Source organism: Rufibacter ruber (assembly GCF_001647275.1).
GTDB classification, from domain to species: domain Bacteria; phylum Bacteroidota; class Bacteroidia; order Cytophagales; family Hymenobacteraceae; genus Nibribacter; species Nibribacter ruber_C.
In genome coordinates this window covers 56617-114287 of the sequence record NZ_LRMM01000004.1, presented here as the reverse complement: position 1 = coordinate 114287, position 57671 = coordinate 56617, and the positions used below count along the sequence as shown (strand labels likewise).

Below are 57671 nucleotides of genomic sequence, written 5' to 3'. Positions count from 1 at the left end.
AGGAGTAAAGGCAGTCATTTTGGGCTTCGTATCTGGGAATGAGCCTAAAACGGGAATTGTGGTTCTATAACAGCTGCTGCAACAGATGGTCGCGGTAGGTGGGGGAGACGGGAAGGGGCTTGCCAGCTAGGGTGACCTGGTGCCGCTCTATCTTCTCAATCTTGTCAATGGCCACTACATAAGACCGGTGCACACGCACAAAACGCTGGGCGGGAAGTTTCTCCAGGGCCTCGGCCAGGGTCATGCGGGTGAGGGTACGGCGGTGCGGTTCATGAAAGGTGAGGTAATTATCATCGGTTTCAATGTAAAGCAGCTCAGACAGGCTCACGCGCTCCCAGTCATAGCCTACCTTCACAAACAGAAACTCCGGCGTAGCCCCCGGCCCAGCGTTGCCGGCCTGCTTGTGGGGCAATAGCTCCTGCGCGCGGGTGCAGGCCTGCAGAAACCTGGGAAAAGTAACGGGCTTGAGCAGATAATCTACCACGGCCAACTCAAACCCCTGTAGGGCAAACTCCGCAAAGGCGGTGGTAAAGACAAGGCTGGCCTTGTTGCCAATGAGTTTGGCTACTTCAATACCAGTAATGTCTGGCATCTTAATATCCAGGAAAACTAAGTCAACAGGGTGCTGCTGCAGATAGGCCAGGGCGTCAGAGGCGCTCACAAATGTTTCCTGCAACTGCAGGAAAGGCACTTTCTGCGCGTGCGCCTTTAGTACTTCCAGGGCAATGGGCTCGTCATCTAGGGCAATGCAGCGCATGGGCGTTTTCTTTTGAGGGAGTTTTTTAAAGTTACCGGTCTATCTGGCGCATGTCAAGCCTGAGCCTGACTTTGTAATGCGGTTGCTCTTCCAACACCAAATGGTGTTTTTGTGGGTACAGCAGGTTCAGGCGTTTTAGGGCATGCGCAAGGCCCGTGCCCGCGCCGTGGTCTTTTTGCCGCTCTGGCAATAGTTGGTTTTCCAGCACCATCTCCAATTGCCTGTCCTTCACCTGCAGGCAAAGGTGCACAAAACAGTCTTGGTCTAGGCTGATGCCGTACTTAAAGGCGTTTTCTATGAAAGGGATCAGCAGTAGCGGGGCAATGAGGGCGGGGGTTCCGTCATAGATTATTTCCGTCTTCACCTTAATATTCTCCCGCGCGGCAACCGCATTTGCTGCAGCTGCAGGTAATCTTGCAGGAACTTGATTTCGTTGGCTACCTCGGTCAGGTCCTCCTGCGCCTCTGTGAGTACATAGCGCATAATGCCAGCCAGCTGCTCCACGCTTTGCGCAGTTTTTTCTGCCTTCTCCAAGATAGCCGTTCCATACAGGCTGTTGAGGGTATTGAAAAAGAAGTGCGGGTTCAGGTGGGCTTTGATGGTGCTGAGTTCGGCCTGGGCATGGTGGCTTCTCTGTTCTGCCTCCCTGGCCTGCCTGGTGATGAGGTTGCGGGTAAGGGCATACAACACCGCATAGATGAACACTTCAAAAAACACCACCAGGAAATCTGCGGCCCCCACAGAGCCTTGAGGCGGCAAGGCCAGCAGCACCACCACCACCGTGCCCAAAGAAAGCAACACGCAGGCAAGGGCAAAGACTTTGATGCTTTTCCACTTAAAAACGAAATGGTAGAGCAGCTCCACCCCTACCGCCACTGCCAGAAACACCAGGGTTTCCCAGCGCAACACCGTTTCCCCCAGGCGCTGCCAAACGGTTACGGGAGAACCGTTCCCATAAAACAGGAAGTACCCCTCAGTGGCTACTCTGTAACTGTAAAAAGCGGTATCCAGTACCGTAAGGCCTGCCCAAACCAAAGCGGCGTGGATGATGGCCTGTTGCCCAATAGGAAGCGGCGTAAGGTTCTTGAGGTTCATAGGCTTGTGCGTTAATTGGTTCAAAGCAACAGAACCCAACGCACCTCCCCAAATAAAAGGGGTGAGCGCCCATGAGAAAGGGGTAAACCCATTCTCCCTAAAAAATTAAAACCGTTTCTAGCCTCCTTTTCAGAAAACAGGCCGGAAACGGTTCTGGGGGAATACTTACTTGATGGGGGAAACGGGCAAAGAGAAAGGCTACAGGTCGCCGCAGCACTCCTCCAGACAGTCAATCACATCAATCAGCTTGGGAATAGATAGGGAATAATAGATTTTGGTGCCCACCTTGAAAGACGAGAGAACCCCCTTGTCTTTCAGTGTGATCAAATGCTGTGACGCAATGGCTTGCGGGAGATCCAGGTACTGGTAGATCTCCGTTACAGTCATTTTATCTTCCTTACCCAGAAGATCCACGATGGCCAGCCTTTTAGGATGCGCCAACACCTTGAGCATGGACGCCGCCTTATCTATCTTCTTAGATTCCACTCTGGATAATAAACTTTTCATAAGGACACACTAAATCTGTACTACAATGAGGCGCGCAGCCCGCGCCCTTTAAACCCGCCTCATACCCCCTTTTGCGAGTTACCAGAACATTACGTTACTTTAACGCATGGAGAATTACCATGTTATAGGCATAATGTCTGGCACTTCGTTAGACGGAGTGGATCTGGCTTATTGCAGATTTACGTATAATGAAGGCAATTGGATATATAAAATACTTAATACAGAAACAGTTCCATATTCAGATATATGGGTACAGCGTCTGGCAGGCCTCACAGAGGTCAGCGCGGTAGAAATTATTGCCACAGACCGCGCTTACGGCCACTACCTGGGCGAGCTGGTAAAAGCCTTTGTAGACCGTCACCAGCTGCAGGTAGATTTTGTCTCTTCGCACGGCCACACGGTGTTTCACCAGCCCCAGCTGCATATCACCTTCCAGGTGGGCAGCGGCGCGTACCTGGCCGCCGCCGCCGAAGCACCCACCGTCTGCGACTTCAGAACCCTGGACATTGCCCTGGGCGGACAAGGTGCCCCTCTGGTCCCCATTGGCGACCGCCTGCTCTTCGCCGAATATGATTTCTGCCTCAACCTGGGCGGCATCTCCAACATCTCACAGGAAGGCCAGGACCGAAGGCTAGCGTTTGACATCTCCTGCTGCAACATGCTCCTGAACCCGCTGGCCGGGCAGCTGGGCATGCCCTATGATAAAAACGGTGACCAGGCCCGCTCCGGCAGCTTCAACCAAGCCCTGTTTGACCGTCTCAATGAGCCATCTTACTTTTCAGCCCCTTCCCCAAAATCAATTGGCAAGGAGTGGGCAGACGAAAACAGCTTACGGGCAATCCAGGAATCGAAAGCTGCTGTGCAGGACAAACTACACACCGCCTGCCACCACATGGGCTACCAGATTGCCCAGGCGGTACGCCAGCACGCTGACCAGCAACGGGGCAAACTCCTGCTCACCGGCGGCGGGGCGTTCAACTCTTTTTTGGTAGAGCAGATCAGACACTACTTAGGCCCCACCTTTGAGGTAGTGGTCCCCGAGCCGGAGCTGGTGAACTTCAAAGAAGCCCTCATCTTCGCGTTTCTGGGCGTACTGCGCTGGCGGCAGGAACCCAACTGCCTCCAAAGTGTGACCGGTGCCCGCCATGACAACTGCGGCGGCGCTATTTACTGGAATTAGCGTTTTTAGGCTGTTTTGGCGAAAACAGCCTAAAAACGGCAGTTGGCACAGACGCCCGCAGGTCTGATGAATGGCTAATAGCTGCTTATTGATTTTGGAGATGGAACTGGCCCGCAGCATGGGTCTCATACCATAAGCTGGGGCAAGTCTCCAGACTCGCCGGGAGCGCGCGGGGATCAATCAGCCATGCGTGCCCTCCCCCTCCCGGGAGGGGAGTTATCTGCAATGCGTGTCCTCCTGTGTCAACATCACCCTTCGCCCCCTTCAAAGGGGGAGTATCAAATATGCGTGGGAGACAAGGCGGTGCCTGGTCTCTACCATTCTCCGAAACGCCTGAACCAAACCAACAGGCAAGCAGCAATGCACAATCAACACTTCTGCTCTGACTGATGTGCGTAGCACGGGCCCGGCTCAGGCTAGCGGGACAGCAACGGTTACCTGCAGAGGCAGAATGAGCAAGTAAGGCAGTTACAGCAAAGGAACCCAAACCAGTCTTGGGGGTGAGCGCCTCTGTTCATACGGTGCCACTCCAGCGGCAACGCCAAAGGCGTAGTTTTAACAGCAGTGCTCACCGCCAGGACGGGCCCCGCGGCCGTGAGCGCTTACCGGAAAAGATGAAACAGGAACAGAAATGAAGCAACGTCAACAGCGGCAAAGCCAGGGGGACAACAGACTACACATTCCTGCCGCAGCCAAGGGAGCAGCAGACTAAGCATTTCAACAGCAGCCAGCAGCGCAACGAATCCGCCAACCGCACAGGCAACCCAGCAGGGAACAACAGGCTATGCCTGTCCATGGCAGCAGCAACAGCAGACCACGCCCTGCTTCAAGCAGAAAAGATATCCTCCAACAGCAAAACAATTTCCCCTTTACCAAACGCTAGTTATCCCCTACCTTTGCCAGGTAACCAAAGCAAACCTCCCGCTATGAAAGACCTGCTCGCCAAATTTGAGAACAAGCGCCCTGAGATTGTGTTTGAGTGGAAAGATTCTGAAACCGAGGCCGAAGGCTGGGTAGTCATCAACTCCCTGCGGGGCGGGGCGGCCGGCGGCGGAACCCGCATGCGCAAAGGCCTGGATAAACGCGAGGTGGAGTCTCTGGCCAAAACCATGGAGGTGAAGTTCACCGTATCGGGCCCGGCCATTGGCGGTGCCAAGTCTGGGATCAACTTTGACCCCGCTGACCCCAGGAAGCAGGGCGTGCTGGAGCGTTGGTACCGCGTGGTGTTCCCGCTGCTCAAAAACTACTACGGCACCGGCGGCGACCTGAACGTAGACGAGATCCATGAGGTAATTCCCATCACAGAAGAATACGGCCTGTGGCACCCGCAAGAAGGCATTGTCAACGGCCACTACCACGCCACAGAGCCACAAAAGATCAACAAGCTGGGCCAGCTGCGCCAGGGCGTGAGCAAGGTGCTGGAAGATGTAAACTATTCCCCTTCCCTCGCCCGCAAATACACCGTAGCCGACATGATCACGGGGTACGGCGTGGCCAAAGCGGTGTGCCATTACTATGAGATCTGGGGCGGCAACCTGAAAGGCAAACGCGCCATCATTCAGGGGTGGGGCAACGTGGGCGCGGCAGCCGCCTATTATCTGGCCAGTGAAGGCGCCCGGGTGGTAGGCATCATTGACCGCGCCGGCGGCCTGGTCAACCCAGCAGGTTTCTCTACAGAGAAAATCAATGATCTGTTCCTGAACCGCCACGGGAACACCTTAACCGCCAACAACCTCCTTTCTTTTGAAGAAGTGAACCAACGCATCTGGGACCTGGAGGCTGAAATCTTTATTCCGGCGGCGGCCTCCCGCCTGGTTACCCGGGATCAGGTAGAGCGCATGAAGGCCAACGGACTGGAAGTGATTTCCTGCGGAGCCAACGTGCCGTTCCAGGACCCGGAGATTTTCTTTGGGGCAACCGGCGAGTTTGCTGACCAGCACGTGTCTGTCATTCCTGACTTTGTGGCTAACTGCGGCATGGCCCGGGTGTTTGCCTATTTAATGGAGCAGGATGTGGAAATCACAGATGAGGCCATTTTCTCAGATATCTCCCGCACCATCAAAACAGCCCTGGAGAAAACGCATGACCGCAATCCGCAGAAAACAGAGATAGCCAAAACTTCCTTTGAGATTGCCCTGGGTCAATTGCTGTAAGTGCTGGTTTACACTGTGCTTCTGCAGCAAAAACGGGGAGCGGAAGGTGCTTCTAGAACGTTTTTAGAGCAACTTAGCCGCACTATGGGGCGGGGCAACCGCGATGCCAGATGCTTTTAAGGCCCGTTTGCAGCGCAATAGACAAACGTAAACTTGCTCAAAAGACTCAGAGAGATCAGTCAACCCGTTTTTGGCTGTTTTTCAGAAAACAGCCCAAAAACGGGTGCTTTGTTTTACACTTCCCGTCTCCCTGAAAGCATCTTGAGAAAAGTTAGACCCGCGTTTTGCAACAGGTCTTGCCGTTCGCCCCCTGTTCCCTAAGAGATGGTTTACATTTTGGCCTTGCTGGCGAAGAACGGGAGTAAAAGGTTCTGGCAAAGCATTTTTGTTCAGCATAGCAGCGCCCAAGTGAGAGAAATGGCAAAACCTGGTTCTTTTGATGCCGTTTTGGAGCGCAAAAGACCAAGGTAAACATGCGCCAAAACCCTTTCAGGAGGACAAAGTAAAGGCCAACAGATGCTCTTCTCTCTCCATTAGAAGAACCCGCCCGTGGCTCGCACAGACACTCCACTAATTTCTGTTTTCGGCCTATTTTTAAAAAAACAGCCCAAAAACAGAAATTTAAGTTCCTCTCCACGGCCAATGCGGAAATGGAGGTACTTCACCGGGGCTTTACCTGCTTAGAACTTCTTGAACCCAAGAGCCACTACCCGGTCAACGTCTGCCTGGTTTACCTTTACTTTGAAGATCCTCCCGCTGGCGCATTGGCAGGCCAGGCAAACAGCACCGTCTCCTAAGCTGCCGCTCACGGTGACCGCCAGCACGTCAACCCCCAGCTTCTCCAGGTGCTCCCTTACGCAGACGGTCTTGTCACCGCTCTTGTTGCAGTACCCCCAGGGATCAGCGCACTGCGTCTCTGGGTAAGCCAGCCACTGGCTGGAGGCATCAGAACCTTCGCCCTCTTGGGGCGAAGCCGGGATTTGGCAGGAAATCACGCTAAACACCATGCCTAGCACGCACAGCAAAGAAGAGATTTTACGTTTCATAGATTAATTCCCAATTTTACCTGATGACCCTTGCCCCCCCGCCATTGGTTGCAAGCGGAATAAAAATACATATGCAGGACCAACTTACTGATATTCTAAGGCTTGTGTTTTTAGGGAACACGGTGCAGCAGTACCTCATTTTTGCCGGTATCATGCTCTGCGGCTTCCTGTTCAAGGAGCTGCTGTCACGGCTGCTCACCACTATTCTTTTTCAGGCACTGGCCAAACGCTTCTCCTCTGAGGTCACCAAAGAAGAATTCAAGCGCCTGTTGGTCACGCCGCTGGAGGTACTCGCCTTTCTGGTGTTTCTCTACATGGCCTTTGACAGCCTGAATTATCCGCCGGAGCTGGGCTTGCCCGCCAAGAACGAGTTAGGCCTGAAACGTATTCTGCAGCGCATTTACGGCATCTTCCTGGTCAGCTCCCTCACCTGGGTGGTCATGCGTCTGGTAGATTTCTTCGGGCTTATCTTCTCAAAGCGGGCGGCCAGAACCATGTCAAAGCTAGACGACCAGCTGGTGCCGTTCTTTGTTGATTTCAGCAAGGTGATTGTGGTGCTGTTCGGTTTTTTCGTGATTTTGGGCACTGTCTTCAAAGTGAATGTGGCGGGTCTGGTGGCCGGTCTGGGGGTGGGCGGTTTGGCCATCGCGTTTGCGGCCAAAGAAAGTCTGGAGAACCTGCTGGCGTCTTTCACTATTTTCCTGGACCACCCTTTTGTGGTGGGTGACCTGGTGCAGGTGGGTGAGATCATTGGCACTGTAGAGAAGATCGGTTTCCGGAGCACGCGCATCCGCACCATGGAGAAGAGCTACGTAACTTTGCCCAACAAGAGCATGATTGACAAACCGCTGGACAACCTCACGCTGCGCACGTTCAGGCGGGTAAAGTTTGACATCACGCTCACCTACAACACCACCTCAGAGCAGATCAAGGCCATAGTGGCAGACATTCAGCACCTCATTGATGAGTACCCGCGCACCAACCAGGACGGCCGCGTGCGGTTCTTTAACCTGGGGCCGCACTCCAAAGACATTATGGTGCTCTACTTTATCAACACCATTGACTGGGACGAATACATTGACGTGAAGGAGGAAATCAACTACAAAATTGTAGAGGTGGTAGAGCGCCATCGCGCCGAATTCGCCTTCCCAACGCAAACGGTGTACGTGAAGCAGGAAGAGGCGTAAGCTATTGCCCTCTCAGAGTGGGGAATGGGAAGGCGTTTCCGGGCTCTTTTTCTGAAAACAAGCCTAAACCGCAAGAAAGACCGCACGCCTTGTCTCAAACGGCGCAGGCTGTTAGTTTGTCACCAAACCGCGAGGGCAGGAAAACTGAGCTTAGTTTTTTTTCAGGAATGCGTGGGAGACAAGGCGGCGCCGGGTCTCTACGTCAAGAACGCTCCTGGTTTCCTGTTTTCGGGCTGTTTTCTGAAAACAGCGAAAACAGGAATTCATCTTTACCAACCGCTGCCTCTGCGGCCGCCGCCTAAGATACCGCCCAGCAGACCACCTAGTCCGCCGCCGCCCATGCTGCCGTACCGGCTTCGGCCGCCCAGGCCGCCTAAGATGGAAGCCATAGAGCCCAGCCCGCCCATGCGGCCACCGCCGTATAGGCCGCCGCGCATCATGCCCCCGCCTAGCAAACCACCCAGCAGTCCGCCTAAGCCGCCGCCCATCATTCCTCCTCCCATCATGCCGCCGCCGTAGCCACGCCCGTACCCGCCGCGGCGGTTCATCATGCCGGCAATGACCATGGGCGCCAAAATGCCCAGCATACCGGTGACCATGCCCGGTGAGATGCCGGAGTTCTTGAACATGTCACCCATGCCGCTTTTGCTCAGGAATGACTGGCTGGTGGGGTCTTCGCCCTGCTGCTGGGCCTGGTTGGCTTTGTCCACAAACTGGTCTAAGATGCTGAACTGTTTCTGGTCAATACCCAGGTACTGTCCAATTTCAGAGATGTGCCGCTGCTCCTCCTGTGAATACTCGCCGTCTGACTTCGCGAAGCTGATGATGTCTGTCACAAACGAAAACCGCAGGGGACTGCCTTTGAGCACGTCCAGACACTTCTGGAGACTTATCTGCGAGGGATTCTTGGCAATGGACTCTATTTCCTGCTGCAGGTTATCGGGCAGTTCGGCGGCTTCGCCCAAGAGGCGCAGGAACGCCAGTTCGTCTTCGGTTACCTGTCCGTCTGCCGAGGCGATGGTGGCCAAGGCTCCCAGATAGGCCCCTTTTTCCTGGTCAGAGTAGTCTTTGAGTAAAACGGTTTCTTCAGCCATGGTGGTTCTAGTTGGTGTAGAGCCTTTTGAACGCAGCCGCCAAAAAGGGGTTTGCGTTTTGGGCCTGTTTTCCGGAAAACGGCCCGAAAACGCCGACCGCCAGTTTCTCTTTCCTTCCTATCAACATCACTTCATAGGCAAACGCCTTTAAAAACTGCCTTCTGCTTTTAAGACAGAAGAATGAAGCACTTTGTCAGCGCTTGCCGGGTGATTTTGCTGTAAAACTTTTTGTTCTCTTCTACTAAATGGCATAGGCTTTTAATCAGATAGACTGGAGTTGTAGATTCAAGGAAATATTCTTTACTTGGCCTTATGAGAATGGCCCCAACATTATAAATCTCTCTCTTTTCGCTTCTTTCTGAAGTGACGGCACTTGTGCTTTCAGCATGAGTGCTTAGGCTTTTGTTGCCTATCCCCTTGAAATTTATTGTATCACCTGCCCTACCCCGCTACCTGCTATCGGGCGAAGGCTCCTTTACGTTATTCTCATGTCTGATTTTTTAAATCCAAACCAAATCCAGGAGTTCATTCATACCGGGTTCTTACGCCTTGACCACGCTTTTTCCAGGGAGACTGCGCCGCCGCAGTAGACATTTTATGGAAAGACCTTCCGGTAGACCGCGCAGACCCCAGCACTTGGTCAGAACCGGTGGTGTGGCTGGGCATGTACACCCAACCGCCTTTTGTGGAGTCAGTAAACACCCTAAAACTGCACCATGCCTTCAATCAATTGGTGGGCGAAGGCAGATGGTTGCCCTGCCGAAGCGTGGGGGCATTCCCGGTGCGTTTTCCGGCAGAGAAGCTGCCCATAGATACGGGCAAGCACGTAGACGCCAGCTTTCCGGGGGAAGACCCGGCGAATTACTTTGAATGGCGAGTCAACCTAGCCTCTAAAGGCCGCGCCTTGCTGCTGCTGGTTTTATATTCTGATGTAACCGAGGCAGACGCCCCTACCGTGCTCTACAAAGGCTCACATCTTGACGTGGCAAACCTGCTCTCAACAGAGGGCGAACAGGGACTTTCCTTTATGGAGCTCGCCAAACAGGTAGATTTCCTTCCGGAAAGAGAACAGGCGTTTGCAGTTGGCCAAGCGGGAACGGTCTATCTGTGTCACCCTTTCTTAGTGCACGCGGCGCAAGCGCACAGGGGCAAAAACCCTAAATTCATGGCGCAACCACCGTTATTCCTTCAAAAAGCGTTCTCGCTTGATGATTCAGCTGAAGGTCACGCGCCTGTAGAGGCTGCCATTCGTCTGGCGCTGGGCAAATAAACCGCCCCGGCTTACTAAAAGAAAGGCGGCTATCTTTTAGTAAGCCGCCTTTCTCTTTCTCTAGTAATCCATAATTTCAGAACTGATAGTCTAAATGATTAGTCTCCTGTTTTCAGGCTGTTTTCGGAAAACAGCCTGAAAACAGGAAATCCCTAATAATTTTAGCAATCCTTGTTTCGTCTGTAAGACGATGCCCTGATTTTTGGTAGATTTAAGAGCGAATTCTTCAACCCTCTATGGACGACAGCGAACCCCTTAACCGTTTTGACCGCATTGTGGCCATGCTGCACCATTTGCAGTCTGGCCGTACGGTAAAGGCCCAGGAACTGGCCGACCGTTTCCAGGTGAGTTTGCGCACCGTGTACCGTGATATCCGGTCACTGGAGGCATCAGGCGTGCCCGTAACCGGCGAAGCGGGCGTGGGTTACTCATTGCTGGACGGTTACCGGCTGCCGCCCGTCATGTTCACCCAGGAAGAGGCCAGCAGTTTTGTGGCCGCTGAAAAACTGATGCAGAAGTTCAGTGACAAAGGCCTGGGGGCGCATTTTGAGAGTGCCATGTACAAGGTAAAGTCGGTGCTTCGGGGTAGTACCAAGGAGCGGGTGGCGGCGCTGGAAGCCCAGATTTGGGTAGATACATCGGCGCAGCTTTTCAACCAGCACACGCCCCACGCCCTGGACGTGCTCTTAGACAGCATGGCCGAAAAAAAACAGGTGGCGTTGCAGTACCAGGCGTTCAGTTCTGAGGAAGCGACCGAGCGCCTGATTGAGCCCATAGGTCTGTTCCACGAGAACAATTTCTGGTACATCATGGGCTATTGCCATTTGCGCGCAGATTACCGCCAGTTCCGGACAGACCGCATGCTGCAGATAAAACTAACGGACCGCCCCTTCACCAGAGAGCACGGTCCGTTGTCTGATTACCGTAAGCCCAAAGCCCCAACTGAGAAGGTGAAAGTGGTCTTGCGGGTAGAAAAGTCATTTGCCCGGTACATTCAGAACAGCCGCACCTATTACGGTTTCACCGCTGAAAAACCAGACGGTTACTACGTAGAGATGACCTTTATGACCGAACCCCACTGCGAAGGGTTTGCCCGGTGGTACGTCATGTTTGGAGACTGCGCCCAGATTCTGGAGCCCGAAAGCCTGAAGGAACAAGTGAGCGGCATTCTTGCCCGCGTACAGGCATCATTGCAGCTAAAACCGGAGGCTGTCTATTCTTAGTCTTCCAGTTCAGTACACATAAAACTATGGCAGATAGTTTATCGTAAGCGCTTCTTACCTCCTTAGTCTTCCAGTTCAGTACACATAAAACCCGCCTGCCGGAGCCGGTCAATAATCACAGAAGGCGTTATAGCCTGCGCTTCTACCCGCAGAATGTGATCACAATCCTGCAGGTCGAAGTTCCAGCGGTCCGTCGCGTCCAGCAACTGGTTCAGCAGGGGCGTTACCTGTTTCACACTGCGGCGGGTACGTACTGAGGTCTTAAAAACCAAAACGGTTCTCATGTGTTGCTGCCTCCCAATTACCTTTGCCAGAAGAAAGGCGGCTCAATGCTCAAAGCCCGCAAATACACGTAGCCCTGGCCGCGGTGGTGAATCTCGTTGTCAATGTAGTACAGCACGGTTGACTGCACAGTGCCCTCATACTGCCCAAACGCCATAATCTTCTCCTGAAACCGCTCATCTGGAATTTGGGCCCAATACTGGTCAATGGTGGCGGTGGCTTCATCCCAGAGGGCTAGTATCTTTTCTTTGGTGTCGGCCTGCTCCAGGTCTTCGTTCAGTTGCTGCACGGTTCCCTCAGCTATTTCCTTTACACCGGGCGCAGCAAGGGCCAGCAGCTCATGCAGTATTTTGCCAAACGGCCGCATGCCGCCAATGGAGAACTCAAACAGCTCTTTCTCTGGGAACGCCTCTATCAGTCTTCGGGTGAGGCCGCGGTGCCCTTGCCAATGGGCTAGCAGGTCTTTAGAAGAGATTACCGAAGTGGTGGTGGGGGTGTTGGAAGTCATGGTTTCCATAGGTCAACGGGTTAATGGGTTAGTGATGGAACAAAACTACCCGCCCCCGGTGACAGCTGTTTGTCAGTAGGTTTCAGAATTTTTTTGGAACGATGAAAAATTGAGCGTTGGCAGGGAGTTGTTCGGCGTGCGCCGATGGTTTTCTAGCAGATCCCTGTTTCTGGGCTGTTTTCTGGAAAGTAGGCCGGAAACAGAAACCCGGACCTGGGTTTGGGCAATTGGAATATTTAATATCGCAGACAGAGAAAGCTTTTCTAGTTCGCCCACAAGATTCTTTCAGAATGACGAAAAGGAGTGACCCAATCCCCAGCCATAACCATTACCCAAATCTTGCTCCCGTTTTGGGCCTGTTTTCCTAAAAACAGCCCGGAAACGCAAATTCCCTAAAACTCAAAATATTCCTGGGCGGGCTTTACGGTCTTCTCTTCCTTCTTCTTCCCTTTCAGGGCATCTTTCAGTTCCTGCTTTTCACGCTCCAGGTCAGAGGTGATCTTGTCTTTCACCTTTTCCTGGTCATAGGCTACTTTGAAATTACCCTCCTTGCCTTTGATGGTGAGAAACAAGTTGGGGTTGGGCGTGGAGCCGCCCGCCACCACGCCGTAGCGCTCGTCTTTGTCCCGTTTCGGCTGGGCCGAAGCCAGCGGGATGCGCAGGTGGTAGTCCATCTGCTGGTCAAAGGTGTGGGTGCCCGAGACGGTGATATTGGAGAAGCGGCTGGTGCTGGACTTGATTTCCATCTCCGGAATGTAAATGGTGCGCCCTTGAATCCAGAAGTTGTTCTTGAGCTCTGAGAACCTGAGGTTGGCCAGTTCATGGCGCTCAATGAACGTGCTCATCTTCTGCAGCGGCTCAAAGTACAGGAGCTGTCCGTTCTTGATAGAGGTCTTGATCTCGGCCTGCATGAGATCTGTGCGGGGCGAGAGCGTATGGTCAAAGAACAGCTCTGAGTCAATGTGCGCAGTCAGTTCCCCCTGCAGGTGGCGCTGGGTAATGAAATTCTGCCCAAAGTTTTCAAACACGTACATCAGGCTGTCTACCTTGATCTCATCTATACGGGCGACCGAGTTCACCCTGATCAGCGGCTTGCGGGCATCCAGGCTTCCGCTCACCTTGAAGCGGCCGCCCACCGCCTGCAGGGCAATGTTGGGGGTGGTGATCACCTGGTTCTGCAGCCGCACCTGCCCGTGCAGCTGCGTGGCCTTGAACCGCCTGAACGTAAGCCGGGCTACGGAGGCGTTTAGATCCAGCTCCAGATGGGCGGGCAGGTTGAACGCATAGGCAGAGGCGGCTTTCCCTTTTCTGGCAGCAGATTTCCCGGTACTTTCCAGGTCTTGCCTACCTGCCGGGGCAACGGTTAGCAGTTGATCCAGGTTCAGGAAGGCAGACGCCAAGTCTGCCTCTATGCGCAGCCGTTGCCCCTTCAGGAACAGCCACGGCAGCACGTTCTTGAAATACCCGTTCACCAGAAAGTCAGAATCCCCCACCTTGCCTTTGAAATCGGTCACGGCCACGTCATTCTTCCGGAAGAGAAAAGCCCCGTTCATGCCGGAGACGGGCATGGGGTGCTGCCTGAACAGCAGGCTCACCGCTTTCAGGCTCACTTCGCCGCTGGTCTTGATGCTGGCGTGGCTGGGGTTGGCTTTGAACTGTTTTAGGTTGCCGGCAAACGAGAGCTGCACCTGCGCCTGCCCGCTGCCTTTCCTGATGTCTTCTACGGGAAACACGCCCAGCACGTGGGCCACGTCTACATCTGCCCTCAGCTGGGCCTTCAGGTCTGGATTGGCGAAGTTGTGGTACAGGAATTCCCCAGAGAAGGGCCTGCCGCGCAGGCTTCCGGTTATTCTGCGCAGTTCCAGCATAGAGGTCTGGCTGTTGCGCTTTTCCCCGTTGGTGAACCGCCCCTCCAGGTTCACCTTCTCAATCTTCTCCTTGTAGTCTGGGTGATAAAAAGAGGCCCCCTTGGCCCCAAAGCTGATGTCAACATACGGGTTCTTCTTAGCAGAGACTTCGCCCTTGACCTCGCCCTGGAAATAGACATCACCTTTGCTGCGGTACTGCGCCAGTTGTTTGGTGAAGCGGGGCGGCAACAGCGCCAGCAATGATTGTATGTCTGTATTTTTGCCCTGAATAAAGAGGTCCAGGTTGATTTTAGCGGGGAACAGCACCTCGCCGCCCACCTGGTACACCGCCTTCTCAACCCGCAGCTCAGACGGGGAAATGGTGATGGTCTTTTCTATTGTATGGATGACCAACTGGCTGCCCAGGGAGATTTCTTTTTGCCTCAGGAACTCGCTTTCCCCCACCTGCAGGGTATGCACCAGCGCCCTGCCCTCTGCTTTGATGGTCACTACCGGCTCCTCAATACTCAGCGCCGCCGACAGCGCGTGCGCCTGCAGCTCATACCGCTGGTCTCCGGGCGCATCATGATAGCTGATGCGCACTTTCCGGAGCACAATCTTCTCCAGGTCAAAACTCAGATTCCCGGCATGGGTGGTATCAGCGTCCTGGTAAAAGCGGTAGTTCACCTCCCCGTTGGGCAGCACCTTCACCCGCACCTCGCCTTCTTCCAGGTAGAGCTCCTTGATGTGGTAGGTGCCGCGCCAGAGGTCCCACAGGTTGAACGTGCTGTAGATGTTGGCAAGTTTGGCCAACGGGGCCGTGCTGCCCGCCACCGCCTCAGTGATCTCCACATTCTTGAGGTTGATGGCCACCGCCGGAAACTTCTCCCACAGCGTCACCTCTATCTTCTCCACCTGCACCTTGGTCTTAATGTGCTTGTTGGCCTCTGCCACAAACAGCTGAATAATCTTATCCTGGTACAGGTAAATAGCGCCCGCCGCCACTGCCAACAGCAAAACCACCCCGCCTACGGCGAAGAGCAGGTACCGCGCTATCTTTTTCTTAATTCCCACAGGATTTCTAACTACCAAACCTTAAAGATACAGAGGCAAGGGAAAGCCACCAAAGCTGCCCCAGCGCGGTGTACTGATTAGGGGCAAAAAAGATTAGTAGCCGTCTCATAAATGCACTGGCTTTGCTTGGCGCGTTCTACTTGACCAGTAATGGCTTCTGTTTTCGGGCTGTTTTCAAAAAAGTAGCCCGAAAACAGAAAGCCAGCTGGCCATACGCCATGCAGGAGACCGCTTTTAGCCAATATGGTGGCAGCCCGCCGCTAGGTTAGCGCCCCCGGCCCCGTCTGTTGCCCGGACGACATACAGCCAGGCGCTACCTGTGAATTTACGGTTTCTGTTTTGGGGCTGTTTTGGCCAAAACGGCCCCAAAACAGAAACCGCTTTCTCCGGTAGTTCTGTCTCCGGTTAGTTCATACTTGCCATACTGGCGGCGAACACCCCAAACACCAGCGCCAGGGCATAGAAGCCCAGGATCACAATGGTCAGCACCCCCATGAACTTGAAAAGAGACTTCAGGTTTCTGAACGACTCCAGCACTACGTCTGGGCTTTGCACCCGCAGCCCTACCTGCATCTTGTCTGAGAACCGGTACAGGTACAGCACCGGGAAGAAATAGAGCACGGCAAACAGCAGGTAAAGCACCGTCATGAAAGTGGCCAGGGCCCCGCCCATCATCTCGCCCCCAGGCATGGCGGCCCCCATGGCTCCCCCCATGGCACTGCCCATGATGGTGCCAAAGAAAACCCCGAAGAGAACGATAAGCCCTATCATCACAAACCCCACAATGGCTAAGAACTTGCCCCACTTGGCAGCAATGCGTAAGTAGCCCATCATTACCGGGTCCAGGGTGATACCTGCAGATTCTTCTTCGTACAGAAAATTGTCCATAAAATTTTTAATTTGTTAAGTTATTGACGCTAAATATATAAAAGCTTTTCAAGAGCCTTTATTAAATATTTTTTAACTTTTTTTTCAGCTGGTATTTGGAAGATTCAGTTTCACCCCCCATATTTGCATCATCAAACGGGGACAACAGGTCTTCAGAAGATAAAAAAAGGGATGTTAGCTCAGCTGGTTCAGAGCATCTGCCTTACAAGCAGAGGGTCGCTGGTTCGAATCCAGCACGTCCCACTCCTTAAAAGCCTCACCTTCCGGTGAGGCTTTTTTTGTTTTAGCCTCTTCCGCCCGCGGCTCAACCTATCTCTTAAGTCTTCGTTCTTACCTTAGACCTGTTCATGAAGCAGAATTACCTGAAAGGAGGCCGCCATGAGAAGACGCTATCAAATACTGTTAGAAGCAGGCTGGAAGCTAAGCTTTGTCCCCATGTATTTTCTGGGGTTTGACATTTCCTGGCTCGTGATGAAGGAGATGTACACCAGCCCCTATGATCAGCAGCCCTACACCTTCAGCAATGCCATGCGGCAGGAATCACAGCGGCACCCGGCCGTGGTTGCCTCTTTAGGGAATACCCTTTAGCGGCAGCGGCACACCTGGTGCCGTTCATTTGCGTATCTTTACCGGCCAAGCTGTTTTAGGATATGCCATTACTTGAAGTCACCACCCCCGCCCTGATCAGAGAATTTCTAGAGCTGCCCACCCGCCTGTACGTGAACCACCCCCACTGGATCAGGCCCCTGGACCAGGACATTGAGCAAGTGTTTGACCCCCGGCGCAACCCCAACTTCCAGAACGGGAAGATCATTAGGTGGGTCTTACAGAATGCGCACGGCCAGACCATTGGCCGCGTGGCGGCTTTTGTCAATGACAAGACCAAGGCGGCTTCTGAGTACCTTACCGGCGGCATGGGCTTCTTTGAGTGCATCAATGACCAGGCAGCCGCCTTCCAGCTGTTTGACGCCTGTCAATCCTGGCTGGAAGCCCAGGGCATGGAAGCCATGGACGGCCCCATCAACTTTGGGGAGCGTGACCGCTGGTGGGGCTTGCTGGTAGACGGTTTCACGGAGCCCAACTATGGCATGTTCTACCACGCGCCTTATTATAAGGAGCTCTTTGAGGCGTATGGTTTTCAGGTGTACTTCAAGCAGTATACCTACAAAAGGAGTACCACCGCCCCGCTGCACCCTAAAATCATTGAACGCTCTGCCGTACTGGGCCAGGACCCCAACTACCGGGTTGCCCACGCATCTAAGAAGAACCTGGAGAAACTGGCACAGGATTTTCTGGAGGTCTACAACAAAGCGTGGGGCGGGCACTCCGGGGTCAATTTTCTAACCCTGGAGAAAGTGCGCAAGCTCATGAAAACCATGAAGCCGGTAATGGATGAGAGGCTCCTGTTCTTCACCTACTACAAGGAGCAGCCCATTGCGTTCTTTATCCTGCTCCCAGAACTGAACCAGATTTTCAAGCACCTGAACGGCCGGTTTGACTGGTGGGGAAAGCTCAAGTTTCTCTATTACAAATGGCGCAACAGTTTCCGGAAGGATAAAAGGCTCTTTGGGCTGATCTTTGGCGTAGTGCCCGAGTTCCAGGGCAAAGGGGTAGATGCGTTCATGATGAACCACTCCCACCAAACCATTATGGACTATGCCCCAGAACTGGAGATGAACTGGGTGGGGGATTTCAACCCTAAAATGATGATGGTGACGCGCATGCTGGGTGCCGTGATCTACAAAACGCACATTACCTACCGGAAGATCTTTGACCCCTCCAAACCGTTTACCCGCTATCCTATCATTAAATAGCTTTTTCCTGTTTTAAGGCTGTTTTTCTGAAAGTAGCCCTAAAACAGGTTGGCCTGGCTAGGAAGCAGATGCAGGCCCTGCTGTTGCCTCAGTAGCCGGTGCTTGCTGGGCGCTTAGCCTGCTGTTCTCTTGGCTGGGCTGCTGGATGAGGTGCCTCATGGTCATGCTGCTGCAGGGGTCATGCGTAGTCTGCTGTTCCCTTGGCGTTGCCGCTTGATGCGGTGCCTCACACACTGAGTTGTTTCATCTTTACCGGTAAGCGCTCACGGCCGCGGGCCCCGTCCTGGCGGTTCGCACTGCTGTTAAAACTAGGCCCTCCGGCCTTGCCGCTGAAGCGGCACCGTATTAACAGAGGCGCTCACCCCCAGGACTGGTTTCGGTTCCTTTCCTGTCACTGTGGTGCAGTTATTTCTGCCTTAGTAGGTAACTACTGCTGTTCCGCTAGCCTGAGTCGAGCCCGTGCTGCGCACATCAGTCAGGGCAGAAGTGTTGATTAACCCAGGTGCCACTAGCAGAAGTGTTGATTATTCATTGCTGCTTGTTTACTTATTGCTGCTTGCCTGCCGCTTTGCTTTCTCTGGTTCAAGTTTCCAACTTGGACCTATAATGGCGGAAGCTTTCAGCTTCCATGGGGCGGCAGCCTCACATTACTTCTGCTTCTTCTGCCCTCTATGGCGCGGAAGTTACTTCCGTGCCTTCTAACTCCAGCTGATACTCCCCCTTTGAAGGGGCGAAGGGGGATGTTTGCACAAGTAGATCCACGCATGCCAAATCATACAAGCGCCCCTCTAAAGCGCTCCGGGAGTGGTGCAGACCGGTACACAAAAGGGAATCAATAAATGCGTGGGTAAATGCGTACTTTTGCAGGGAGAGCCACGTCTGTTTTGGCGCCGTTTTTCAAAAACAGGCCTAAAACGCATGGCCAAGAACTGGTGCCGTACCCGTGCAGATCTATTCTACGTTAGCAGGGGGGGACTGTGCCTTAGACAACAGGAAACAACATGAGTGAAATAGGCGGCAACAAAACCGGAAGTGCCTTTGACTGGGAAGTGCTCAGGAAGATTTTCCGGTTTGTGAAACCATACCAGAAGATTTTCTACCTGGTTACCTTTTTAACGGTGGCCTCGGCGGTGCTGGCTACTATCAGGCCTTTCCTGATTCAGGAGATGGTAGACCAGGAGATCCTGCAGTATGACTGGCAGGGCGTGAACCGCATGTTTATGTGGCTCATTGTGCTGCTGGTGCTGCACACCGCGGTTTCCTATTTCCACACGTATTTTGCGGGGTGGCTTGGGCAGTACGTGGTGCGTGACATTAGGGTGAAGCTGTATGAGCATATTCTCAAGCTTCGGCTCAAATTCTATGACCGTACGCCCATTGGCACACTGGTGACCCGTAACGTGAGCGACGTGGAAACCTTGTCTGATGTGTTCTCAGAAGGATTGGCCGCCATGATTGGCGACGTGCTGCAACTGGTGTTTATCCTGATCTACATGTTCTGGATAGACTGGAAACTCACCCTGGTGAGCTTGTCTATGTTCCCGCTGCTCATCATTAGCACCTATATCTTCAAGGAGAAGGTGAAGGCCTCGTTCCAGGAGGTGCGCGGGGCGGTGGCCAAGTTGAACGCGTTTGTGCAGGAGCACATCACGGGCATGATGGTAGTGCAGATCTTCAACAATGAGGATCGGGAGATGAAGAAGTTTGAGGCCATCAACAAGGAACACACCCGCGCCAACATCAAATCTGTGCTGTATTACTCCATCTACTTCCCCGTGGCTGAGGTTATTGGCGCCGCCGGTACCGGCTTGTTGGTGTGGTATGGCGCCAAGGGTGTGATTCAGGACACGGTCACGTTGGGGTCGCTCATTGCCTTCATCATGTACATTGCCATGTTCTTCAGGCCCATCAGGCAGATTGCTGACCGGTTTAATACCCTGCAGCTGGGGGTGGTGAGCTCTGAGCGCATCATGAAACTGCTGGAAAGCCAGGAGATGATCTCAGACAGCGGCACGTATGCGCCAGAGACCATTAAAGGAGGGGTGACGTTTGAAAACGTCTGGTTTGCCTATAATGAGGAGGACTGGGTGCTGCGCGGCATCTCGTTTGAGGTAAAGGCAGGGCAGACGGTGGCGCTGGTAGGGGCTACCGGCGCGGGCAAAACCTCCATCATCAACCTTTTGAGCCGGTTCTATGAAATCAACAAAGGCACCATCAAGGTAGATGACCATGACATCAAAGAGTATGACCTGGACGTGCTGCGCCAGCACATTGGGGTAGTGCTGCAAGACGTGTTCCTGTTCTCTGGCACCATTGCTGACAACATTAGCCTGGGCAACAAAGAAATTACAGAAGAGCAGATGTGGCATGCCGCCCGGCTGGTGGGCGCAGACAAGTTTATTGAGCGTTTGCCCGGTGGGTTGCAGTACAATGTGATGGAGCGCGGCGCTACGCTCTCTGTGGGGCAGCGGCAGCTGATTTCGTTTGTGCGCGCCATGGTCTATGACCCCAAGATCATCATTCTGGATGAGGCCACCTCCAGCGTAGACTCAGAGACCGAAGAATTGATCCAATACGCCATCTCTCAGCTCATGCAGGGCCGCACGTCTATTGTGATTGCCCACCGCCTCTCTACCATTCAGAAAGCAGACAACATTATTGTGCTGGACCGGGGAGAGATCAAGGAGGCGGGCCGTCATGAAGAGCTGCTGCAGACCGGCGGCTATTATGCCCAGCTGCACGAAATGCAGTACAAGAACTTTGTGTAGTTTCTGTTTTCGCTGTTTTCTGAAAAACAGCCCGAAAACAGAAAGTAGTGCCGCTGATTTTTATTCAGTGGCTTCCTTTGCCCGGCCCAGATAAAAAGAAAGGCCTAGCTTGATACTTGACAGGTTCAGGTTCGCCGTAAAATTTTTCTGGTCCAGTGACTTGTTATGGTTATAGGCTATCTCCCCGGTGCTTACCTCAATACCTAGCAGCGGAGTTGGAAAGAAGACTAGCCCCGGCGAAAGGAAGACCCGGTAGTTGTCCATATCCTGGGAGTTGGAAGAGTAGCCTACCGCCGGCAAACCATCACTCCCCAGTATAAGATTTCCGTTTGCGTCTCTGTAATAATCTGTCCCGGTGAACACATAGGCAGGGCGGCCAGATAATCCATCAGTGATGATGCCTTGATACGAATACTCGGTGTCTACCTTGCTTTTGGTTCTGCCAAACACCCCTCCCGCCTGTGCAAAAAGCATGAGCTTAGAGGTGAGGGGGAGATAATACCGTGTAAAAGCGCCAACCTCCCAAGTAGTACTGGTTACTTCAAGACCAGGGTATATATAAGATGTAAACCCGGTTCCTGATACAGTAGAAGCCTCCCTCTCAGTGACGGTCCTTGCATAGCCTCCTATAAGGCCAACGGCCCATCTGTCTGTAAGCAGGTAGCCTACCATTGGGCGTAAGCCAAACATTGAGGTAGTCTCTCTGTTGATCTTGCTAGAAGATTGGTGATCATAGTTAACAGAGCCCCCTACCAACACCGCACTTTTCAGGCCCTGGGCCTGTGCATTTGTAAGAAAGAGGGAAGCGAGACTAAAAAGGAGCAGGTATGCTTTTTTCATTGGGTGGGTTTATATAAGTATTCGATATTGGTTTATAAAAGAGAAAGCAGCTGAGGCAAACCTAGTGTTGATTTCCAGTGGTCAAGTTATAGAAAAACCTCAATTTTTAATAGAGCCTGCAGACTTTAACCTTTATCAAGGCAAAACTTGTATGACCTATTGTGCGCTACCCCTACCTTTGCACCATGACAAAGAAATTTTTGATATACATGGTGGTGGTGATAGCCGTTGCGGTTGGCGTGTACGCGTATGTGGGCGGTTTCTCAGCAGTGGCCGTGACGCAGACCCAGACAAGCCAGCTTTTTATTGCCGGAAAATATTTTGAGGGGCGCACAGATGCCAAGGAGCTGGGGGAGCTGTACCAGCAGGTGGGGCAGATAGTGGAGAAAAAGCAGTTGGCGGGTGATCTGGCAGGTATTTACTACAACAACCCCAGCAAGGAAACCAAAACCATTAAAGCCTTTGTGGGGGTGGCCGTCACTGATACGGCGGTGGCCTTACCCGCCGGGTTTGCGGTGCGCGTAGTACCGGCGGGGGTACCGGTGCTGCAGGGGGAGCTGGAGGCCAGCCTCATGGTAGCTACCAAGAAAATCTACACCGCCCTGTTTGATTACGCTGAGGAGCACCAGCTAACGCTGGAAGAGTTCTACGTAGAGCGGTACCCAAATGGCAAACCAGCCGTGATCCAGGCCCGGCTGAAGAAGTAGCATTCAGCTTGTAAGGGGGTTCTGTTTTGGGGCTGTTTTCTGAAAAACAGCCCCAAAACAGAACTTTAGAAGGTAAGCGCCTGGCTGAGGTAGGTGGTATTTCTGTCACCCTGCACTTTGAGCACCACCTCCCGTTTCTCCCAGTCAATCTGGACCAGCCCAAAGTTACGTTTGGCCACCATGTTGCCTACGCGGTACTTGTTGGTCTCTATGTCATAGTCGCGGCCCAGGGAGTGGGTGAGGCCGCTGCTGGTCACTTCATAAAAAGCTTTCTCTGCGTTCTTTGTCTCAAACCTGGAGATTTCAGCAAAGTGGCGCTCCCCAGACAGCAGCACTACGCCCCCCTGGGTACGGGAGACCAGTTTGAGCAGGCGCTCACGGCTCTTAGGGTAGTTGGCCCATTTTTCAGCGTCATGTTCTTCTGGTATGATCTGGGTGCCGCTGCCAATGAGGGTGAGTTCGGCGTCTCCGCTTTTCAGTTCCTTCTCCAGCCATTTCCATTGTGCTTCGCCTAAAATATCCCCTTTGGGGTTGGGGCGGCAGACATTTTTATCAGTGAAAAGGGAGTCTCGGTGGTAGCGGGTGTCCAGCAGGATAATCTTCACCCGCTGCCCTTTGGGGCCATACGTGTGGGCGCTGTACACGCCTTCCTGCCCTCTGAGCGGACTGTCTTCGGCCACGCCCATAAAGTCCCAGAACAGCTTTTGGCTCTGGGTTTTGTGCTCAAACTCTTTTCCGCCCTGCGGAATTCCATAATCATGGTGGTCCCAGGTGCCAATAACCGGGACGGCTCCCCTCAAAGCGCTATAGCCCGGGTCTCTCAGCTGCTGCTGGTAACGCTCAGACAGGGTGTTGATATTGGTTTCCTCATTGTCTACGTTGCCACCCAGCCAGACCCAGAGTTGCGGCTTGTTTTCTAAAATATCTGCCCATAGCGGCTGCGGCATGTCTTCGCGGTTGCAGGACCCGAAGGCAATAGTAGTGACTACGGCAGCGGGGGCGGCCTTTTTCTTTTTGGCACCCTCTGTGTCTGTGCCGGCATACAGGAAGGTGAACGAGAAAAGCCAGAGAAGCAGGGGAAGGGCAGAGGGAACAATTCGCATAGCTCAGTAAAAGTTAAGGGATTCCTTTTACGAAAGGTAAACATTTTAAGTTTTAATTGTACTAGCTAAAGCCAAAGCAGATGCAAAAGTATTTAACTAATAAAAATTTTACTTAAACCCAGCCAGCTTTTACACTATACTTTTTGGGTTATACAGGCCAGTTTTGCCTTGTTTTAGCAAAAACAGGCCATAAACGGAAAGCCTTAACAGGGAATAGTTACAAGGCGCCTATTTTCTTGTTCTGCTAGTAGCTGCTTTTTTAGGGAGGGTTGCTTTAGGGAGGGCGTACTCTACTTTCACCAGCTGGTGCAGCTCGTTCCCGCGACCTCTGATCTCAAAATCTACCACGGCCGGCTGGGTGCCCCAGTGTATGCGCAGCACTCCAAAGTTGAGCTTATCATGCATTTCGCCCACCCGGTTTCTGTTGGGTTCATGCACCAGCCCTCCCTTCCAGTAATGGGTGAGGCCGCTGGTGGTGAAATCATATATGGGATAGGGAACACCCGGCCATGAAAGTTTGGAGAGTTCTGCAAAATGCCGGTCTCCAGACAGAAGAATCACGTTGGCTGCTTTGGTCTTGGCTATCAGGTTAAAAAGGCGGTTGCGGGCAGCGGGGAAATTGCCCCAGCGCTCATACCCGTGGTCATTGGGTATCACCTGCAGGCCGCTGCCAATGAGGTGAAACTGGGCGTTACTGTTCTTCAGCTCTTTCTCCAGCCAGCGCCACTGCGCAGCGCCCAGCATATCCCCTTTCGGGCTGAGGTGATAGTCAGGCTCTGCGCCCGCTAGGGAGTCGCGGTGGTAGCGCACGTCCAGCAGGATAATTTTTACCTGCCGCCCCTGGGGGCCATAGGTGTGGGAGCTGTAGACGCCTTTTTGCTTGCGGCGGGGGCTGCTGGCTGGCTCACCCATGAAATCCCAGAAAAGTTGGGCGCTCTGTGCCCGGGGGGCATATTCTTTTCCGGCGTTGTTGCGGCCGTAGTCATGGTCATCCCAGGTGCCAATGACCGGCACGCGCTGCAGGAGTTGGCGGTAGTCGGGTTGCTGGAGCTGCTTCTGGTATTTTGCTTGCAGAACCTGCATGTCATCTGTGTCGCCGTAGATGTTGTCTCCCAGCCAGACCCAGAGCTGCGGCTGGTTTTTCAGGATCTCCTGCCACAGCGGCTGGTCCCTCTCCTGTGAGTTGCAGGAGCCCAGGGCAATCACTGAAAGAGGTGATTGGGCATTGGCAGGCGGCAGCGGTGCCGCACTTCTGTCAGGGTGGGAGAAGGTGCAGGAGAAGGAAATAAACGTGAGGAGAGACCAGTACCAGTTTCTTGGGGCGCGCATGTAGGCTGGTACGGCATTTACCCAGGTATGGGTGCAAAAATGAACCTACAAAAAGTAAACCCGTAGCTCGGCTACGGGCTCAGGGAATGTTAGCGCTGCGGGAGGCTATTCCTTTGCAGCACGGCCCAGATAGAAGGTAATACCCAGGGTGAGGTTGTTCAGCCCCAAGTTGAAATCCAGGTTATTCTCTGTTTGGGAAAAGCCGATATCTGTCTGCTCATACTCAAGGCTCTGGTACGTAAGCCCTCCCAGCACCAGCTCCAGCCCTATCTTTGTGGTTGGGAAGAAAACAAAGCCAGGGGCTACCCCAAAAGCCGCCCCTGAAACAGAGACTTCGTTGTCTTCACTGCCCTGAGAACCGGTGACATAGGCACCCGTGGCCTGCCCAAAGAAGGCGGCACGTGTTCCTAACAGCTTATAATACCGCAGGAACGGGCCAATGGCCAGCATTTCACTGTTCAACACCGTAGAGCCGTAGCCCGGAATGCTTTGCCTGGTATCTCCATTGCTGTAAGACAAGGCGCCCCCAAAGGCAATGCTGTTGCTGATAAAGAAGCCTATACTGGGACTGATAGAAAAAGAAGACAGCTCAGTGTCATCTGAGAAGCTGTTTCCGGGCTTAATGGTTTGGGTGGAGTATTTAAGGGAGCCAGAAAGCAGGGCGCCGCTCAAATTCTGGGACCTACCGGTGAAGGCTGCTGCCCACAGCACCAGGGCAAGAACTGTTTTTTTCATTAGATGCAAAATGGAGTGGAAAACACAAGAGGAAAGTGTTGACAGGGCAGAAGACCTGGTTAGTTTGCGGCCTCAGCTGTTTTTTTGTTCAAATAAAAAGAAACGCCCACCTGCGTGCTGGCTAGCCCCAGGTCCAGGTCAAAGGTGCTGCTCTTGGCTTTGTTGCCCTGACTCCCCTGGGAAAGGAACTGATAAGACAGCCCTCCCATGCTTACTTCTATGCCCACCTTAGGGCTTATAAGAAAAGTAAAGCCCGGTGAGAAATTAACCAATGCGCCCCTAAGATCTATTTCTATGTAATTGCTGCCTCCCACCTCTACTTCCTGCTTCCCGTTCATGTACATGGCGGAGCTATGCAGGAATATGGCCGCCTGCTCATCTAGCAGGAAGTATTTTCTAAGCACAGGGCCAACTCCCAGCAGTTTGATGTTCCCTACCATATCCCCCACTGCAGGATCGTCAGCCGGGTTCAGGTTGTCTGAGTAGCTGTAGCTTGCCGTTAGCCCTATGGCCAGGTTATTTCTCTGGAAGAACGCTATGCTGGGGTTAATGGTAAAGGAGTTCGCCTCCAATACGTTGGTATTGTTCTGCTTGAGCTTCTTTGATGCAAAGTTGAGGGAGCCTGTTACCAGCGTGCCGCTAAAATCCTGGCTTTTGGCAGTAAAGCTTGCTGCTATAATTGCCAATACTAAAAGTAGTCTCTTCATGAAGAGTAGTTCCTCTGGTGTATAAGCTGAATGAAATTTTTTATAGATAGTCAAAGGTAGTAAGAATGAGAGGTAAATTCCTGTAAGGGCAACTCTGTTTTTTTACCTGTTCAGATACGCTTTCAGCCACTAATAGCACGGCTGGCTTAAACCGCCAGCTCTACCCTGTTTTGGAGCTGTTTTCAGAAAAGTAGCCTGAAAACGGAAAAATGCCCTGCCCGGCAGTTGCTATGCAAATGCTGGTCTGCAAGCTGCATCTACTGAAAAGAAATCCCCGCCTGGCCTGGGCGGGGATTTTCGTTGCGTTTGGCTTGCGCCGGTTATATAGAAAGCCCCGGTATGGGGTACAGGTTCAGCGCTATCTGGTGTTCATAATACGAAACGCCTCTGCCCTTGAAATTTCCCTTTCAGCTAAAAGGTGGTCATTGGCACCCACAATCAGGAGCAGGAAGTTCTTCTTGAGGTCATGGTAATAGATCAGCATAGTCAGATCTTCATACCCCCGCATGAAGATTCTTCGTGCTTTGGTCCTTAGATTATATAATTCCAATTTTATACGTTTCAACTTTTCCATCATGACGTTACGGACATCATCTTTCCTGTGTGGTTTCTAAGGGTTTATACTCAGAAACCTTTATTTGGGTTTTAGTAAGAAAATAGGAATATAATTGTATAATTAAGCTGTATTCTATATTAGTTTTTCTTAAAAAGCCTTGTTACTGTGCTGCAAAGGGCAAAAGAGGCAGCTTTGGCTCAGAAATTCAATTTGTCTATTCTTAAGAAGCAAACCTTGGTTAAAAGCGGAGGGCCTAAACTTTAGAAGGGTATTCTTATCTAAATTCTCTGTTTATCGTATAAGAGTGTGGTTTTGAGACAAAATATGCTAATTGAATAAACATGGAAAAGGTGTACTTATTAGGGAAGAGAGCAGTGTTGGCCATTGCTGTACTATTGGTGATGGGGCAAACCGTATCTGCGCAACGTCTGCAGCTAAACGAACTTCTTGCCTTGCAATCACAACCGGTTGAGAAAATAAGAACCACCCTGGAGAGCCGGGGCTGGATTTATGACGGCCAGTGTGGCGGCAGCGAAGAGGTGCAGCGGCATTGCTTTAAGATTGGCGACGGGAAAAGCACCAGTCTGGCAGCAGTGCTGTACGTAGAAGGAAACGCTCCCAGTGACCAGGTGATTGAATACTCCGTCTTCAGGCAGAACCTGATCTCTCAGGTACAGAACAACATCAGGAATGCGGCCGCGAAGCTCTTGCGGCAGGAACCGGTTTCAAAAGATGTGAAACTGCGCATCTACCAGAAAGACAAACATATTCTAGTGCTGAGAGGAGGGCTGGACAAGCAGTACTACAGTGTGAAAGTTCAGCAGAGACCCGCCTATGAGCGGATGCAGGCTGCCCGCTAAAAGCAGCGCTCCGTCCGTACCCAGGACAGGGTAAAGTCTTCTATAAACCTATCAGAAAAGGCCGGTTCCGCAGGGAAAACCTCCCTGCGGCACCGGCCTTTTCTGATTCATCCTTTAATTCTCTGAGAAGGTATAACCGCAAAAGTTATAGATCTCAGCCAGCGGTGCTACTGGTGGCTTTGTTTGTTGCAACACCAGCGGCGGGTTGTCACTGGAGACAAACATCCATCGGTTTCTGTTGCTGTAACGCAATTCTTCCGGTAATTTTAGCTTGCGTTGTTTCATAAAGTACCTTCCTCCGTTTTAGTTAGACTGAAACTCCATAGCGCTACCCCTACGTAGGCACCAACATTTTCTAAAATACTTGTGATTTAGTGATGAATGTGAGCTTTCCTTCTTCCTGCACTCATTCCGCAAATAAACAAATGTATAGGTAAGCAGGCATTAAATTCAGATCTGCCGGTAATTAACGGCGGCAGAGAAGGGCTTTCGCCAGATAAAGGCCATCTAGCAGTGCTGCGCCTGACTCACCAGACAGTGAAGGCCGGGTAGAGAGAACAGAGAATCGCAAAGCCTCTCCCTCTTACTTGTTTTCAGGCGTTTTAGTTGCCTGCTCAAGCCCAACGTACATGACCAGCCCCGCGTGGGAACAGCTGAACGTTTCTTTTCACCCTGGAAAAAGCCAGACCACTGCTGACCGGTAAAAGTGCGTTTTTGGCCTGTTTTTGGAAAAACAACCTTAAACCAGGGGTTGCTTGCGAGCCGGACCAGGCAAGCTCACTGCACGCCACCCCTATCATTGCAGAATTGATTTGGGGCTGCGTATCACCTGTTCCAACTGCTGTTTGGTGGCCCAACTCGGCCGCCCCTAGCTCCCTTACCGGCGCCCCACCCAGAAAGTGGATAGACCATCAGCTTAGATATGTTTGGTAAGGTCCCTGATTCTGCTGCGCAGTTGGTCTAAGTGGGTCTGCTGCTGCTGCTGCTTTTCAATCTCCTCCAGTTCATGCAGCAGGTTTTGCATTTCTGAGAGATAAGCGGCCCGGTCTTTTTTCAAGGTCCCCTCTGGTGTTGCCTGCTGGCCTTCTGTCTTAAAGACATTGCCTTCGCCGTATATCACCCAGCGGGAGTTAAGGTCTGGCAGTTGCTTTAACAGGGCAAGAAGGTCATCCATGCAGTAGTCCTCCCCCTGCACCATGCAGCCTACCAGGGCGGGCTGGGTTTGGGTGAGTACACTCAGTTGGTATACGTCCAGCTCTTTAATTCTCATATAAAAATTAAGGCGGGCACTTATTTGCTGTAGGTTAACGGCCATAAAACAATAGTAATGGGTGCAAACAGAGTAGAGAAGTGACGGCATGGTATTTTTTCTGAGAAACCACCGGGGTCTGCTTGTCTACATTTCCCTCTCATACGCAAGACGCTTATTCTATGTTGATATAGACAACTCTGCGCCGCCGGGCGATAGCAGCAGCGCGGGCCTACCGCCCTGCCCCGGGCGTTCTGCTGCCGGGGCCAAGGGGGCGGTTTTGTGCCTCCGGTTGTCTTTTGGAAAGACGTTGCCGAAACCTTCGGGAGGGTTCTTCGGTTTAAGAGGCAGCCTGAGGGGGCAGCAATTCACCTTTGCTGCGTAAAAGCCTGAAGGAAGATTGAATTTTGTTTTGCTATATTTGTGAGTAATGTATTGGCTGTCAAAGGTGACTCTGAATGCACCTGTTGTAAACTTTTTTTGATATGAAGACCCAGTTTGAGCCGTTGGATTTGGTTATGTTGGTAGATGATGATGATACTACTAACTTCGTAAACAAGCGCTTGCTAATGAAGTTAGGAGTAGCGAAGGAGATTATTATCAAAAAGCATGGGGCAGAGGCACTGGAGTATCTGCAGGAGGCCAACCGGGAAGGGAGCGCCTATGTAAGCCCTAACCTGATTTTCCTGGATATCAAAATGCCGGTAATGGACGGGTTCAGCTTTTTAGATGAATACCACAAACTTAATCTGGGGCAAAAAAGAGGATTGATTATTTTAATGCTCACCTCTTCTGCCAGCTTCTATGATCTGGAGCGGTTAAAAACCTATGAACATGTGAAAAAGCATTTCTCAAAGGCTTTGACAGAGGCAGACGTGAAAGACATCATGAGCCAGTATTATCAACAACACTAGAGACGCAACAGGCACTTTCTATAAAAGCAGAAGAGGCGCTATGCATAGCGCCTCTTCTGCTTTTATAGAAAGTCTACTCAGGAAAGGTCTCTTCTGAAAGCGGCCAGGTAAAGTGCATGGCCGTGCCTCTGCCGGTAGACTCTATCCAGACCCGCTCCCCTTTCTCCTGCAGAATCTTACGAACCAGCGCCAGACCTATACCGGTACTGTCTGGGTGGTTCACGTCACTGGTGGTTTCAAACAACTCAAAAACCTTTTCATGGTCTTCTGGGGCAATACCGGGGCCGTCATCTGCTACTACAAACTCCCAGCAGGCGGGGTGGCGCTTGGCAGATATCCATACATTGCCACTGCCACCCGGCAGGTCATGGTACTTTAGGGCATTGCTCAGCAGGTTGCTGAAGATCTGCTGCAAAAAAATCTCCTCTGCCTCTATCTCTGGCAAGTCTTCTGCCACAAAAATCTGCAGCCCCTCAGGAATTGCCAGCGTAGTTAACACATTATACACCAACTCACTGGTTGAAACTATTTTCTTCTGAATCTGCTGCCGGCCGGTCAGGGAATAAGCCAGAACATCTCTGATCAGGTGGTCCATGCGCTTGACCTGCAGCTGAATCATGGGCATGACCGCCTGGGCCTCCTCTACACTGTTCTCCTCCAGAAAATCTGTGACGGCCTCGGCAAGCCCCCGTATGTTGTGGAGCGGTGCCTTCAGGTCATGCGTAACGGTTTGGGCAAACTCATCCAGGGTTTTGTTGACTTTCTCCAGCTCCTGGTTATGGTTTTCACGCTCCTGCAGCAGCGCGTTTATTTCCTGGTTAGAAGACTGCAACTCCTGGTTCAGGTGCTGGATCTCCTGGAGTTGGTATTCAGCCTCAATGGTGCGCACCCGCAGCTGCTCCATGAGTTCAATCAGCTGCATGTTCTGCCGCTTGATCTCTGCATAGGGAGAGACATCTGACTCATGGGTGAAATAATCTGCCCAGCCCTGAATGATGGCTTTGTTGATAGGCGGGTGATTGGCGGGTATTCTCTTCTGGAGCCGGATACGGGTGCCCTTCTCAAAGTCGCTTTCCAGCTGAAAGTGGTCTACCAGCTTACGGGAGTTGTAAATGCCCTGGCCCTTGCCACTGGCAGGAATATATTTCCGGTCCAGGATCTCCTGCACGTGCGGGATGCCGCGGCCGCGGTCTGTGATGTAGGCTTCTAACAGCAGCACATGGCGCACCTCTACCATACTGAACTTGATAGCCCCTTCGCCCACATGCTCCAGCACATTGCGGCAAATTTCAGAGACAGCGGTGGCAAACTTGGTTTGGGCAGCGGTAGGGAGACCGGTAAATTCAGAGAGCTGCATGGTGCGCTTATAGGCCAGCACCACGTCTAACTCATTCTGCAACTTAATGGTGGTAATGGGTAAATCCATTCTTTCTATTCAGTTGCCCGCACCACTACCACTAAGGTGTCATCTAAGGTGCGGGTGTTGTCTTTGTAGAGTACTGCCGCTATCAACGTTGCGTCATGCCTTGTCAGTTCCGGATATTTAGATAAATCCCACCTACTTTTCAACCCGTCTGAGTGCAAGATGATCATTTGCCCCCGCTCCCAGGTTTGCTGCTGGTCATTGATGGTGTTGGGCACATTCATACCCAAAGTACCGTTGTAAGATAAGAGGTTCTTGGCTTGGCTGGCTCCAATTAAGCGCCCTGAAATATTCCCAATGCCACAAAATGCAAGCGACCTGGTCTCCGCGTTCCAGTGGGCTATAGCCCCCACGGCGCCTCTGGTCTTTTTGATGGCGGCGTGCACGCCGCGCAACATGTCAGACGGCGCAACTTTGGGCTGCTGCTGGAATGACTGAACAGCACTCTGGGCAGCGGCATGGGCGTTTTCACCATGGCCTAGGCCGTCTAGAACAATAAGATAGGCCCCCTTGTAAGACAACCTGAGGCTCCAGCCGTCACCGCTCACCTTCTCCCCGGGCTTGGGCACCATGATGCTGCCTATCTCAAACCCCTGTTCATTCCTGGCCGCAACCTTAGGGGCCTTTCCTTTTTTGTAAATACGGGAAAGAATGACCGTGCCGGTGCTGCGCTGGGAATAGATGTCAAAGAAATCAGATTGCCGTTTGATAGCCCCCAGGCCTTGCCCCATGCTCCCGAAGGTGGAGACGCCGTCTTCCATCATGCGCTGTGGGTCGCTCATGCCGGGGCCGTTGTCCAGGCAAAGAAGTTCTATCCCGCAAACACTTCCGTTTTCCTGGCAGATAGGCTTCACCAGCAATTCCCCGCCGGGGCTGCCCACGTGTTTGAGAAGGTTGGTTGACATTTCTGTCACTACCAGGCTTACACGGCCCACCTCGGCCTCTGTAAAACCAACGGCTTCGGCTATTTTACCAATGTCCCGCCTCACAATGTTCAGAAAGCTCCTGTCAGCGAGGGGGAACTGCTGGTGTGCATCAAAGTTAAAGTCCATTTTTCCACCGGATTATGGTGACGGTAGTGCCTTTTCCGGGTTCGCTTTTGATATCGAACTCGTTCACGAGCCGTTTGGCTCCCGGCAACCCCAGTCCCAGGCTTTTTCCAGTAGAATAACCATCTTTCATGGCTAAGGTTACATCTTTTATGCCGGGGCCTTCATCTATAAAGACAAGGCGCACCCCGGGTATGCTGCTTTTGCTGATGATTTCAAGGTGGGTGATACCGCCGCCGCCGTAGCGCAACATGTTTCTAACCAACTCACTGGCGGCCGTAATGAGCTTGGTCTGGTTGACCAGGCTCATGCCAATTTTTGTGGCCAGTTCCTTGATTCGGTTCCGGAACAATACCACATCTTGCTCTTTCTGTATGGGAAGCTTCTCTTTAGATAAAACTATCATAGAGGCCTTCCTCATCAGTGTCTAATTGGCCAATCTTTCCACGCAAAAGCTCCATGCCCTGCTCCACGTCAAGAGCGGTGTGCACCCCTGAAAGGGTGAGCCCCAGCTCTACCAGCGTAATGGCTACCGCCGGCTGCATGCCTACCACCACGGTGGCGGCATCCATGATCTTTGACATGGAGGCAATGTTGCCTAAAATACGCCCCATGAATGAATCTACAATGCTTACCGCTGAAATGTCAATCAACACGCCTTTGGCTTCAGTTTTACTCACCATGTTGATGAGGTCGTTCTCCAGCGTGAGGGCCAGCCGGTCGTACAGATCCACTTGGATAGTAACCAGCAGGAAGGGGCCCATTTTTAAAATAGGGATTCTTTCCATGTAGGTGCTGGGTTAAAACCCTAAGTTCTGTTTAGAAATTGCCTGGTTGTTCTGGCTGCCTTTGCTTACTATGATGTTCAGCATGGAGAAAGACATCTTTAAGGCGCTGGCCAGCGTGGCTTTGGTGTAGATGTTGGTCAGGTCAATACCCAGGTGCACAATGGTCTGGGCAATCTCAGCCCTGATCCCGCTAATGATGCACTCTGCCCCCATTAAACGGGCGGCACTCACGGTTTTGATCAGGTGCTGGGCCACTAATGAGTCAACAGTGGGCACGCCAGAAATATCAAGAATGGCAATACGGCTGCCGGTGGCTACAATTTCCTCCAGCAGGGCCTCCATCACCACCTGGGTGCGGGCGCTGTCAAGGGTGCCTATGATGGGCAGGGCCAGAATACCTTCCCACACCCTGATCACCGGAGTAGAGATCTCGCTCATCTCATTGGTCTGGCGCAGAATCACCTCTTCGCGGCCTTTGATATAGGTCTCTAAGGTCAGAAGGCTCAGGCTGTCCATGATCTTGTTCATGGAGATGATCTCCTTGTAGAGAATGGCCGGCTCCTCTCTGAACCGCTCCTCCAGCACCTGGCTCAGTACCTCTTTCAGGCTCAGGATGTAAGAGCTGGTCTCACGGGGCGAGAAGCCCTGGCGGGCACGGGTGATAGAAATTTCGTTTAGGATATCATGAATAGGCTCATAGCCGGCAGACTCAGTGTCTTCTGCCTGGCTAGTGCCAAACGCTTTCAACAGAGAAGTTAAAAACTCTTCTGATTGCTGCTGTAACTCTGACACACTTATGAGGTCATCCCGAAGGGCGGCATCCTGCAACTGATTGCTCATCCAACTCTCCAGAATTTGCTTTTTCTTTCCTTTCAAGGCAGCGGCGCTTTCTTTGTTCATATATGACGGGTAGGTGATTGAATCTGGTTCTGTGTTTTTGGCCTCTTTTCTGAAAAACAGCTCCAAAACGTGGAGACCCAAGAGGCATGGGTAAAAGTAAGAAATAAAGTTGCTAAACGATAAATCCTGCCTACAGTTTTATAAGGAACCGTATTAAAACCCATAAAAAATATAAATCCCGCAGGTTCTGCCTGCGGGAATAAACCAGGAAAGCAGCGTTCAGCCCTGTTTTCACGGTTGCCGCTGTAGCCCCATAAGAATAGAACCGGCACAGGGGGCCGGGCTGTTTTACGTGGCGTTTCCGGGCTGTTTTTGGAAAAACAGCCCGAAAACGCCACTCCCCCTAACCGCTACTCAGTTTTTAACGCCGTGACCGGGTTAGAGAAGGCCGCCCGTAAGGCTTGCACACTCACGGTAGTCAAGGCAATGAGCAGCGTTACGGCCCCGGCCGCCAAGAACACCCAATAGCCAATGGCAATGCGGTAGTTGAAGTCCTGCAGCCATTGCTCCATGAAGTAGTAGGAGATAGGCGCCGCCATAACAAAGGCAATAAGCACCAGTACGGTAAAGTCTTTGGAGAACAAGCCCACAATGCTCAAGGAAGAGGCGCCCAGTACTTTGCGAACCCCCACTTCTTTGGTGCGCTGCGTCACCATGAAAGACACCAGCCCATACAGGCCCAGGCAGCCAATGAGAATGGCAATGACTGAGAAAATCTTGAACAGATCAGCTTGCCGCTGCTCACTGGCGTAAAACTCGGCAATGGTGTCATCCAGGAACTCATAGTAGAACACATCATCTGGGTAGGCGCTGGACCAAACCTTCTGCAGGTGGGCAATAGCGGCTTTGGCGTCTTTCATTTCAATCTTGGCATTGAGGTTATAGTAGAAGTAGGCCCACGTTGACATCACCACCGGGTCAATGGTTTCCCGCAAGGAGCCTACGTGGTAGTCTTTCACCACGCCCACAATGCGGCCTTCGTTCTGCCCGCCGTTCACCACCATTTTTTTGCCCAGCGCGGCCTCAGGGCTTTTTTCGCCCACCTGCTTCAGGAACGTCTCATTGACCACAAATTCCTGAATGGTGTCACTTTTCTGGTACATGCGCCCCGCTATGAGCGGAATGTTGAACGTTTTGAGGTAGTTCTCATCTGCAAACCTGAAGTTCACGTTGAAGTTGCGTTCAATGGAGTAGTCATCATAGTTGAACGACATGTTCATGGTCACGTTCGCCGAAGGCGGAGACATTGCAAACGTGGTAGCGCTTACCCCCGCGTGCGCCTCCAGCTGCTGCCGGAGCGGCATGAGTTTGTGCGCGCTGGCAGAGGGAATTGGGACGGTGACAATCGCTTCCTTGTCAAAGCCCAGGGAAGCCGTTCTGAAGAACTCCATCTGGTCATGCACCACAATGGTGCAGATGATGAGCACCTGGCAAATGGTGAACTGCAGCACCACCAGTGCCCTGCGCAACGAGAGGCCAGCGGTACGGGCGGTAGCCACTTTGCTCTTCAAGGCTGAGATAGGCTTGAAGCCTGAGAGGATCAACGCTGGGTAAAGGCCCGCAAAGAAGGTGACCAACAGCAGAACCGCTGCCAAGAAAAGAGCTACTTCTTTATTCTCTAGAACTGAAAAGGTGATGCTCAGGTCCAGCAGCTGGTTCAGGTAGGGCAGGAGCAACTCTGTCAACACCACAGAAACCAAAAGGGCCGCCAACGTGATCAAGCCCGTCTCACTCAGGAACTGCACCACCAGCTGGCTCCGGCTGGCACCCAGCACTTTGCGCATGCCCACTTCTTTGGCCCTGCGCATAGCCTGCGCGGTGGCCATGTTGACAAAGTTGATGCAGGCTATGATCACCAGAAACGCACCTATCACCGCCAATGCCCACAGCGTCTGAACGCCTACCGTACGGTCATTGTAGTTGGAGTACCCCTCATTGAAGTGCAGGTTTGCCAAAGGCTGCAGCGTGAACCGCTCTTTCTCGCCCGGGCGGCGCTGGCGGTAGCGGTCTGCGATCTCATTGATGCGGTCTTCGGCCTGTTTGGCAGATGCTCCCGGGGCAGTGGCAAAATAGATCTGCTCGCTGCTGCTGGTGCTGTTCCAGTTGTCTGAACGGAACAGGGAATTGATGGTGTTAGAGGCCTCATACGCCACCAGCATGATGTACGGTATGTCTGTATTGGCGGGTGCGTCTGGAATAATACCTTTCACCTGCAAATTCACCGTGTTGTTCATGCGTAGCACTTTGCCAACGGCATTGCCATCAGGGAAATATTTTTTGGCAATGGACTCAGTCAATAGAATGGAGTTTGGATCACGCAGGGCCTGCTTTACATTGACCCCGCCCGTCTCAAAATCAAACAGGTCAAAAAAGGCAGAATCTATGAACATGACAGAGCCTTCTTCCCTGAATTTCTGTAAGGTCTGGGTGGTGTCACTGGAAAGAAGGGCAAAGGTACCGCCTTCCTCTTCGTGCATGTGTGTGATGGGGTTTAACTCAGGCAGGGCAGATTTCAATGCCGCATACATAGGCAAGGGGGTACCCGCAGACTGGTGGTGGCCGTTCTGGTCATCTGAGTCAATATTGATGCGGTAGGTACGGTCTGCCTTGCGGTGGAACGTGTCAAAACTCAGCTCAAAACTGATCACCAGAAAGAGCAGCAGGCTACAGGTAATGCCCAGGGCCAAGCCTATCACATTGAGCGTAGTATACCCTATGTTGCGGCGCAACGTGCGCACCGCCACCAGAAAGTAGTTTTTTAACATGGCCGTAAGGGTTACAGAATAGCGAGTTCTTTCACGTTCTCTGAGATGATCTGCCCGTCAAACAGGTTCACAATGCGGTGGGCAAAGTCAGCGTCTGTGGGGGAGTGGGTCACCATGACAATAGTAGTGCCCTGTTCATTCAGCCCGCTCAGCAACTGCATCACCTCCTGGCCGTGGGCCGAGTCCAGGTTACCGGTAGGCTCATCTGCCAGGAGCAACTTTGGCTGGGCGATCACCGCCCGGGCAATGGCCACCCGCTGCTGCTGGCCACCGCTTAGTTGCTGCGGGAAGTGGTTGCGGCGGTGCGCTATCTGCATCTGCTCCAGCACCTGCTCCACGCGCTGCTTCCGCTCTGCGGCCCCTACTTTGAGGTAGATCAAGGGCAGCTCCACGTTTTCATACACCGTTAATTCATCAATCAGGTTGAAGCTCTGGAACACGAAGCCCAGGTGCTCCTTGCGCAGGTTGGCCCGCTGGCGCTCGCTGTATTTGGAGATCTCCTGATCCAGAAAGTAGAACTCGCCGCCGCTGGGGTTGTCCAGCAGGCCAATGATGTTGAGCAGCGTAGATTTTCCGCAGCCTGAAGGGCCCATTATGGCCAGGAACTCGCCCTGTTTCACGTGCAGGTTCACATTCACCAGCGCGGTGGTTTCCACTTCATCTGTGGTATATTTCTTCTGGAGGTTAACGGTCTTTACCATATCTTTTGAATTGTTGATTGCTTGTTCGTATCACGTATCGTGTAGCAAGTAGCACGACTTTTTTAAAAACTCAAGACTCTGAACTCAGGACTCAGAACTGGAGCTGAAGTAGTCTTTTTTGGAGCTGTTTTAGCCAAAACGGCTCAAAAAAGACTACTTCAGCTCTAACCGGTCTTTGTCATTGAAAGTGTCATAAGAGGAGGTGATGACCTGCTCGCCCGGTTTAAGGCCGCTGAGAACCTCGTAGTATTCCGGGTTCTGCCGCCCCAGGCGGATTTCCCTTTTGGTGGCGAAGGAACCGGACGGGTCCAGCACGTACGCCCACGCGCCACCGGTGCTCTGGTAGAAACCGCCTCTGGGCAGTAACACCGCCGGGGCCGGATCTGAAAGCTGGAGCCTGATCTGCAACGTCTGGCCTCTTCTGATTCCCTTGGGCACTTTGCCAATGAACTTCATGTCTACCGGAAATTTGCCGTTCAACACTTCAGAGTACACCAGTGAAATTTCCAGCGGAAAGGTCTGCCCGTTGTAAGCGAACTCGCCGCGCTGGCCGGCAAATACGCGGCTCACGTAGTGCTGGTCCAGTTCGGCCTTCACTTTGAAGCCGCTCAGGTCATCTATCTGGCCAATCACCTGCCCCGCCTGCACGGGTGTTCCCAACTCCACCTGAATGGAAGAGAGCTGGCCCGAGATAGGGGCTTTAATATAGAGGTTCTTGAGGTTGTCTTCCATCATCTGCAGGTTGCGGCTGGTGCGGGAGATAGTGGCTTCCAGCTGGGCAATCTGGGTGCGGGCGTTGGCCTCCTCAAACTTCTGCGATTCCTGCTCAATCTGGCGTTCGGCCTTGAGGCGGTCATACTCCCGGCGGGCAGTGTAAAACTCCTGCTGCGAGATGGCTTTTGACTCATACAGCGGTTTGCTGCGCTCATAGGTGTCTTTGGCGGCGTCTAGCTGAGCATCTAGGGTGGCCAGCCGGCGGCGGAGGTTGAATTTGTTCTGCTGCAGGCTCAGCTTGGAGTTCTGCAGGTTGTTGATCAGGTCGTTCATGAGCGTTTCCTGGTTCATGAAGTCCAGCACCAGGCGGTTGTTGGTGAGTTTAAGGATCAGTTCACCCTGCTGCACGGGCTTGCCGCCCTCCAGGTATTTCTGGTCAACGGTACCGCCTTCCACCGCCGGAATCATAATGGTTTTGATGGGGTGCACGGTGCCGTCTACAGGTATGAACTCCTGAAAAGAACCCTGGCTCACGGTAGACATGGTGATCTTCTGGGCCTCTACGTTCAGCTTTGAGCTGTTATCGCCGAAGGCGAAGACATAGGTTAACAGACCCAGCACGGCCACCACCCCAACATAAGCGGCAATTTTGGTGGGTGTCCAGCGTTTCTTCTCAATAATGCGGTCCATAATCAACGGTGTTTGGCAATACTGCTTCTTCTTATGCCAATAGCCATGCCAGTTTTGTAAACTATTGAATTTCAGTATTTAATAAAAGGTTAATGTGTAAAAGTGTCCGTTGGCGCACACTTTCTTGTCCATGCCCGAACAGGTGTGCGCCCCTTTGTGTTTTTGACCTGTTTTGAGAAAAGTAGGCCGAAAACGGGAACTGGCGCAGACCTCACAGGTTTTGAAAACCTGTGAGGTCTTTTGAGCAGGCGGTGATGCGGTGGCAGATGAATGGATCAGCAATGATTCTTGTCGCTGCCCGGCAGCGAGGGTAGTCAGAGACTACCCGTCATCACCAGGCACGAGTCTGCAGACTCGCGCCAGCAACTACAGCAGCAGCAGCTGATGCAGCCACTATCAGTCTGCCACAGCCAATCCACCACCCATGCCCCCGGCTGATGTGCGCAGCACGGGCTCTTCTCAGGCTAGCGGAACAGCAACGGTTACCTGCAGAGGCATACGTAACCAAACAAGCAGTAACAGGAAAGGAACCCAGACCAGTCTTGGCGGTAAGCGCCTCTGTTAATACGCTGCCGAAGGCAAATCCGAAGGTTTAGTTTTAACAGCAGTGCGAACCGGCAAGACGAGGCCCCGCGGCCGTGAGCGCTTACCGGAAAAGATGGAACAGGAACAGAAATGATGCAACGTCAACAGCGGCAAAGCCAAGGGAACAACGGACTACGCATTCCAGCAACAAGTACCATATAAATTAATCAACTAACAGTAACAGCCACATCCTCATCAACTGTTCACCACCGGACACTTTTATGTCCAGCCCCGGACACTTTCTAACGGGCCATTTAGTAATTTAGCCTCTAGCGCCGCTTTTACCGCATCACCCAAGCGCTGGCACAATTTCAGCAGAGCATTCCCAATAAACCCACACCCCTGTGCAACAGACCCTAGGCAAGATTCTGATCATTGATGACAATGAAGACGTGCTGTTTTCAGCCAAAATGCTGCTGAAGAAATACGCCCAGCAGGTGCTCATTGAGAAAGACCCGCGCAAGATTCCGTTCCTGCTCAACCATGACACCTATGACCTTATCCTGCTGGACATGAACTTCAGCCAGGACACCACCAGCGGCAATGAGGGCTTCTATTGGCTCAAAGAGATTCTGGCACGGGACCCCAGTGCGGTGGTGATCATGATCACGGCCTTCGGGGATGTGGAGATGGCCGTGCGGGCGTTGAAAGAAGGAGCCACGGACTTTGTGCTCAAGCCGTGGCAGAACGAGAAATTTATTGCCACGCTCTCCGCAGCGGCCAAGCTGAAAACGTCTTACAAAGAGATTTCCACGCTGAAGAAAACCAATTCGGCGCTGGCTTCCCAGCTGAACCAGAACGTGAATCTGGTCACGGGGCAGAGCCCGGCCATGCAGCAGCTGCTGCACCTCATGAACCGTGTGGCCAGAACAGATGCTGATGTGCTGCTGCTGGGGGAGAACGGCACCGGGAAAGAAGTCATTGCACGCTCGCTGCACCAGCAGTCGGGGCGGGCAGACAAGGTGTTTGTGAGCGTAGACATGGGCTCCCTCACCGAGACCCTGTTTGAGAGCGAACTTTTCGGGCACAAGAAAGGCGCCTTTACAGATGCCAAAGAAGACCGGGTGGGCCGTTTTGAGATGGCCAACGGCGGCACCTTGTTCTTAGATGAGATAGGCAATCTTTCCATGGCCATGCAGGCAAAGTTGCTGACGGTGTTGCAGCGCCGCGAGGTGATCAGGGTAGGGACGGGGCAGCCCATTCCTATCAATGTACGGTTGATCTGCGCCACCAACATGCCGCTGCAACAGATGGTGCAGCAGGGTAAGTTCCGGCAGGATTTACTATATAGAATCAATACCATTGAACTGCACCTTCCGCCGCTCCGGGAGCGGCTGGAAGACCTGCCGCTGCTCATAGACTATTTCCTGAAACGGTATGCCCAAAAGTACAAGCAGGCGGCAAAAACCTTGAGTACGGCGGCGCTGGAGCGGCTGCGGCGGTATGACTGGCCCGGCAACATCAGGGAACTGGAGCACGTGCTGGAGCGGGCTACTATTATCTCTGAGAACCAGGTGCTGCAACCCCAAGACTTTTTCTTTCTGCAGATGGCGCAGTCCCTTTCGGCAGAGCCGACAGGGCAGACCCATAACCTGGACGATGTGGAAAAAGCCACCGTAATGAAGGCCATGGGCAAGCATGACGGCAACATCTCCAAAGCGGCCAAAGAACTGGGGCTTTCCCGCGCCTCGCTCTACAGAAGACTGGAGAAATATGGTCTTTAAGAATTTCAGGCTACAGGTGGTGCTGCGGGTGGTACTGCTGGTGGCGAGTATTTTCCTGTTCTTCAGCATTGGTTTCAAAGCCACGTACGTGGGCACGCAGGTGGCGCTGGGGCTCTTGATCGCCGCGCAAACCATTTGGCTCATCTTCTTCGTGGAGCGCACCAGCGAGCGGCTCATCAAGTTCCTGAACACCATCAAGTATGATGATTTCTCTGAGTCGTTCTCCCCGCGCGGCGAAGGCCAGTTGTTTGACGAGCTCTATGAGCGCTACAACGAGGTCATGCGCAAGTTCAGGGATATTCGCTCAGAGAAGGAGGCCACCACCCAGTATTTCCAGACGGTGGTGCAGCACATTGGCATTGGCATTCTCACCTACCGCAAGAACGGCGAGGTGCAACTGATCAACAACGCGGCCAAGCGCCTCATGCAGGTGCCGCAGCTTTTACACGTGGAACATCTTCTGCCACAGGCGCCCCAGCTGGTGGAGCAACTGCTGCATTTGCCAGCGGGGCAGAGCGCGGTGCTCAAACTGAAGCATGCCAGGGAACAGGTGCCCGTCTCCGTGTTTGTGGTGGACCTGAAACTGCGCGGCGAAGACTTCCGGCTGGCCTCCATCCAGAACATTCAGCGGGAGCTGGAGGAGAAGGAGATGGAGGCGTGGCAGAACCTGATCAGGGTGCTCACGCACGAAATCATGAACAGCGTCACACCCATCTCGTCTTTAGCGGGTAGCGTGGCCCTGGATATTCAAGACGTGCTGGAAGCCCAGCCCAACCAAACCATTGTGCTGCAGCGCGAAGAAACCGAAGACATGGGCCTGGCGCTGCAGACCATTGAGAAACGCAGCCAGGGGCTGGTGCGCTTTGTGAATGACTTCAGGAGTCTGGCGCGGGTGCCCACGCCTAAAAAGCAGCTGTTTTCTTTGCAGGAGATGTTCAGGCAACTGCAGCTGCTTTTTCAGGAGGAGATGGCGCATGAGCAGATCACGTATGTGCTGGTTTGTACACCTGCCAGCCTACAGGTGGCCGCAGACCGGGAACTGGTGGAGCAGGTGCTCATCAACCTCATCAGAAACGCCATTCACGCCCTGGCAGACCAGCCCCAGAAAAAACTGGAGGTAGAAGCGTTTATGGACAGTGACAGCCGCGTGGTGATTCAGGTCACTGACAACGGCAGCGGTATTTCTGAGGAAGCGCAGGAGCAGATTTTTTTGCCGTTTTATACCACCAAACGTACGGGTTCTGGCATTGGCCTCAGCCTTTCAAAGCAGATCATGCGCCTGCACAAAGGTTCTTTGACGGTGAGTTCAGAGCTGGGCACAGGTACCACCTTCACCTTGCGTTTTTGACCTGTTTTGGCCAAAACAGGTCAAAAACAGCAGAACCAGTGCTGGATTTACCTGGGCAGATGTGTATCTTTCCTGAGTAAAGCTCTTTTATGCACCTACCATTCTCTCATTTGCTGCGGCAGCAGCGCTGGTTCTTTTTGCTGGTGGCCTTGGGATTGTCCCTCCAGGTTGCAAGTGCGCAGAATTACGGAAGCGTCTCTGGCACCATCCTTGACGGGCAGACCAAACAGCCGCTTGGCTTTGCCACCATTTTCATTGCCCAAACCACCTACGGCACCACTGCCGCGGAGAACGGCACCTTTACACTGACGGCAATTCCGGCCGGGACGCATGAGCTGGTGGTGTCATTTCTGGGCTATGAGACCCTCTCCCACTCCTTTGTGCTGCAGCCGGGGCAACAGCAGCAGTTCCGGTTTGAACTGGCGCCCAAGGCCAATCAACTACAGGAGGTGGTAGTAGGGCCAGACCCGCACTGGAAAAGCAACTTCGCCACGTTTGTGCAAAATTTTATTGGCAAAACCGCCAATGCCGCCCAGACAGAAGTGGTGAACGCAGATGTGCTGCACTTTACCTTTGACCCTGACACCAGGGTGTTTACCGCAGAGGCCTCGGCCCCGCTTGTCATTGAGAACAAAGCCTTGGGCTACCGGGTGCATTTTCTACTGGAGGTGTTTGAATTAGACTACAGGACCAGCCGGGTTTTTCATGCAGGTTTTCCGCGGTTTGAAGCCATGAAACCCAAGAACAAAGGGCAGCAGGCCCGTTGGGAGAAGGCCCGGCTCAAAGCTTACCAGGGCTCTATGATGCACTTTGGGCGGGCCCTGTACAATAAGAATTTAGAAGCCGAAGGCTTTCAGGTGCGAAAACTGAAGCGCGTGCCAAACCCCAGCCGTCCGCCGGAAGAGGAGATTCAGGCAGGTTTGCGCCGGGCAAGGGCTAGGTTAAAAGGCACCGTAGTGATTAGCGCCAACCCTCAGGGGGCAGAAGACAGCCTGAGCTACTGGGCGCGCATGAACCGCCTGGACAAACAGGTGGCGTATCTGTACAAAGACCCCGTGCCGTATGACCAGCTGGTGCGCCTTGAGGCAGCCAGCGGCCAAACCGTGCTGCAGTTCACAGATTTCCTGAATGTGGTCTATGCCAAAGAGAAGGAGGAGCTGGGGTACGTGAACCAGAACCTGTTTGGGAAAAAAAGGGCACCCGGTCCGCAGACTTCGCTGATCACCCTCACAGAGCCCTCTACTTTCCTGGAGCCAAACGGAATGATCATAAACCCTTATTCACATGTGGTGGAGGGGTATTGGGCGTATGAGAAGCTGGCAGAGATGCTGCCTTTAGATTATCAACCTGCCGTTCAATAAAACCTATCGTTTCCAGAAGCTATCTCATAGCTATCAGGCTTGCCACCTCTTTCCTGTTTTTGGCCTGTTTCCCAAAAAACAAGCCAACAGAGGGAACCCCTACCCGCGCAGAACTTTACACCTTAATGAGGCGTGCAGGAGACAGTTTCTACAGACTGCGCCTGCTCAGCCGTAACCACAGAGATAAATACTCTTTAATGTAAAAGTTATGTTAATAACAGCTTAGATTTCAAATAATTGTTTTAGTTTTAATACAAAAAAAACAAGAAGGGCACCCGCCAGAGAAATGCGTTTTTGGGCTGTTTTTCAGAAAACAGCCCCAAAACGCAAGTAAGATAACAATAAGACAGGGCTGGCCGGTACGGCAAAAGCCAATTACTGGCTAAAAGCTGACACAGAGCCGCCTCCTACAGGAGAAGGCCTGGGCAGCCCGCTCAGACATATATATTTCGGCGCAGCCGAGGCATTGAATTCTTTTACTTATACCCTATATTCTAGTACCCTATGCGAATTTCTCCCCCCTCTGTTACCTCTCTTTTGCTATTGGCCGGGCTGCTGTTTTCCCGGGTGACGGCGCAGGCGCAGGAGTTGCCCGTGAAGTACGGCAAAGTCACTGAAGACGAAGTGAAGATGAAGGTCTATGCCAAAGACACCAGCGCCGCGGCGGTCTACCTGGTAGACTACGGTGAATCTTACTTTTCTGTCACCAACGGGCTAAAACTGGTCTTTGAAAGAACCATGCGCATCAAAATCCTGAAGAAGGCCGGGTATGACTGGGCCAACGTAGAGGTGCCGTACTACTATGCCAACTCCTCTTCAAAAGAATATGTGTCTGGGATCAAGGCCACCACCTACAACTGGGAGAACGGGAAAATGGTGGCGGTAAAGATGGACAGCAAAGCCATCTTTGAAGAAAAGAAATCTGCCAACTGGAACCTGAAAAAGTTTGCCCTGCCCGCGGTGAAAGAAGGGTCTGTGTTAGATATCACTTACACCGTTACCTCAGACTTCTTCTTCAACCTGCAGGATTGGACCTTTCAGCATTCCATTCCCACGGCACACAGTGAGTACAGGGTCTCTATTCCTGAATACTTTGACTATAAAAAATATACGCAGGGGTATGAGCCCATGCGGGTGAATGAAACCACCAGGGGGAACATGAATGGCGGCGGCGGCACCACCAATAACCACCGCTGGGTGATGAACGACCTGCCCGCCATTACCTCAGAGGCGTTCATTACCACCATTGATGATTACGTCTCTAAGATTGAATTTGAGTTAGAGTGGATTCGCATACCGGGCGAGATACACAAGCGGGTTTCCGGTTCCTGGGATAGTTTCACCAAAGAGCTGATGGCCGAAGAGAACTTTGGGGGCCAGCTGAACCGCACAGGTTTCTTCAAATCTGAAGTAGCCGCCTTCGCCGCCATAAAAGACACCCTGGAGCGGGCAACCAGTATTTACAATTTTGTGAAAGACAACGTGAAGTGGAATGAGAGCGGTGGCGTGGTGACCTCTGGCAACCTGCGTAAGATCTTTGAGAAAAAAACAGGCAGTGCCGCAGATATCAACCTGCTGTTGGTGGCGCTGCTGAGAGATGCCGGCATAGAGGCGTATCCGGTAGTGATGAGCACCCGTGACCATGGCCGCATTCCGTTACACTCTCCGTTGATGACAAAGTTCAACTACGTCATTGGGTGCGTGAAAATTGGCGGGAAAGATGTATTGGTAGACGCCACTGACCCTATGCAGCCCCTGGGCCTGCTCCCAAAGCGTTGCCTGAACGGGCAGGGCTGGCTGGTAGCCAAAGAGGGGGGTTCCTGGGTGCCTTTGCAGACCGCAGAGAGAACCGTTGAATACATCAGTGCAGACCTGCAGGTATTGCCCACAGGGGCCCTGAGGGGAAAAGTAAAGGAGTCTTCTGGTGGTCACGCGGGGGTAAGCCTACGCCATGCGGTGCATGAAACAGGGGAGTCTAAGTATCTGGAGAAGTTAGCCCAGAGCCAAAGCAAATTTGAGCGCAAACAGCCGGTCCTGCAAAACCTGAAAGAACTGAACCGCCCGGTTGACCTGGAGTATGAGCTGCTGAGTGACGGAGACGCCCAGCCCAAAGATATTATCTACCTCAACCCAATGGTGCTGAAGGGCACCGCAGAGAACCCCTTCAAACTGGCGGAGCGCAAGTATCCGGTAGACTTCGGGTTTGCCAAAGAAGACCTGTACGTCTGCTCTTTCACCATCCCTGAAGGCTATGCGGTAGAGGAGCTGCCCAAAGCCATCATAATGTCATTGCCTGAAAACAAAGGCAAATTCACTTATATGCTGCAGGCGCAGGGCAACAAGATACAGGTGATGAGCAAAGTCACCATTGCCAGCCCTATCTTCAATGCAGAAGAATATGAGTTCCTGAAAAGTTTTTATGCCCAGGTACTGGCCAAGCAGGCAGAACAGATTGTGTTAAGAAAGAAAAGCTAAGGCCGTTTCTGGCGTAAATTCCTGAAAACAATGAAAAACTGGATAGTAGTGGCGGCAGGTCTGTTATGGCAGGCCACCGCATGGGCGGGCGGAACGCCCTCTTACTTGGCCCTGGCCATTGATGCTGCGCTCACCAAAGGGGCAGATGCCGTGATCCGGACAGAGGAAACCGTATTTACCGTGCATTCTGCCAAGTCTTCTACAGAGAAAGTGCGGGTGGTGGTTACTGTGCTTACCCCTGAAGGCAAGGAGCATGCGCAACTGGTGGTGCCGTATGACAAGCTGAACAAAGTAGACTACATCAAAGGAACGCTGTATGACGCTTCTGGCAAGAAGAACAGATCTTTGAAAGCATCTGAGATCAAAGACTACAGCAACACCAGTGATTTCTCCCTCTATGAAGACAACCGGGTAAAAGTGGCCCAGGCAGATGCCACCACCTACCCGTTCACCGTGGAGTATGAGTACCAGGTGAGCTCCTCCAACATGCTGTTTTACCCGGTGTGGTACCCTTTGTCCAGCCCCAAGGTGGCGTTGGAGCACGCTTCTTTCCAGGTAAACATGCCCGTGGGCATGCCTTTGAGATACCATGAGCGGCAGGTGCCGGAGAAGGCAACCGTTACCCAGGTGAACCACCAGCAGGTGTACAAGTGGGAGGTAAAGGGCATTGCGCCTGTAGAGCGGGAGCCGTGGGGGCCCTCCTATTATGAGCTGGTGCCGTTTGTGCGTACGGCCCCAACCACGTTTGAGGTAGAAGGCTACGCCGGCACCATGGACTCCTGGAAGACCTTGGGCGAATGGCAGAATAAACTGAACCAGGGCCGCGGGGTATTGTCAGACGCCACCAGGCAGCAGGTCCTGGACCTCACCAAAAACCTGGCTACGCCCGAAGAAAAAGTGAAAGCCGTCTACCAGTTCATGCAGAACAAAACCCGCTACGTGTCTATCCAGCTGGGCATTGGCGGCTGGCAGCCGTTTGAAGCCGCCGTGGTAGACAGCAAAGGCTACGGTGACTGCAAAGCCCTCAGCAACTACACCAAGTCGCTGCTAGAGGCGGCGGGCATTAACAGCCATTACGCCCTGATCTGGGGCGGCGAAGACAACCGCCCCGTAGTGCCTGACTTCCCCAGCAGCCAGTTCAACCACGTGGTGCTCTGCGTGCCCACGGCCAAAGACACCATCTGGCTGGAATGCACCAGCCAGACCGCAGATGCCGGGTACACCGGCTCTTTCACCGGCGACAGGTATTCCCTGCTGGTGACCCCTGAGGGGGGGAAACTAGTCTCTACCCCTGTTTTCAAAGCAAAAGACAACACCCAGATCAGAAGCGTGCAGGTAAAACTCAATGCCCAGGGATCTGGCGTGGGCGAGGCGGTCACCTGGTTCACCGGCACCCAGCACGAAGACCGCAACAGCATCATGCACCAACTCAAGCCAGAGGAACAGCTAAAATGGCTGTACAAGCAAACCCACATACCCGCTTTTGAGATCAAGAACTTTGCCCTGGAGAAAGTGAAGGCTACCGCACCGCAGGTAAAGGAGAAACTGCAGCTGGAGCTGCCCAGGTTGGCGTCTGTGAGCGGAAGAAGAATGTTCATCACCCCCAACCTCATGAACCGCTGGACCACCGTGCCCTCTGCCCTGGAGAGCCGGAAACAGGAGGTGGTCTGGAATTCGGCGTTTCATGATGTAGACTCTGTGGAGTATGAAATCCCGGCGGGCTATAAACCTGAAAGCGTACCCTCTCCCGTGAAAATCACCACGGCGTTTGGCCAATTTGAGGCAAAGGTGCAGGTAAAGGGCAGCAAGCTCCTGTACGTGCGGCAGCTGACCATGCACAAAGGGCGGCATTCCCCTGAAAAATACAAAGAGCTGGTTGATTTTCTAAAGCAGGTAGTACGGGCAGACCAGCAGCAGGTGGTATTGGCGGCAGAGGCCACCTAACCGCTGAGGCAGTCAGACTCTCTCCCGCTCCTGAGGTTCTGCCTTGGCGGCACTAGTGACCAACTGCCGTTTTTGGCCTGTTTTCCTGAAAACAGGCAAAAACGGCAGCTTTATTCCAAACCCCAATTTTTAAACTTCCCCAGAATACAACATGAAATTACATGAGGCGGCCAAAAGCACCCTGGTGCTACTGCTTTTACTGTTAGGCACTTCCATCTCCGGCTGGTGTGAGCAAGACCCCCTGCGGCTGGGGCAGGTGACAGATGACGAGCTGAAAATGGGAATATATCCCCAGGACACGGCAGCGGCGGCAGTTGTCTTGTATGACTACGGGCATTCCTCCTTCCTTTTCTCCAAAGGCACCCAGCTCCAGTTCAAGCGCACCGTTCGGGTAAAGATCTTGAAGAAGGCAGGGTTAGACTTCGCCAACATTGAGATCCCTTACTTTAAGAAGAGCCCCGAGAGCAAAGAAGAGGTGCTGAACCTGAAAGGCTTCTCCTACAATCTTGAAAACGGGAAAATGGTGAAAGTGAAACTGGAGGAAAACGCCGTTTTTGATGAAAAGGTAGATGCCAACTGGTTTGTCAGGAAACTGGCCATGCCCGGCGTAAAGGTGGGCTCGGTGATAGAATACACCTACACCATCAAGTCAGACTTTCTACACAACCTGCGCGAGTGGGAGTTCCAAAGTTCCATTCCCGTGCGTTGGAGCGAGTACCGGGTGGCCATGGTGCCGTTCTTTGAGTACAAGCAGGTGCTGCACGGGTTCTATCCGTTTCATGTGCAAGACTCTAAAGAGAACCGGGTCACGGCCCCCATTACCTGGGACAAGGAAGTGGGCTATGCAAAAATGGAGGAGCGGGGCACTCTCTCTATGAGCGTGGTAGAATACCGCTGGGTCATGAAAGATGTGCCGGCCTTCAAAGAGGAGCCCTACCTGCCAAACGCCAGAGACTACCTCTCCAAAGTAGAGTTTGAGTTGTCTAAGGTCCAGTACCCTGACCAGGAACCTAGATTCATGGCCGGAGATTGGGAGGGGTTCACCAAAGAACTCCTGAAAGAGGAAGAGTTTGGCGGGCAGCTCACCAGCGTTCCTGCGCTCCAGAAAGTGGCCGCCACGGTGGTGGCCGGTAAAACAGAGGACTGGCCAGGGCGAAAGCAATAGTAGAGTACGTGCAAACCTCTATGCGGTGGGACGGCAAGTACCGCATCTATGCTGAGAACCTCAAGAAAGCCCATGACAAGCACACCGGCTCCTCTGCTGAGATCAACCTGCTCTTAGTCAATCTGCTACGGGACGCAGGCCTCATTGCCCAGCCCATGCTGGTCAGTACCCGCGGCCATGGGCAGCCCTTGGAAAGCTCCCCCATGCTCAGCAAGTTCAACTATGTGATTGCCTGTGTGAACCTTGCCGGGAAAGACTATCTGCTGGATGCCACTGAGCCCGGTCTGCCTTTGGCATGCTGCCCCTGCGCTGCCTCAACGGGAAAGGCTGGGTGGTACAGCCCCCCAAAGGCAAATGGCTGCCCCTGCAGGGCGTTGACAGAAACAGCCAGATGGTCAGCGCACAACTGGCCCTTAAGCCTACCGGTGAAGTGCTGGGGAGCATGGAAGAAAGCTACCTGGGCGTTCCTGCCCTGCAGATGCGCTCCAAAATCAAAGAAAAGGGGCAAGACACCTACGTAAAAAGCTACGCCAACGCGGGGGCTGACTGGGTGCGGCAGGACGTAAAGCTAATCAACATGGAGAAGCCAGAGGAGACCTTCAAGACCCAATATCAGCTAAGCCGGGCAGGCGCGCCGCAGCCCGAAGAGCTACTGTACCTCTCGCCCATGCTCTTGCACGGCCAGCAGGAAAACCCGTTCAAACTGGCCAGCCGGCAGTACCCGGTTGATTTTGGCTCGCCGGTAGATGAAACCTATGTAATGAATTATGAGCTTCCGCCAGGGTATGTGATAGAAGAACTGCCTAAGGCAACGGTTTTCTCCCTGCCAGGGAATGCCGCCAAATTTTCATACGTGGTGCAGGAGGTAAACGGGAAACTGCAGGTCATGAGCAAGCTCACCATTCACAAAACTGTCTTCACCGCCAGTGATTATCAGAATTTGCGCGAATTCTACGCCCGCATGGTAGCCAAGCACGCAGAGAAAGTAGTCCTGAGGAAAAAGTCATGAGTTTTCGTTTTGGGGCTGTTTTTCAGAAAACAGCCCTAAAACGCCCCCTTTCCTGCGGGCGCAGAAAGACCAGAGCCTCCGCTCTCCTTGCCATTATGCTTCTATCGCCACTAATTCCCGGTAACGCCGTAGAAGCCTCTATCTTTGCGCCCATCACATACCTAGTGCTTCTGACCACGTGCCGAAAGAGAGGAAATTCAAACAACTGTTCTGGGGATGGGTGACGCTCTTGAGCCTGCCATTCCCTGACCACAGCCTGGCCCAGCAACCAGACCAGATCAACCAATGGCTGCAGTATACCGGCTCCTACTGGTTCAACGCCCGCTGGGCCGCCACGGCCAACGTGCAATACAGAACCTACCGGCCAATAAAAGACCCGCGCACCACTTTCCTGGGGGCAGAGCTCCAGTATAATTTCAAAGATGCCCCGGTGGCGGTGTCAGGCGGGTATGCGCACCTGTTCAACCGCAACTACCTGCCCGCTGAGGAGACCGAGTACACCCATGAAAACCGCCTCTACCAGACCCTCACCCTGCGGGGAAACCTCTGGAAAACGGGCATCACGCACCGCTACCAGCTAGAAGAGCGCTGGCTGCCCCAAGAGTACCACACCCGCTTCCGGTACCTGCTCGCGCTCAAACTCCCGTTTGGCGGCACAGGTCAGGAACCGGGGCCTTGGTACGGTATTCTCCGGAACGAAGTGCGGGTGATTGTGCGCAACCAACCCTTTGACAGCAACCGGGTCTTTGGCGGGGCAGGCTACACGTTCAACAAGCACCTCACAGTGGAAGGCATGTGGATGTCACAATTAGTAGGCAACGGGAACCACCAGCATTTCACCATGTTTGTGCTTCGGCATGACTTCGGGAAGATGGAGTGAGTAAGATTGTGTTCAGGCAGTTTTTCTGAAAAGAGCCGGAGAGCATGCGATTACCTTTGTCTATTAGGCTGCAAAAGTACCTGGCCTTATGGTTGCCTCGCCCCAGAGTGCTGCTCTGCAAACGCTAGTGAAAAAACCTTTTGCTCCCCTTCTTCGCCTGTAAAATCAAAATTTCAACCAGCTCTGTGAACAGGATTTGGCGCAGACGCGCTTGCTGTCACTACGGTCCCTATCACAAATCATTTGCGCGGCTGCCAGGACAATTGTGTATAGGGGCATTCTTCTGTTTTGAGCCTCTTTTGGCCAAAACAGGCCGAAAACGGGACTTGGCTTGAACGCCAAAAAGCGGATGAAAAACTCAAGGCCTTGGGGCATTGCCATCTTTGCTTGGGCTGTACGAAGTAATGACAAGCGTTGCGCCCGTTAAAATTCAGAACTGAAAACAAAAATCCCGCTGCCCTGAAAAGAACAGCGGGATTTTACATTTCGTCGGAATGGCAGGATTCGAACCTGCGACCTCCAGCACCCCATGCTGGCGCGATACCAGGCTACGCTACATCCCGATCATTGGTATCTGCTGCAAAGTAAAGCAAATTTCGGCTTTAGCAAAAGTGCGTTTAAAATTTTGCTGCGTGTTTCTGGGCTGTTTTTCTGAAAACAGGGCAAAAACAGACAAACCCAAGCCACCTTTCTCCGTCAACTACTTCAAAAGCCGCGCCCATATCTGCAAGCAGGAAGGTTTCACACAGAAAAACGCGTGCTCAAAAGACCTCGCAGCGTCTGGAAGACCTGCGAGCGTCTGTGCCAAATACGCTTAGCATTGCTACTTGCACTGCCTTTCCCCAGAGGGAGAGGGAAACGGTTTTCCCGTTTTCGGCCTCTTTTTCTAAAAACAGCCCCAAAACAGAATCTACTCCAATTCCTCAGTCTGCAACTGCCGCTCGTACAGCGCCCGGTACAACCCGTCAGGAACCGCCATCAACTCTTCATGGCTGCCGTGCTGCACCACCACCCCGTCATCTAAAACTAGAATCTTGTTGGCCAGTTTCACCGAACTCACGCGGTGCGAGATGATGATAGACGTTCGGTTGGCCATGACGCGGTGCAGGCTGTTCAAGATGGCGTTCTCGGTTTTGGTGTCTACCGCCGAAAGGGAATCATCCAGAATCAGGATTTTGGGCTCGCGGGCCAGGGCACGGGCAATGGAGACGCGCTGTTTTTGACCGCCGGAAAGGGTGATGCCGCGTTCGCCCAGCACGGTGTCAAACTGCTGCGGAAAACGCATGATGTTCTCGTAGACATCGGCGTCTTTGGCGGCTTGCAGCATCTTGTCTTCGGACAGGGCGTCTACGCCAAAGCCAATGTTGTTCCGGATGCTGTCTGAAAACAAAAACACGTCTTGCGGCACGTAGCCAATCTGGCTGCGCAGGTTAGAGAGGCTGTAGTCGCGTATGTCTTCGCCGTCAATCAAGATTCTTCCGCCCGTGGCGTCATACAACCGGCAAATTAAAGCGGCCACCGTACTCTTGCCCGAACCGGTATTGCCAATCACGGCCAGCGTCTCGCCGGGGTTAATCTGGAACGACAGTTTTTTCAACGCATGAATGCCCGTGTCTGGGTACACAAAATCTACTTCGTCAAAGACAATGGCGCCTTTCATGTCTTTCTCCAGGTTCTTCTGCGAGATAATATCAGTCTTGGTGTTCAGGAACTCATTGATGCGCTGCTGCGAGGCGGCGGCGCGCTGCACCAGACTGGTGGTCCAGCCCAGCGCGGTCACCGGCCAGGTGAGCATGTTCACGTAAATCAAAAATTCGGCAATGACGCCGGGCGTGATGCTGCCGTTAATCACTTCCTTGCCGCCCAGCCACACGGTAATAATGGTACTCAGGCCAATCAAGAACAGAATAAGCGGGAAAAACAGCGAGTTTACAAAGTTCAGCTCCAGAGATTTGTCACGGTACGTGTCGCTGGCCTTGGTGAAGTTGGCGTGCGAATCCTGTTCCCGCACAAACGATTTCAGCACCCTGATCCCTGAAAACGCCTCCTGCACAAAGGTGGTGATGCCGCTCAGACTCTTCTGAATCTCGTCACTCTTGCGCTCAATGATGTTGTTCACGTAGTAAATGCTCACGCTCAAAATGGGCAGCGGCAGGAGGGTGTACAGCGTGAGTTTTACGTCAACGGTGAGCATGTACGGGATCACCATCAAAAACAGCACCACCAGGTTCACCCCGTACATAATGGCGGGCCCCAGGTACATGCGCACGCGGCCCACGTCTTCAGAAATGCGCGCCATGAGGTCGCCGGTGTTGTTGCGGCGGTAAAAACTCAACGGCAGCGTCTGGTAATGCGCGAAGATTTCGTTCTTGAGGTCGTTCTCAATGTGGCGGCTCATCACAATGATGGTCTGGCGCATGAAGAACAGGAAAATACCCCGCAGCAGCGCCATGAGCACAATGACCACGCCATAGAACAGGGTGCTGCGCGCGAAGCTCTCATACACCGTCTCCTGCTGCGCAAAGCCGTCATGCAACTGGTACATGGTAATGCCCTCGCGCACCAGATCAAAGGCGTGCCGCACCACCTGCGCCGGAATAATGGCGAAGATGTTGGACACGATCACAAACACAATCCCCCAGAAAAACCGGAATTTATATTTGAGCAGGTATTTGTTTAAATATTTAAGTGATTTCACAAGCTGAAATTTCTAATTTTACGTACTAACACTTGTTAGTATTTTTCTTGCTGTAGCCAAAAGTTACACCTACTTTTGCGGCGAAATTACCAATTCGCCTCCCCATTATCTAATGAATAGCCGAATGGTATACTAGTTAACACCCACCATGATAGAACTAAAAGAAATACAGACCGCACAGGAAACTTCGGTTTTCGGGCAAATAAGCGAGTTTCAGCACGAGCAGGTGGTTTTCTGCCATGACCACGAAACCGGCCTCAAGGCCATCATCGGCATTCACAACACCGTTCTGGGGCCCGCCCTGGGCGGAACCCGCATGTGGACCTACGCCTCTGAGGCTGAAGCGTTACGTGACGTACTGCGCCTTTCCCGAGGCATGACCTACAAATCGGCCATCTCGGGCTTGAACTTGGGGGGCGGCAAGGCCGTGATTATTGGTGACTCCAAGAAAGACAAGACCGAGGCCATGATGCGCAAGTTCGGGCGGTTTGTGAACAACCTGAACGGCAAATACATCACCGCCGAGGACATGGGCATGACCACCCAGGACATGGCCTACATTGGCATGGAAACCAAACACGTAGCCGGTCTGCCAGAGTCACAGGGCGGCAGCGGAGACCCTTCGCCGGTGACGGCGTACGGCACCTACATGGGCATGAAAGCCGCCGCCAAGAAAGCGTGGGGCAATGACAGCCTGGCCGGAAAGAAGATTTCGGTGCAAGGCACTGGCCACGTGGGCGGGTATCTGATTGACTACCTCGCCAAAGAGGGTGCCCAACTGTTCATCACCGACATGGACCAGGAACGCCTAAAACGCATTGCCGCCCATACCGGTGCCACTGTAGTGGGCCTAGACGACATCTATGACCTGGACGTGGACATCTATTCGCCGTGCGCCATGGGGGCCACCATCAATGACAACACCCTGTCACGCCTGAAGTGCCAGGTGATTGCCGGCTGCGCCAACAACCAGCTCAAAGACGAAACCGTGCACGGTCCGGCGTTGGTAGACATGGGCATTGTGTACGCGCCAGACTTCCTGATTAACGCCGGTGGCATTATCAACGTGTACTCAGAGGTGAAGAAACTGAACCGCGAGTGGGCCATGCAGCAGACCGAGCAGATCTACAACACCACCTTGAACATCTTCGCCATGGCCGAAGCCGAGGGAATCCATACCCAGGCCGCCGCCACCCGCATTGCGCAGAAACGCATTGATGACATGGCCAAGGTGAAGCAGACGTATTAGTTTCTGTTGAAAGTATCCCAAATAGAGGGAGAATGTGATGTGCGTTTTGGGGCTGTTTTTTGTAAAACAGCTCCAAAACGCTTTTCTTTTTTTTAATGGTTTGTGGCTATGCCGATGGGGTTTTATGGAATGCGGGATGTTTGTAGCTGCCTTGCCTTTGCCGTTATTTGCTGGCATAAGTAGTCTGAAGCTCCCTTGGAAATACCGTTTGCTGCGGTGCGAAGTCACCACTCTTTTCATCGTTTCCGGTAAGCGCTCACGGCCGCGGGGCCCCGTCTTCCGCCCCCGCGCTGTACCCTCAAGCTGGGCCGGTGGGCCTGCCGCTGAAGCGGCAACGCAAGAGGCTTAGGCGCGGGTACGAAAGACTGGTTTTGAGTTCCTTTCCAGTAACTGCTTTTCTTTTTGTAATCTGTTTGCAGGTAACATCTGTAGTTCCGCTAGCCTGAGACGAGCCCGTGCTGCGCACATCAGCTTTGGGAATGTACTTTGTGATTTTGGGAGTTGCGTTTTTGGCCTACTTCCCGGAAAACAGCCCGGAAACGCAATCAGGTTTCCTGCTTATAATTCCGTTAATACCGCAACTGGTTCAAGCTTATAGCTTGGACCTACCATTGCGGGAAGCTTGCAGCTTCCGTGAGGCGCAAGCCTCAAACTGCGCACATTTCAGCATAAATGGCCGTAGAGACCAGGCACCGCCTTGTCTCCCCCGCATTAGTAGATACTCCCCCTTTGAAGGGGGCGAAGGGGGATGTTTACACAGGAGGGCACGCATTGCCGATATTACATATACCGCACGCATTCCCGATATCCCCCTCCTCGGGAGGGGTTGGGATGGGTTAATGCGCATGGCTGGTCTTGTTGTGGTTACCGGCTCAGCAAACGTAGGCACGAGCTGCAAGCTCGCGCCAGCGAAATACTTCTAACAATCAACAATTGGCAATCAGTAATTCTCAAAAGACCTCGTAGCGTCCGGAGGACCTGCGAGCGTCTGTGCCAACAATTCCCTCAATCCTGAAAATTTATTCAATCCTGAAAATCCTGCTTCTGGCAACTTGAACCACCCTCATCCTAACCTTCTCCCAGAGGGAGAAGGAATTCCGCTTTTCCGTTTCCGGGCTGTTTTTCCAAAATCAGCGCCAAAACAGAACTGCGCCGCAGCCTTTGCAGGCCATGGGATCAATTAAAAAAGAACGAGCGTTTGGTTCTTGCCCCGCAAGTTCAGACCTTTGCGGCAGAATTGGGCTGGGGCAGCAAATGCCTTGGAGCCATCGGCCGGAAGGCCAACTTTTACCGTAATTTTCACGTTCACCACGTTCTTTCCTTCATATAACATGCTCAACCGCAGAATACTCCGCATCAAAGCCATGCAAGCCATCTACGCCTACGTGCAGGCAGAAGGGTCTGACTATCAGTTGGCCCTGGATTTGATTGCGGACCGATTTGCCCCTGACCTTATGGCCATTGTGGCGCAGGACCGAAAAAAACTGGAAGGCCAGAAGCAGATTGCCAGCCTGCTGTTCAAAGAATGGTACCAGACCCGCAAATTTGACACCGAGGAGAAAGACCGGGAGATCTTAGACGCCGCCCAGGCCGCGGTGAACTTCTACCAGAACTCGCTTAAGAAAGACCTCAAGTTCTTCGGGAACCAGATGGTGGCTGCCGCTGAGGAAATCTATGACCGCTATCTGCTCACGCTGCTGGTGGCCCAGGAACTGGCGCACCAGATTGAGGGCGAGGAGCAGAAAGCCGCCACCCGCTTCACTGAGCGAAAAGACGTAAACCTGCGCAAGCTACTGGACAACAAGGCGCTGCAGAAGCTGCTAACCAATAAATTCCTGGAGCAGCGCGTCATTAGGCGTAACCTGAGCTGGGCGGGTGACATGGAGGTGATCCAAAACATCTACCGCCACAACCTCAAGAAAGACGAGGCCGTGCTGGAGTACCTGGAGCTACAGGACCCCACCTATGAGCAAGACCACGAACTGCTCAAACATATCTTCAAAAATGTTATCTTTAAGGACGAGAACCTGCAGGCGCTGTTTGAGGAGAAAGACCTGAACTGGGTAGAGAACAAGTCTGTGGTGAAAAACCTGGTGAACAAATCCATCAAGATGCTGGAGGAAGACACAGATGAGCACCTGGCCCTGCTGGACCTTTCGCCCAGCTGGGATGATGACAAAGCCTTCTTTGAGGAGCTGTACTTTGAAACCCTGAAAGAGGATGAAAAGTACGAGGCCATGATCTCTGAGAGCGTGCAGAACTGGGATGTGGAGCGCGTAGCCCAGCTGGATAAAATCATTTTGAAGATGGCCCTCTGCGAAATGCATATTTTCCGCAGCATTCCGGTAAAAGTGACCATCAATGAGTACATTGACATCTCTAAAGTGTACAGCACGCCCAAGAGCAAGCAATTTGTCAACGGGGTGTTAGATAAACTGTCTCAAGACCTGATCAAGAGCGGTGAGATACGTAAATCAGGAAGAGGTTTGTTAGACAACAAATAATCTCGG

The 57671-nt window shown here is 52.8% G+C and carries 49 protein-coding genes and 2 tRNA genes (1 of these 51 running past the window's edge); 23 read left to right on the top strand and 28 right to left on the bottom strand.

From position 1 onward, the window contains the following. Positions 1 to 8 carry the 3' portion of a phosphodiester glycosidase family protein gene (locus tag A8O25_RS22390; protein ID WP_082893404.1) on the top strand. It extends 142 nt beyond the left edge of the window, so 8 of the gene's 150 nt are visible here — the last part of the coding sequence; the start codon falls outside the window, past its left edge; its stop codon occupies positions 6 to 8. A 56-nt stretch (positions 9 to 64) separates the two neighbouring features. Here the strand turns inward: A8O25_RS22390 and A8O25_RS02950 are convergent, their stop codons facing one another. From A8O25_RS02950 to A8O25_RS02935, 4 genes are all read right to left on the bottom strand, one after another. Further along, positions 65 to 757 (bottom strand): LytR/AlgR family response regulator transcription factor, encoded by a 693-nt coding sequence (locus A8O25_RS02950; protein WP_066830622.1) that lies wholly within the window; start codon positions 755 to 757, stop codon positions 65 to 67. 31 nt (positions 758 to 788) lie between these two features. Continuing rightward, positions 789 to 1121, bottom strand: a complete 333-nt coding sequence (locus A8O25_RS02945) for a LytS family sensor histidine kinase (RefSeq protein ID WP_066830619.1) — start codon at positions 1119 to 1121, stop codon at positions 789 to 791. Beyond that, the gene (locus A8O25_RS02940) at positions 1118 to 1852 is read right to left on the bottom strand and encodes a histidine kinase (RefSeq protein ID WP_066830616.1); all 735 of its coding nucleotides are present in this window, start codon (positions 1850 to 1852) and stop codon (positions 1118 to 1120) included. The genes A8O25_RS02945 and A8O25_RS02940 overlap by 4 nt, the downstream gene beginning before the upstream one ends. 198 nt (positions 1853 to 2050) lie before the next feature. Further along, a complete protein-coding gene (locus A8O25_RS02935; protein WP_066830613.1) occupies positions 2051 to 2359 on the bottom strand; it encodes an ArsR/SmtB family transcription factor in 309 nt (102 codons plus the stop codon). A gap of 106 nt (positions 2360 to 2465) precedes the next feature. Between A8O25_RS02935 and A8O25_RS02930 the strand changes: the two genes are divergently transcribed. After that, positions 2466 to 3539, top strand: a complete 1074-nt coding sequence (locus tag A8O25_RS02930) for an anhydro-N-acetylmuramic acid kinase (RefSeq protein ID WP_066830610.1) — start codon at positions 2466 to 2468, stop codon at positions 3537 to 3539. A 926-nt stretch (positions 3540 to 4465) separates the two neighbouring features. Further along, positions 4466 to 5692 (top strand): Glu/Leu/Phe/Val dehydrogenase dimerization domain-containing protein, encoded by a 1227-nt coding sequence (locus A8O25_RS02925; RefSeq protein WP_066830608.1) that lies wholly within the window; start codon positions 4466 to 4468, stop codon positions 5690 to 5692. 680 nt (positions 5693 to 6372) lie between these two features. Here the strand turns inward: A8O25_RS02925 and A8O25_RS02920 are convergent. Further along, on the bottom strand, positions 6373 to 6738 hold the full coding sequence (locus A8O25_RS02920; protein WP_066830605.1) for a hypothetical protein: 366 nt from the start codon (positions 6736 to 6738) through the stop codon (positions 6373 to 6375). 71 nt (positions 6739 to 6809) lie between these two features. Here A8O25_RS02920 and A8O25_RS02915 point away from each other — a divergent pair, with 71 nt between their 5' ends. Continuing rightward, the gene (locus tag A8O25_RS02915; protein ID WP_066830599.1) at positions 6810 to 7925 is read left to right on the top strand and encodes a mechanosensitive ion channel family protein; all 1116 of its coding nucleotides are present in this window, start codon (positions 6810 to 6812) and stop codon (positions 7923 to 7925) included. Positions 7926 to 8194: 269 nt separating this feature from the next. Here the strand turns inward: A8O25_RS02915 and A8O25_RS02910 are convergent, their stop codons facing one another. Further along, the gene (locus tag A8O25_RS02910) at positions 8195 to 9019 is read right to left on the bottom strand and encodes a TerB family tellurite resistance protein (protein ID WP_066830596.1); all 825 of its coding nucleotides are present in this window, start codon (positions 9017 to 9019) and stop codon (positions 8195 to 8197) included. A 664-nt stretch (positions 9020 to 9683) separates the two neighbouring features. Between A8O25_RS02910 and A8O25_RS02905 the strand changes: the two genes are divergently transcribed. Further along, a complete protein-coding gene (locus A8O25_RS02905) occupies positions 9684 to 10289 on the top strand; it encodes a phytanoyl-CoA dioxygenase family protein (protein ID WP_241498916.1) in 606 nt (201 codons plus the stop codon). Positions 10290 to 10525: 236 nt separating this feature from the next. Beyond that, the gene (locus A8O25_RS02900; protein ID WP_066830593.1) at positions 10526 to 11512 is read left to right on the top strand and encodes a helix-turn-helix transcriptional regulator; all 987 of its coding nucleotides are present in this window, start codon (positions 10526 to 10528) and stop codon (positions 11510 to 11512) included. Between the two features lie 62 nt (positions 11513 to 11574). Here the strand turns inward: A8O25_RS02900 and A8O25_RS23375 are convergent, their stop codons facing one another. The 4 genes from A8O25_RS23375 to A8O25_RS02880 form a co-directional block, all read right to left on the bottom strand. After that, positions 11575 to 11796 (bottom strand): hypothetical protein, encoded by a 222-nt coding sequence (locus A8O25_RS23375; RefSeq protein ID WP_066830590.1) that lies wholly within the window; start codon positions 11794 to 11796, stop codon positions 11575 to 11577. A gap of 17 nt (positions 11797 to 11813) precedes the next feature. Next, the gene (locus A8O25_RS02890; protein WP_066830587.1) at positions 11814 to 12311 is read right to left on the bottom strand and encodes a DinB family protein; all 498 of its coding nucleotides are present in this window, start codon (positions 12309 to 12311) and stop codon (positions 11814 to 11816) included. A 383-nt stretch (positions 12312 to 12694) separates the two neighbouring features. Further along, a complete protein-coding gene (locus tag A8O25_RS02885; RefSeq protein ID WP_066830585.1) occupies positions 12695 to 15223 on the bottom strand; it encodes an AsmA family protein in 2529 nt (842 codons plus the stop codon). 405 nt (positions 15224 to 15628) lie between these two features. Next, positions 15629 to 16111, bottom strand: coding sequence for a DUF5362 family protein (locus tag A8O25_RS02880; RefSeq protein WP_082893403.1), 483 nt, complete (start codon positions 16109 to 16111; stop codon positions 15629 to 15631). Positions 16112 to 16279: 168 nt separating this feature from the next. Here A8O25_RS02880 and A8O25_RS02875 point away from each other — a divergent pair. From A8O25_RS02875 to A8O25_RS02865, 4 genes are all read left to right on the top strand, one after another. Continuing rightward, positions 16280 to 16354, top strand: a tRNA-Val gene (locus A8O25_RS02875). A 135-nt stretch (positions 16355 to 16489) separates the two neighbouring features. Beyond that, the gene (locus A8O25_RS22835; RefSeq protein WP_153042563.1) at positions 16490 to 16699 is read left to right on the top strand and encodes a hypothetical protein; all 210 of its coding nucleotides are present in this window, start codon (positions 16490 to 16492) and stop codon (positions 16697 to 16699) included. 62 nt (positions 16700 to 16761) lie between these two features. Continuing rightward, a complete protein-coding gene (locus A8O25_RS02870; RefSeq protein ID WP_066830583.1) occupies positions 16762 to 17925 on the top strand; it encodes a hypothetical protein in 1164 nt (387 codons plus the stop codon). A gap of 1001 nt (positions 17926 to 18926) precedes the next feature. Next, positions 18927 to 20693, top strand: coding sequence for an ABC transporter ATP-binding protein (locus A8O25_RS02865; protein ID WP_066830581.1), 1767 nt, complete (start codon positions 18927 to 18929; stop codon positions 20691 to 20693). Between the two features lie 60 nt (positions 20694 to 20753). Here A8O25_RS02865 and A8O25_RS22830 read toward each other — a convergent pair whose 3' ends face one another. Further along, complete coding sequence (locus A8O25_RS22830) at positions 20754 to 21167, bottom strand: hypothetical protein (RefSeq protein ID WP_153042562.1); 414 nt, start codon at positions 21165 to 21167, stop codon at positions 20754 to 20756. Positions 21168 to 21718: 551 nt separating this feature from the next. Here A8O25_RS22830 and A8O25_RS02855 point away from each other — a divergent pair. Continuing rightward, positions 21719 to 22240 (top strand): GyrI-like domain-containing protein, encoded by a 522-nt coding sequence (locus tag A8O25_RS02855; protein ID WP_153042561.1) that lies wholly within the window; start codon positions 21719 to 21721, stop codon positions 22238 to 22240. Between the two features lie 65 nt (positions 22241 to 22305). Here A8O25_RS02855 and A8O25_RS02850 read toward each other — a convergent pair whose 3' ends face one another. The 5 genes from A8O25_RS02850 to A8O25_RS02830 form a co-directional block, all read right to left on the bottom strand. Then, positions 22306 to 23343 carry an alkaline phosphatase D family protein gene (locus A8O25_RS02850; protein ID WP_082893402.1) on the bottom strand — a complete coding sequence of 346 codons (1038 nt, stop codon included), beginning with the start codon at positions 23341 to 23343 and terminating at the stop codon, positions 22306 to 22308. A 228-nt stretch (positions 23344 to 23571) separates the two neighbouring features. Further along, positions 23572 to 24672 carry an alkaline phosphatase D family protein gene (locus A8O25_RS02845; RefSeq protein WP_066830572.1) on the bottom strand — a complete coding sequence of 367 codons (1101 nt, stop codon included), beginning with the start codon at positions 24670 to 24672 and terminating at the stop codon, positions 23572 to 23574. A gap of 105 nt (positions 24673 to 24777) precedes the next feature. Then, on the bottom strand, positions 24778 to 25407 hold the full coding sequence (locus A8O25_RS02840) for a hypothetical protein (RefSeq protein ID WP_066830569.1): 630 nt from the start codon (positions 25405 to 25407) through the stop codon (positions 24778 to 24780). Between the two features lie 59 nt (positions 25408 to 25466). Further along, positions 25467 to 26114 carry a hypothetical protein gene (locus tag A8O25_RS02835; protein WP_153042560.1) on the bottom strand — a complete coding sequence of 216 codons (648 nt, stop codon included), beginning with the start codon at positions 26112 to 26114 and terminating at the stop codon, positions 25467 to 25469. Between the two features lie 358 nt (positions 26115 to 26472). Next, complete coding sequence (locus A8O25_RS02830; RefSeq protein WP_241498915.1) at positions 26473 to 26664, bottom strand: hypothetical protein; 192 nt, start codon at positions 26662 to 26664, stop codon at positions 26473 to 26475. A gap of 347 nt (positions 26665 to 27011) precedes the next feature. Here A8O25_RS02830 and A8O25_RS02825 point away from each other — a divergent pair, with 347 nt between their 5' ends. Further along, complete coding sequence (locus A8O25_RS02825; protein WP_066830565.1) at positions 27012 to 27530, top strand: hypothetical protein; 519 nt, start codon at positions 27012 to 27014, stop codon at positions 27528 to 27530. Positions 27531 to 27644: 114 nt separating this feature from the next. Here the strand turns inward: A8O25_RS02825 and A8O25_RS23170 are convergent, their stop codons facing one another. Together A8O25_RS23170 and A8O25_RS02820 are read right to left on the bottom strand one after the other, a co-directional pair. Then, on the bottom strand, positions 27645 to 27815 hold the full coding sequence (locus A8O25_RS23170; protein WP_161947685.1) for a hypothetical protein: 171 nt from the start codon (positions 27813 to 27815) through the stop codon (positions 27645 to 27647). Positions 27816 to 28446: 631 nt separating this feature from the next. Continuing rightward, positions 28447 to 28800 (bottom strand): hypothetical protein, encoded by a 354-nt coding sequence (locus A8O25_RS02820; RefSeq protein ID WP_066830563.1) that lies wholly within the window; start codon positions 28798 to 28800, stop codon positions 28447 to 28449. Positions 28801 to 29264: 464 nt separating this feature from the next. Here A8O25_RS02820 and A8O25_RS02815 point away from each other — a divergent pair, with 464 nt between their 5' ends. Beyond that, a complete protein-coding gene (locus A8O25_RS02815; protein WP_066830561.1) occupies positions 29265 to 29693 on the top strand; it encodes a response regulator in 429 nt (142 codons plus the stop codon). 73 nt (positions 29694 to 29766) lie between these two features. On the opposite strand, the gene A8O25_RS02810 is transcribed toward A8O25_RS02815, so the two are convergent. The 8 genes from A8O25_RS02810 to A8O25_RS02775 form a co-directional block, all read right to left on the bottom strand. After that, entirely contained in the window at positions 29767 to 31119 is a 1353-nt protein-coding gene (locus A8O25_RS02810) for a sensor histidine kinase (RefSeq protein WP_066830558.1), read from the bottom strand. Positions 31120 to 31124: 5 nt separating this feature from the next. Continuing rightward, entirely contained in the window at positions 31125 to 32168 is a 1044-nt protein-coding gene (locus A8O25_RS02805; RefSeq protein ID WP_066830556.1) for a SpoIIE family protein phosphatase, read from the bottom strand. Further along, positions 32158 to 32571, bottom strand: coding sequence for an anti-sigma regulatory factor (locus A8O25_RS02800; RefSeq protein WP_066830553.1), 414 nt, complete (start codon positions 32569 to 32571; stop codon positions 32158 to 32160). The genes A8O25_RS02805 and A8O25_RS02800 overlap by 11 nt, the downstream gene beginning before the upstream one ends. Continuing rightward, the gene (locus tag A8O25_RS02795; protein ID WP_066830550.1) at positions 32555 to 32953 is read right to left on the bottom strand and encodes an STAS domain-containing protein; all 399 of its coding nucleotides are present in this window, start codon (positions 32951 to 32953) and stop codon (positions 32555 to 32557) included. Before A8O25_RS02795 ends, A8O25_RS02800 begins: the two co-directional genes overlap by 17 nt. A 12-nt stretch (positions 32954 to 32965) precedes the next feature. Further along, a complete protein-coding gene (locus tag A8O25_RS02790; protein WP_066830757.1) occupies positions 32966 to 33853 on the bottom strand; it encodes an STAS domain-containing protein in 888 nt (295 codons plus the stop codon). A gap of 350 nt (positions 33854 to 34203) precedes the next feature. After that, entirely contained in the window at positions 34204 to 36618 is a 2415-nt protein-coding gene (locus tag A8O25_RS02785) for an ABC transporter permease (protein WP_066830548.1), read from the bottom strand. An 11-nt stretch (positions 36619 to 36629) separates the two neighbouring features. Then, on the bottom strand, positions 36630 to 37319 hold the full coding sequence (locus A8O25_RS02780) for an ABC transporter ATP-binding protein (protein WP_066830545.1): 690 nt from the start codon (positions 37317 to 37319) through the stop codon (positions 36630 to 36632). A gap of 153 nt (positions 37320 to 37472) precedes the next feature. Next, positions 37473 to 38723, bottom strand: coding sequence for an efflux RND transporter periplasmic adaptor subunit (locus A8O25_RS02775; protein WP_066830538.1), 1251 nt, complete (start codon positions 38721 to 38723; stop codon positions 37473 to 37475). 929 nt (positions 38724 to 39652) lie between these two features. On the opposite strand from A8O25_RS02775, the gene A8O25_RS02770 reads away from it, so the two are divergent. The 8 genes from A8O25_RS02770 to A8O25_RS02735 all read left to right on the top strand — a co-directional run bounded on the left by A8O25_RS02770 (position 39653) and on the right by A8O25_RS02735 (position 51214). Beyond that, positions 39653 to 41032, top strand: coding sequence for a sigma-54-dependent transcriptional regulator (locus A8O25_RS02770; RefSeq protein WP_066830535.1), 1380 nt, complete (start codon positions 39653 to 39655; stop codon positions 41030 to 41032). Next, positions 41022 to 42380, top strand: a complete 1359-nt coding sequence (locus A8O25_RS02765) for a sensor histidine kinase (RefSeq protein WP_066830532.1) — start codon at positions 41022 to 41024, stop codon at positions 42378 to 42380. Before A8O25_RS02770 ends, A8O25_RS02765 begins: the two co-directional genes overlap by 11 nt. Positions 42381 to 42469: 89 nt before the next feature. Continuing rightward, on the top strand, positions 42470 to 43741 hold the full coding sequence (locus tag A8O25_RS02760) for a carboxypeptidase-like regulatory domain-containing protein (protein WP_082893401.1): 1272 nt from the start codon (positions 42470 to 42472) through the stop codon (positions 43739 to 43741). A gap of 504 nt (positions 43742 to 44245) precedes the next feature. Further along, positions 44246 to 46216 (top strand): DUF3857 domain-containing protein, encoded by a 1971-nt coding sequence (locus A8O25_RS02755; RefSeq protein WP_082893400.1) that lies wholly within the window; start codon positions 44246 to 44248, stop codon positions 46214 to 46216. Positions 46217 to 46246: 30 nt separating this feature from the next. Further along, the gene (locus tag A8O25_RS02750; RefSeq protein WP_066830525.1) at positions 46247 to 48160 is read left to right on the top strand and encodes a DUF3857 domain-containing protein; all 1914 of its coding nucleotides are present in this window, start codon (positions 46247 to 46249) and stop codon (positions 48158 to 48160) included. Positions 48161 to 48311: 151 nt separating this feature from the next. Continuing rightward, on the top strand, positions 48312 to 49325 hold the full coding sequence (locus A8O25_RS02745) for a DUF3857 domain-containing protein (protein WP_066830522.1): 1014 nt from the start codon (positions 48312 to 48314) through the stop codon (positions 49323 to 49325). A 295-nt stretch (positions 49326 to 49620) separates the two neighbouring features. Next, positions 49621 to 50334 carry a hypothetical protein gene (locus A8O25_RS02740; RefSeq protein ID WP_066830520.1) on the top strand — a complete coding sequence of 238 codons (714 nt, stop codon included), beginning with the start codon at positions 49621 to 49623 and terminating at the stop codon, positions 50332 to 50334. A gap of 178 nt (positions 50335 to 50512) precedes the next feature. Beyond that, positions 50513 to 51214 (top strand): DUF2490 domain-containing protein, encoded by a 702-nt coding sequence (locus A8O25_RS02735; protein ID WP_161947684.1) that lies wholly within the window; start codon positions 50513 to 50515, stop codon positions 51212 to 51214. A gap of 489 nt (positions 51215 to 51703) precedes the next feature. On the opposite strand, the gene A8O25_RS02725 is transcribed toward A8O25_RS02735, so the two are convergent. Then, positions 51704 to 51777 (bottom strand) — tRNA-Pro (locus A8O25_RS02725). Between the two features lie 347 nt (positions 51778 to 52124). Then, positions 52125 to 53912 (bottom strand): ABC transporter ATP-binding protein, encoded by a 1788-nt coding sequence (locus tag A8O25_RS02715; RefSeq protein ID WP_066830512.1) that lies wholly within the window; start codon positions 53910 to 53912, stop codon positions 52125 to 52127. Positions 53913 to 54060: 148 nt separating this feature from the next. On the opposite strand from A8O25_RS02715, the gene A8O25_RS02710 reads away from it, so the two are divergent. Both A8O25_RS02710 and nusB read left to right on the top strand, forming a co-directional pair. After that, the gene (locus A8O25_RS02710; RefSeq protein WP_066830509.1) at positions 54061 to 55161 is read left to right on the top strand and encodes a Glu/Leu/Phe/Val dehydrogenase dimerization domain-containing protein; all 1101 of its coding nucleotides are present in this window, start codon (positions 54061 to 54063) and stop codon (positions 55159 to 55161) included. Between the two features lie 1331 nt (positions 55162 to 56492). Further along, positions 56493 to 57665 (top strand): transcription antitermination factor NusB, encoded by a 1173-nt coding sequence (gene nusB / locus A8O25_RS02700; protein WP_066830749.1) that lies wholly within the window; start codon positions 56493 to 56495, stop codon positions 57663 to 57665. Positions 57666 to 57671: the final 6 nt, after the last annotated feature.

Coding starts and splice junctions, on each gene's coding strand:
- A8O25_RS02950 (WP_066830622.1), bottom strand. CDS start 757: ATGCGCTGCATTGCCCTAGATGACGAGCCCATTGCCCTGGAAGTACTA.
- A8O25_RS02940 (WP_066830616.1), bottom strand. CDS start 1,852: ATGAACCTCAAGAACCTTACGCCGCTTCCTATTGGGCAACAGGCCATC.
- A8O25_RS02935 (WP_066830613.1), bottom strand. CDS start 2,359: ATGAAAAGTTTATTATCCAGAGTGGAATCTAAGAAGATAGATAAGGCG.
- A8O25_RS02930 (WP_066830610.1), top strand. CDS start 2,466: ATGGAGAATTACCATGTTATAGGCATAATGTCTGGCACTTCGTTAGAC.
- A8O25_RS02925 (WP_066830608.1), top strand. CDS start 4,466: ATGAAAGACCTGCTCGCCAAATTTGAGAACAAGCGCCCTGAGATTGTG.
- A8O25_RS02920 (WP_066830605.1), bottom strand. CDS start 6,738: ATGAAACGTAAAATCTCTTCTTTGCTGTGCGTGCTAGGCATGGTGTTT.
- A8O25_RS02915 (WP_066830599.1), top strand. CDS start 6,810: ATGCAGGACCAACTTACTGATATTCTAAGGCTTGTGTTTTTAGGGAAC.
- A8O25_RS02910 (WP_066830596.1), bottom strand. CDS start 9,019: ATGGCTGAAGAAACCGTTTTACTCAAAGACTACTCTGACCAGGAAAAA.
- A8O25_RS02905 (WP_241498916.1), top strand. CDS start 9,684: ATGTACACCCAACCGCCTTTTGTGGAGTCAGTAAACACCCTAAAACTG.
- A8O25_RS02900 (WP_066830593.1), top strand. CDS start 10,526: ATGGACGACAGCGAACCCCTTAACCGTTTTGACCGCATTGTGGCCATG.
- A8O25_RS23375 (WP_066830590.1), bottom strand. CDS start 11,796: ATGAGAACCGTTTTGGTTTTTAAGACCTCAGTACGTACCCGCCGCAGT.
- A8O25_RS02890 (WP_066830587.1), bottom strand. CDS start 12,311: ATGGAAACCATGACTTCCAACACCCCCACCACCACTTCGGTAATCTCT.
- A8O25_RS02880 (WP_082893403.1), bottom strand. CDS start 16,111: ATGGACAATTTTCTGTACGAAGAAGAATCTGCAGGTATCACCCTGGAC.
- A8O25_RS22835 (WP_153042563.1), top strand. CDS start 16,490: ATGAGAAGACGCTATCAAATACTGTTAGAAGCAGGCTGGAAGCTAAGC.
- A8O25_RS02870 (WP_066830583.1), top strand. CDS start 16,762: ATGCCATTACTTGAAGTCACCACCCCCGCCCTGATCAGAGAATTTCTA.
- A8O25_RS02865 (WP_066830581.1), top strand. CDS start 18,927: ATGAGTGAAATAGGCGGCAACAAAACCGGAAGTGCCTTTGACTGGGAA.
- A8O25_RS22830 (WP_153042562.1), bottom strand. CDS start 21,167: ATGCTTTTTGCACAGGCGGGAGGGGTGTTTGGCAGAACCAAAAGCAAG.
- A8O25_RS02855 (WP_153042561.1), top strand. CDS start 21,719: ATGACAAAGAAATTTTTGATATACATGGTGGTGGTGATAGCCGTTGCG.
- A8O25_RS02850 (WP_082893402.1), bottom strand. CDS start 23,343: ATGCGAATTGTTCCCTCTGCCCTTCCCCTGCTTCTCTGGCTTTTCTCG.
- A8O25_RS02845 (WP_066830572.1), bottom strand. CDS start 24,672: ATGCGCGCCCCAAGAAACTGGTACTGGTCTCTCCTCACGTTTATTTCC.
- A8O25_RS02840 (WP_066830569.1), bottom strand. CDS start 25,407: ATGAAAAAAACAGTTCTTGCCCTGGTGCTGTGGGCAGCAGCCTTCACC.
- A8O25_RS02835 (WP_153042560.1), bottom strand. CDS start 26,114: ATGAAGAGACTACTTTTAGTATTGGCAATTATAGCAGCAAGCTTTACT.
- A8O25_RS02825 (WP_066830565.1), top strand. CDS start 27,012: ATGGAAAAGGTGTACTTATTAGGGAAGAGAGCAGTGTTGGCCATTGCT.
- A8O25_RS23170 (WP_161947685.1), bottom strand. CDS start 27,815: ATGAAACAACGCAAGCTAAAATTACCGGAAGAATTGCGTTACAGCAAC.
- A8O25_RS02820 (WP_066830563.1), bottom strand. CDS start 28,800: ATGAGAATTAAAGAGCTGGACGTATACCAACTGAGTGTACTCACCCAA.
- A8O25_RS02815 (WP_066830561.1), top strand. CDS start 29,265: ATGAAGACCCAGTTTGAGCCGTTGGATTTGGTTATGTTGGTAGATGAT.
- A8O25_RS02810 (WP_066830558.1), bottom strand. CDS start 31,119: ATGGATTTACCCATTACCACCATTAAGTTGCAGAATGAGTTAGACGTG.
- A8O25_RS02805 (WP_066830556.1), bottom strand. CDS start 32,168: ATGGACTTTAACTTTGATGCACACCAGCAGTTCCCCCTCGCTGACAGG.
- A8O25_RS02800 (WP_066830553.1), bottom strand. CDS start 32,571: ATGATAGTTTTATCTAAAGAGAAGCTTCCCATACAGAAAGAGCAAGAT.
- A8O25_RS02795 (WP_066830550.1), bottom strand. CDS start 32,953: ATGGAAAGAATCCCTATTTTAAAAATGGGCCCCTTCCTGCTGGTTACT.
- A8O25_RS02790 (WP_066830757.1), bottom strand. CDS start 33,853: ATGAACAAAGAAAGCGCCGCTGCCTTGAAAGGAAAGAAAAAGCAAATT.
- A8O25_RS02785 (WP_066830548.1), bottom strand. CDS start 36,618: ATGTTAAAAAACTACTTTCTGGTGGCGGTGCGCACGTTGCGCCGCAAC.
- A8O25_RS02780 (WP_066830545.1), bottom strand. CDS start 37,319: ATGGTAAAGACCGTTAACCTCCAGAAGAAATATACCACAGATGAAGTG.
- A8O25_RS02775 (WP_066830538.1), bottom strand. CDS start 38,723: ATGGACCGCATTATTGAGAAGAAACGCTGGACACCCACCAAAATTGCC.
- A8O25_RS02765 (WP_066830532.1), top strand. CDS start 41,022: ATGGTCTTTAAGAATTTCAGGCTACAGGTGGTGCTGCGGGTGGTACTG.
- A8O25_RS02760 (WP_082893401.1), top strand. CDS start 42,470: ATGCACCTACCATTCTCTCATTTGCTGCGGCAGCAGCGCTGGTTCTTT.
- A8O25_RS02755 (WP_082893400.1), top strand. CDS start 44,246: ATGCGAATTTCTCCCCCCTCTGTTACCTCTCTTTTGCTATTGGCCGGG.
- A8O25_RS02750 (WP_066830525.1), top strand. CDS start 46,247: ATGAAAAACTGGATAGTAGTGGCGGCAGGTCTGTTATGGCAGGCCACC.
- A8O25_RS02745 (WP_066830522.1), top strand. CDS start 48,312: ATGAAATTACATGAGGCGGCCAAAAGCACCCTGGTGCTACTGCTTTTA.
- A8O25_RS02740 (WP_066830520.1), top strand. CDS start 49,621: ATGCTGCCCCTGCGCTGCCTCAACGGGAAAGGCTGGGTGGTACAGCCC.
- A8O25_RS02710 (WP_066830509.1), top strand. CDS start 54,061: ATGATAGAACTAAAAGAAATACAGACCGCACAGGAAACTTCGGTTTTC.
- nusB (WP_066830749.1), top strand. CDS start 56,493: ATGCTCAACCGCAGAATACTCCGCATCAAAGCCATGCAAGCCATCTAC.